Raw genomic sequence first — 56,330 nt, forward strand, 5'->3', positions numbered from 1 at the left:
CTTCAAGATCGCAATGATCTGACTGTCCGTAAATCGGGATTTCTTCAAGGGAATCTCCTCGGTCAAGGTTACGAGAAAATTCCACTTCTGGCCTCACCTAATTTTCGGGAGGATTACCATTGAATCTCATCTTTGTGATCGACCCTGCCGCTATCAAAATCAAGTGGTGGCAATCTGGACCTTGGCGGCGGCAACATGACCCGGACTGGCAGCCGGATGGAACCATCACTGTCTACGATAACAGGATGGACCAGGTGTACAGCCGTATCGTTCGCGTTAACCCGTCTACTCGCGAGACACAGGTACTCTTTGACGGACAATCGCACGACTTCTACTCGCGAATTCGCGGGAAGCACCAGGTCACGGGCAGCGGCAACGTTCTAATGGCCATTCCACAGCAAGGCCGAGCCCTCGAGATCGATGCGCGAGGACGAGTCGTGTTCGAGATGATGAATATCAGTACCGATGGTCGACGGAAGAACTATCCGATTTCGGAGGTAATGTGGTTCTCTCAAGATCCGTTTCGCATGGCAAGCGCCCACTGTCAGAGTTAACGGGGTGCCTTTTACTCCTGCTACTGTTACCGATGAACGCCGCCCATGCCTACATTGGACCTGGATTGGGCGTTGGGGTTATAGCTGTAGTGTTAGGCATCGTCGCCTCGGTCTTCTTCTCGGTAGTGGGGATTCTCTGGTACCCCATAAAGAATTTCATGAGACGACGACGATCTGGTCGCCGGAGTTGACAGCCAGGTATGTCTCCCGTGGCTGTGTCTCCGTCAAGGCCCAACACCCGCGATTACGGCCTCCTGGACCGTCTGCTACACCGTCTGGCACTAGGATCATCGATCGTTGCAGAGGCGAGCTTCGACGCTGATCAAGCAGTCGCATGGCGGGGCCGACAGGCAGTCGATCTGAACAGGCACGTCTTTATCGCCGGACTGGCACGCGCCGGCACCACCTTCCTCATGAGAAGATTTCACTCAACCGACCAGTTTCGCTCTCTGACTTACCGTGATATGCCCTTCGTTCTTGCCCCCAACATATGGGGCCGAATATCCTCGATCTCTCGTCGAACAATCCAAAGCGTCCAGAGAGCACACAACGACGCCATAGCAGTTGACGCCGACAGTCCTGAGAGTCTTGACGAAGTATTCTGGCGAGTCTTTGCGGATCATGAGTACGTTTCTCCGCAAGAGTTGCGCCCCCATTTTCCCAGTGAAGAACTGGTCAAAAAGTATGTTCAGTACGTGAGCGCCATACTCGCTTCGCAGGCATTCCGCCCGAATCGATATCTTTCAAAGAACAATAACAACATCCTGCGGCTGCAGGCATTGCGAAGCGCATTCCCCAATGCGTTGATCCTGATTCCCGTCAGAGAGCCGTTGCAGCATGCGTACTCTTTACTGAAACAGCATCGCCATTTTTCCTCTATTCAGACAACGAATCCGTTCGTCCTCGACTATATGAACTGGCTCGCTCATCACGAATTTGGTCTTGGCCATCGTCCATTTGCTTTTCCACAGACTCAGCGATCAACGAACTATCCGCCGAACTGCCTCAATTACTGGCTAGAACGGTGGTGCGATACCTATACTTGGCTAGCTCAATCTAAGCCACACACTTCTCTCTTTGTGTTCTACGAACACCTTTGTGGGCAATCGCACTGGTGGATCAGACTCGCAAAACTTGCTGATATACCGGTGGCCGATTCATTCATAACTCCACCAACCTTAGTTCAGCACGTAATCTCCGATCTGTTTGATCCGGAACTGGCGCATTTTGCCTCGACGATATATGCACGCCTCATCAGATCTTCCCATATCGACTTCTGAGTGGCTCGCCCATTCTTATGTACTGAAAGTACCATCACGCACTCTGCCGTCCGTAGACACTTGCGCATCCTTTCGCGAGCGCCTCAGCTCGATTCCATGACTCTGGTGAGCCCGCCGATACAGGAACACGGACCGCCGAGCCAGGTTTGCCAGGTGCCAACAGCAGCTTACTGCGAACGTGGGTGAGCCAGCACCCGAAGCGGTCATCGAGGTTTTCCAGTAAATCGGCGCCGTCCGCGCAGTATCCCCAGTCGTTAATCACGATTAGTGAGGCTTTCGAAAGCGTCTTGAGAAACGTAACATCGCCGTGGGCCATAAGCAGCTCTCCATGAGCGCCGCACACGCCAGCACAACACCGACTTGCCTTGGCAACATGTTTGCTGAGCAAGGGCGCAGGCGATCCAAATCTGGTGCGCCCCTAAGCGACGCTGAGTATGCATACGGTGGCATGATGCACAGAATGCCGCCGACTTTCTCATACTCAGCTTAGCATCGAATCTCGGCGCATTCTTTGTTGCCGTAGAATCAAATAAAAACCGCCTCCGACGGTCGGTGGCAGCCATACAACAGCGTGAATCAAAAAGGCATAGACAGTGGCGTACGATACGTCATTGCCAAGCGCCGTCATTGCTCGTACCGTAAAGTAATCAAATGTTCCGACATAGCCCGGCGTGCTCGGTACTAACGTCGCCAACGCACTGACCGGTAGCGCGAGCCATCCGGCGTTTGGCTTCTCCAGCAACGGCAGCGACAACGCCGTCAACCAGAACGCGCCCCCCTCCGCAAGCCAAGCGGCCGCGGACCAGAGCACCAACACGAGCATGCGGCTACCACCAGCGAGATGCTTCAGTGTCGCCAGACTTCTGTCGACCTCGGCAATAATTTTTTGGCCCAAGCGAGGTGACAAACGAGCCGCGCAATTTCCTAAGCCGAGAACCAGGGGCTGCACGATCCCTGGGAAAATCAATACCGCCAGCACTAAGACGGCCATGGCGATAAGCACGATGCCGCTGACACCGACCAGACCGGTTGCATCGTTACCCAAAATTATCAATGCCGAGCCGAGCATGCCGAGAACAACCAACAAATCCAATAAACGCTCCACGAACACTGTTGCAAACACGACACCGGAAGTGGTGCCCAGTTTCGCATTGAATGCGATCGCGCGAAGAAGATCACCAACTCTGAACGGGAGGATATTATTGGCTGCGAAGCTCGCTAACAGCGGCCCGGCACAATCGCTCCATAGCAAAGTTGGATTGGCTCCAGCCAACATCAGACGCCACCGTTGTATGCGCAACCCGTAACCCAACATGAGCGCCATCAATGCTGCGGCGACATAGCTGAGATCTGCCCCGCCAAGCGCATTCTCGATATCGCTTAGTGCGACCTGCCGCAGCGTCAACCAGAGGAACAGCGCCGCCAGCGAAAGTCCAACGGCCAGCTGCAGTGATTTTCTCTGAGTCATGGATCACAGGCTTCCATTCTCTGCGCACTCCACGCATGCGCACGACGGCAACCGCGTGACCATCCTTAAACGAGGCTGAATAGAGAGCGCCTCAAGTTGCGGTCCTGCGCCTTCTGACGTGCACCATCGCTCGCGACTCAGCAGGTTGTCCAACACAGCCATTCCCCGATTGTTGCGCCTAAGAAGATCCCTTAGTGTCGCCGCGCCTTCTCAACTACATCCCAGCTTGACTGATGAGGCAGTAGCAGATTCACCGCTACGGTATCACGCATGAGCCTCCCAGAACTCTCGAGATCGAAACGCGGTAGCAATTATCTGGGTGCATTTGCCTCGCTTCGTCAACAATCAGAGGACTTTTCGGCACTGGCTTGTGTTTCTCTAACACTCCCCACCCGCATGGATACTCTGCCGCATCCCTGGCCAACTTCATACTCGCCATCGTGCCAGGAGCGGTGTTCGAACGGAGCGCCGCCGCGTTGAAGGCCGTCATGCTTTGCTGGAACTCGATGATTGCACTTCGGCTAAATGACGCGTACTCAAGCACCCCACCGAGCAGGTACGCCGCAAACAACGCGCGCGCCCACTGCAGATTGCCCGCCCGCCAAGACTCACCAATAACTGGCGCCCCAAGGTAGATTAGCGTGAAGATCGGGATTATGGACCCTCGCATACTATAATTTTCACTGTAGAAAACAAAGAATGTCGAAAGCAGATATAGCAACGAACCGACGAAAACCCACCGCATCGTCGAGTTCCGTCGCACTACACTGAACGCCGCAGCGGCGATCAAAGGCCCCAGCTCCAGGCCCAGAATCACCACAAAAGCACCGAACCCCAGCCATTTGTGATTCTGCAACAGAGGCGCGGCTAGAGCTCCGAATGGTTGCACCCCGACCCGTTCATTTCCCAAGAATATCCACCATAAGGGTATCGACAGGACACCGAAGACCAATGCGGCCACAGGTATGGCGGAGAATCTTCTGAACTTGATCAGATACCAGAGAGACAACGGGATCGCACCGAAAACCGAGAATGGCGACGAGAACAGCGCAGATAAGAGCAGCACCCCAACTAAAGCGTAGACTGCCACCCCGTCGGATTGCCGAAGAATGTACAGACAGAAAAGAACGCAGATGGCAGCGAGAAAGTGCTGCGACGTCCACATCGTAAGCGTGACGAAGTTCGAGTACTGCAAAACGAAGCCAAACTCACTCGCCCACCATTCGCTGTGCTCTGGAACGAAATTCAGGTTGGCAATCCAGAACAAAAAGTCAAAACCACCGTACAGGAGACAAACCACAATAAACGCACTGCGTGAGCGCCGATTCTCGAACAGCACCTTACCGGCATAGACCAACGCGTAAGAAATAAAGAAACAGTAGAGCAGCTTGGTGATCGCGAGCGCCTGCTTAACGGTACTTGCCACACCGGCGTGGTAAAGCACCGCACCTGGCATCCAGGGTGCGTAGTAGTAGGCAAGATATTCGCTGTTATCGTAGGTCGACCGTGGCGGAAAGGTTTCTGTGTGAATGATCGATGCCAGATTCGCGACGTGATATATGTCGTCCCCTAACGGTATTAATGAATAACCTATTGATCCTTCAAACAAGTAAGCCATGCGAGGCAAGAAGAAAATCAGAGCCAGAGCACAGCACCCAAAGTGCTCCCGGGAGTTCAGCACCGGGAAACCAATGCGACTAGCAATCATCAGCAGAGCCATCGCCACAATGGCAATTAGATAGATGGTCGGCGCGGCAGCGGTATGCGCCTCCATGAAGTTCATGATGGACATCGTCAGTACATTGGCGCCAAAAACGGACCCGAATAGTAACGGCATGAAGTTGACCGAAGATCTCCATTCGCCCATGACCGCCTTCCTGTAGATCAGACTTAACTTACGGTTCGTCATCACCCTGTCGCCGCCATCAGTGCTAACCATAGAAACATTCAAGAGGCGGTCAGTCCAAACAGGGTCCACGCGAATGCACCGCTACGGGCTACTGACCCAAGTCAGTCAAGAACGCTGTGACTGACCATTTTTGACGCGAGGCACCCTTCATGAGCCCGGCTCGCAGGCATCAAGGGTTCACCGCAAGATCATTCGCCATCCTGCCAATTTTTGCTGGTCGCAATGCGCCTGTTCGCTAGACTCAACCACATGAACGCGCAGACCTCAACACCTCTGTCGACGTGCCTCAAGCCTTCTGTAGCTGTGATCATTCCGTGTCACAACGAAGCCAATGCCATTGCTCGCGTGGTTCGAGATTTTCGATCAGCTCTTCCCGACGCGTCCATATTTGTCTATGACAATGTCTCTTCCGATGCGACATATGAGGTGGCGAAGTCTGCCGGCGCAATCGTTCACCGTGAATTTCGTCGAGGCAAAGGAAACGTTGTTCGCCGAATGTTCGCGGATATAGATGCAGATGTTCTGGTCATGGTCGACGGCGACGACACCTATGATGCATCGGCCGCTCCTACGCTGATCGAGCACCTGCTGAACAACTCACTCGACATGGTGAATGCAGCACGCGTTCCGTCGTCGACGGACGCCTATCGAAAGGGGCACCGGCTTGGAAACATCATTCTTACCGGAATCGTCTCGATGGTTTTCGGCAATCAGATCACTGACATGCTGTCCGGTTACCGAATATTCTCCCGACGGTTCGTGAAGTCATTCCCAGCCATTTCCAACGGCTTCGAGATCGAGACGGAGCTGACGGTCCATGCACTGGATCTTCATCTGCCGGTGGGCGAGATTCCGGTGCGCTACAAGGAACGCTGCGAAGGAACGAGCAGCAAATTGCACACTTACCGAGACGGCATTCTGATCTTGAGATTCATAGTTCATTTGATCAAACAAGAGAAGCCGCTTGAGTTCTTCGGTTGCGTCTTCCTCTTGCTCTCATTGATCTCTTTGGCCGTGGAGATTCCTGTGATCGTCACATTCATCGAAACGGGACTGGTCCCGCAAATCCCGTCCGCGGTTCTCGGCGTCGGCATTGGCCTGCTCGCGTCCCTGAGCCTGGTATGCGGACTCATCCTGGAGACCGTCACTCAGGGGCGGAACGAGGCAAAAAGAATGCACTACTTATCTCTTCCACCAGTAACACCTGCCCACAATGAAGGCACTGGCCATCGGGGCGCCGCGAACGCGACGACCGGGCGCATGCTGAACCTCCGAAGCTGAAGCACCAAGATATGGACACCGCAGCCAGGGATCCGCGCGAGTGGCGAGCCCCGAATCTCCGCGTTACGCAACGAGCGCTGCCTCAACACCAGCCCTCGATCGTTCCCTAGACCAGGGACGGTGTCACCACATGTATTACGTCATTGGCTCAGGCCCTGCAGGCATTGCCGCGGCAGCCGCATTGATTTCGGCAGGCAGCGAAGTGACGCTGCTGGACGTCGGTATTGAACTGGACGAGGAACGCGAGGTCCGCCGTCAGCGTATGGCAACGCGTGACGCGAGTGAGTGGACCGAGGAGGAGATCAGCTCGTCCCGGGCACACTTAGAGATCAATGGGGAACTCGAAGCCAAGCTGTGTCACGGCTCGGATCATGCATATAAGCCTGCGCCGTCGGCCACTCGCATCGATTATGGATCTCTTGCAGTTCGAAGCTCGGCGGCAAAAGGCGGGCTCAGCAACGTTTGGGGTGCGGCATTGCTTCCGTTTCACCAAAATGACACGCTCGACTGGCCAATAACAATGTCCGACCTGAGCGACTCCTACCGCGCTGTTCTCCAACTCATTCCAGTAGCAGGCATGCAGGATGATCTTCGTCGCCTGTTTCCACTTTATACAGAACGACTGCATCGTCCGAGAATCAGCGCACAGGCAGAGAGCCTGTTAGCAGATCTTACGCGTAACCGCGCTGAGCTATCTCGCTGTGGCGTCACCTTTGGGTCGGCTCGTTTGGCCGTTCGCTTTTCCGGCGCATCTCCATCGGATTCCTGCAACTTCTGCGGACACTGCATGCACGGCTGTCCAAGAGATCTCATATATTCGAGCCGACATACTCTTTCTGAGCTTCTTGCATCCGGCAAGCTAAAGTATGTTCCCAAGGTGGTGGCGCAAATGATATCCGAGCAGGGCTCACGCGTTACCGTTATGGCATCGGTGAATGGTTGTCCAGTCCAGTTCTCCGGGGAGCGGGTTTTTATCGGGGCAGGCGTCTTCAACTCGACAGCAATTCTCTTGCGCTCACTGGGATGGCACGACCGACCAGTTCAGATCTCAGACTCACAGTACTTTGTCTTCCCGTTATTGCGGGTCCGGGCCAGCTCGCATGTGGACAAAGAGCGCCTGCATACTCTCGCGCAGGTGTTTCTGGAGATCTTGGCTCCCGCGATCAGCCCCTACCTGGTTCACTTGCAGATCTACGGATTCAACGATCTGCTCGCCGACTTAGTCAAGCTCCGTCTGAAGGCGCTATGGAAATTCTTCCCTCGGGACGCTCTACTCGGTCGCTTGCTGGTCGTACAAGGATTCCTTCACTCTGGCCACTCAGGACACATCACGGCCACACTTAGACGCTCAGCCGAAGGAAGCGTTCTGCGCCTGGAGCCAGTTGAAAGTTCTGACGCGCGCGACCGCGTAGGGCGAGTCATCCAACACATGCGCCGGCTGTCTAAGTCCACGCGCGCGGTACCCCTTGCTTCCGCACTACGGATCATGCAGCCCGGGCGCAGTTTTCATTGTGGCGGTAGTTTTCCCATGTCCCGCAGCCCGCACGACGGTCAGACCGACATACTGGGCCGCCCATTCGGCTTGAACCGTACGCATGTAATCGACGCGACCGTCTTCCCCAGCATTCCCGCTACCACCATCACACAAACAGTTATGGCGAACGCTTATCGGATCGCCTCACAATCCGTTGGACTCGATCAATTTCATCAAGTGTGATGTCTGACACTCCCGTAGTTGCCGTTACTGGTGCGAATGGCTACGTCGGCTCGATTATCTGTCGGGCGTTAACCTCGCACGCACATATCATCCCGTTGGTGCGTGTCCCAAGACGTCCGGGCGAAGAAGCCTGGTCATTTGGCGCCAGTGAGGACATGGTTGCAGGGCTTCTGAGTAGAAATGGTGTAACACACATCGTCCATGCAGCGTGGGATATGAAGCGCAGCGATCTGACTCATCTAAAGCAGACGTGCGTTGCGGGTACGGAACGCCTCGTTGTAGCGGCCAGAATGCTTGGCATCTCGAATTTCATACTTATCTCCTCGATGAGCGCATTCTCCGGCACGAGATCCGCGTACGGCCAATCAAAGCTCCTCGCCGAGCAAGGAGTCTTTGACGGTGGCGGTACCGTGCTGCGGCTGGGCCTGGTGTGGGGCGATAGCCCCGGTGGCGTGTTCGGCAGCCTGTCCACGTTTGCCAGCCGTCTGCCAATAGTCCCAATCATTGTAGGTGGCGCAGGTATGCAGTTTCTGCTGCATGAACGCTCGCTTACCACTGCGATCATTCGCGCGGTTCAGGGCGACTTCGCAGGTGAGCAGCGAGCGATAACGTTGGCCCACCCGATGCCGATCGCTCTTTCCAAACTGTTGCGGGCGCTAGTAGCTGCCAAGGGTCGTAGGGCGATATTTGTACCAGTTCCATGGCATGCACCCTACCTCGTTCTGCGCTGTGCTGAGCGGCTGCATGTTCCCCTCAAGCTGCGCAGCGACAATCTACTGGGCTTTATTTATCAGGATACTCAGCCTGACTTCACACCACTCGCCAAATACAGGATTGATATGGAGCCATTTCCCCCCGGTGCCGATCTGGGTTGATCGACGATCCTGGAGCATCACCGGAATGGCGCGACCCAACTAGAGCTTCGCTGAAGTGCATGAGCGGTCCATCTTCTAGCTGGAAACCCGGCGGCTATGCCTGACGATGGTTCGCTACGATGTCCGGCGACGACAAGACAGGCTAGCTCATTCAGCGGCCTCGCAGTCCACCGCGGAGGAGCAGGACCGGGAGTGGAGCGCCGCTGCTGCCAGCCGCAAACCCAGCTTTCTGCCCTCGCGAATCGCGTAGTTCGTGCCTCGGTCCTCCGGATAGATCTGCGCCATGGAGCAAATGTGAAGTCCAGGAAACGGCGTGTCCACAGACGGTACAACCTTGCTGTAGTTCCGGCCGACAACCGGTTGCGACCACCGCGCACGCCATAGATGGTGGGCTTGAATCCATTCGCGTCTCAGCTCAGGAAACATTGCTTGCATGAACGGCAGGGCATAGGCAAGCACTTCCTCCGCGGTCATCGAAAATAGACGATCCGTGTGCGGCAAGTACTTGGACAGGTACACGATATGCCTGCCGCCGTACGTCTCGGGCCGTTGAAAGTTCGTGTGTTCGATTATTCCGACAAAGGGGAAGCTCGGGTCGTTCACGTTCAGCCAATAGGTGCTCGATAATGGCCGGTCCAGTTCCAGAACCAGACACACGTTTCCGATGTACTGAATAACCTCGAGGCTACGTACATACTGATCATCCGCCCAACCTCGAATCATGTCCGCTATCAGCGGCAACGCCGTCGTCACCACGACACAATCAGAACGCACTTCGCCGCCTGACGCCGTGACTCTCCAGCCGCTGCCAACTGGCTCGATGCTCGAGACACGCGAGCCGAGGACAATCTTGCCGCCCTGCCGCCTGATATGCGTCGCGAGCGCTTCGGCCAGACAGACGAACCCTCCCCTAAAATACGCCAGCCGCTCCCCGCCGCCCTTGCCCCGACTGCCGCCCCGCAGCTTGAGCTTGTTCCAGAACCACACTGCCGAGATCTGCCCCGCATACGGACCAAACTTTCCTTTCAGCAGCGGCTGCCATACGACACGAAATACATTCTCACCGCCGAGCTCGCGCAGCCAGTCCTCCGCCACCTTGCTTTCGATCGCCATCCAGTCCTTGATACGTCGCGCTCGTAACGCGAGAAGTCCCAGACGAATTCGATCGGTGAACGATAGCGGCGAGAACCTCAGCAAGTCCAACGGACTGGAAAGCTTAAAGAACTTATTCGCATAGTAAACCCCGGTATTGGTCGGATTGATCTCGACATGATCACTCATGCCCAGTTCATCGATCAGACGCATCACATGAACGTCGTTGGTGAACCAGTGGTGATAGAAGCGATCCAGTTTTTCCCCACCCACCTCGAACGCTGCCGCCAGTCCACCCACTTCCCGTTCGGCTTCCACTACTACGACGTCTACTCCGCTTCTGGCCAGCTCGTAAGCCACCGAGAGACCTGAGAAGCCACCGCCCACGACAGTTACCTGTGTCATGCCGACATCGTCCTCCGTCTCGACTCTGCACCGCCGCGTACGAGAATCGGCCCGACCAGCAGATGCACACCACCGGCTACAGTCAGTCCAGCCAGGCCCGGCTCATCCAGGCTGAAGAGCGCTGCGCGAGCCCAGTATTCGAGGGATGACTAGCAGATCCAGCAGTCGCTCCGCACGTACCGTTGCTACCACAATACCCTTAGGTGCGCCGAGCCTGTCGCTAACTGCAAAAGAGCGCATCGCATCGAGGGGCGTGAACGGCCAACATTGTTCGCTGCCATCACGTGCATCTCCTCCGCCATCCGTGAAATCATCGCAAATCCGGCCACTCGAATTGAGTTCGGTTGCTCCGAATTATTGTCTGTCATTTAGTAGGGCATTGAAGATCCTGTCGTTGTAACAAAGGCCTCGAAGCAACAGTCTTCGCGTCCGACGCTGGATTGTTGGCATCGGCCTCAGCCGGGGATCCGGTTACGCACCTGACTGCGTGGATCAGCTCCGACTAGAGCGGATCTTGTTCCCGCCCCGCTTCTTCCTGTTTTGGGCTGATTCGTGCTGGCACGGCTCGATGCAACGGGTGCAAGTAAGTACTGAGGGTATGCCCGCCATCGACCAGTAGATCGAGCCCGGTCACCAAGTCCGACGCCGCCGAGGCCAGGAAAAGAACCGCTCCATACATAGCACTATATGGAATGAGGCTCCCCATAGGAGTGACCTCGCGCATGCGCGCGCGCCATTCCGGATCAACGGGATTGCCATGGGTGAGCATCCAACCCGGGCTAATACAATTGACATTTATATTGTAGGAACCCCATTCGACAGCAAGTGTCCTCGTGAGATGAATTACCGCCGCTTTCGACGCGTTGTAGGCGCAGTTACCAGCGGCGATGCGGCCGTACATCGATGCGATGTTAATGATCTTACCGCCGCAGGGTTCCTGGCCCATCATCTGTTTGGCTTGGGCTTGAGCGCACCAGAACACTCCCGCCAGGTTGATGTCGATCATCTGATCCCAGTGTACTGAATCCATTTCCAGCGCGCTCTGCGCGATACCTCCTCCGGCGTTGTTCACTGCGATGTCCAGGCGCCCAAAGCGGCGAGCGACTTCGGCCTGCATCTCGTGTATCTGGCGAGGGTCCGCAACGTCGCATTTGATGAAGAAAGAATCCACGCCCATTTGCCTCAGAGATTCGCAGGTGCGCTCCCCTCGCTCGGCATTTCGGCCGGCCAGCGCGACGTCGACACCTGAGCTGGCTAACGCGACGGCGCAAGCACGACCGACCCCGATCGCACCACCTGTGACCAAGGCCTTCCTCCCGCTAACATCAAAAAGGTCTCGATACATAGATTGCCTCGAGTTGATCTGCCCCAGTTGCCGACGCGTGGACGATGCTGAGTCGTGTGGAACGGTAGAGCTGGTGATGGCCACTACATACTGTAGCAGGCGCTTCTCATCAATCGGCGGTTGAACGAGACGTCCTGATGGGGACATACAGCGCGTTGCGAGCCGCAGCAGGCCAAGCGACCGAGGCGGCACCACGCCGCAACGTGCGGTAGGTGACAGTCACCGGAAGGTTTTATTCCGAGCGATGCGAGTGACGCGATTACTGCTCCCACGACTTGAACCCGCAGATACGTAAGCAGCGCCGTCGTGGCTCCGGCGCAATCACGCCCGACGCAAGACTGCTCAGATTCATTTGCTTCAACGAAGCGCGGCGGGAAGGGGGGCTGGGGCGCACGCAGCCGTGGGGTTTCGACGTGAGTAGTTGCAAGTCGCTCGCACGGCTGCAGCAATACCCTCCGCAGTGGGATACATAACTCCTTCGAGTTGCGGACTAAAGGGCACTGGCACATCCGGCGCCGTCAGTCGTTGTACGGGCGCTCTCAGGTATGCGAACGCCTCCTCTGAGACCAGAGCGGCGATCTCCGATGCCACGCTGCACATCCCAGGAGCGGGATCGACCACCACCAGACGACCGGTCTTCCGGACGGACTGGACAATGGCGCCCCGGTCCAGTGGCACAAGCGTGCGTGGATCGATGACCTCGACGGAGATACTTTCATGCTCAAGCACCCTGGCCGCTTGCAGGCTGCGATCAACGCAGCCCGCGATCGCAACGACAGTAACATCCGATCCTACGCGCTTAGTATCGGCCGCACCGAACGGAACCTGGTACTCGTGGTCCGGCACTTCGCCGCTCACCTCTCCCAGCGCTGCATCTTCGAAACAGAGCACTGGGTTGTTGTCGTCGATGGCGGTTTTGAGTAAACCCTTGATGTCATACGGCGTCGTGGGCACAATTATCTTCAACCCCGGAATCTGCGCAAATATCCCCCAAGGCCGGTCCGAGTGATGTGCGGCGAGTCCCGCACCATAGGCCACGGACGATCGCACAACGATCGGCACGCTCGCCTGCCCGCCGAACATGTAACGGCTCTTCGCCGCCTGGTTCACGATCTGATCCATCGCTGAGTAGAGAAATGTGGAGAAAGCGGCCTCTATGACGGGACGCATGCCGGTCAGGGCGGCGCCGATGCCGGCACCGATGAAACCGGCTTCGCTGATGGGCGTGTCCCGGATTCTCTCCGGACCGAACTCCTGCAGCACATCGGAATAGTAGAACCCCTGCACATCCTCGCCCATCACGAAAACGTGAGGATCTCTGCGCATGGCAGCGACGATCGCGCTCTTCGCCGCTTCCAGGTAAGTTATCTGAGGCATTCTCGAAGTCACTCCTTTGCGCTGCTAGCAATACAAATATTCCATGAGCGCATCCGGCTCCGGCACCGCACTGCTGTCGGCGAAGACTACGGCGCCCTCAACCTCCGCCTCAACGGCCGCCCTCATTTGTTCGACTTCCGCTCGCGATAACAGCGCCCGGCCTATCAAATCATTCACAAACAGCTCGATGGGGTCCCGCTTTCGCCATGCTGCGACTTCAGCTTCGCTCCGATAGCGTGGCGCCTGAAATTCCTCGCCGAACTCCTGGTGTTCGCAGTATCGATAAGTCTTGGCCTCTATCAACGTGGGCCCCTCACCGCTACGTGCGCGAGCGACGGCTGCGGCGACACAGTCATACACGGCGAGTACATCTTGCCCATCGGCAACGACCCCTGGAATATTGTATGCACAAGCTCGCTTTGCGATGTCGATGACAGAGGTGGTCCTGGTTTGCGGCGTGAACAGCGCGTATCCGTTGTTCTCACAGAGAAAGATTACCGGCAATCCCCAGATGGCGGCGAGGTTCAACGATTCATGGAATGGTCCGCAGTTCGCTGCCCCGTCGCCGAAGAAACAAAGGCAGACCTGATCCGTGCCTCGCAGCCGCGAGCTCAATCCGGCACCCACGGCAACCGGCATCAGCGAGCCCACGATGCCTGACTCCCCGAGACTTCCTGCGGAGAACGCGGCCAAATGCATCGATCCGCCTCGTCCGTGACATAGGCCGGTTTGTTTACCAAAGAGCTCGGCCATCAGCGGCGCCAGCGCCACACCCTTTCCTATAGGGTGGCCGTGCGAGCGATGATTCCCGGTCATGTAGTCGTCATCGCGCACTGCCATGCAGGCACCAACAATCTCAGCTTCCTGACCCACAGAATTGTGCATGGCCCCGACCAGCCGCGATCGCAGCGAAGCAGCACGCTCCTCGAACAGGCGGATACGCAGCATCCGCCGCAGCATCTCTCGATGCTGATCCACGTTGAGATCTCGCGACGCCCGCTTTGAATCTGTGATCCTTGTCATCGCGCAATTCTCACCGGCTTGTTGGTGGCCTGTTGAAAATCCGTATCCCTGCGCCTCATGCTGTCGATGCAGGCGGCGATCATTTGACCATCCAGTACCGGCGCAACGATGCCAGCGGGCTCCAGCAAACGATAGGTCTCATCGCAGTCGAAAACGATCTTCTCGTCTCGCGTGTCGTACTGATGACGATCGAAAGCTTCCCGGCTCATGGAAAACGCAAACTCGATCAGCGGTACCGCAGGAAGGGACCAGCCGCTCTGGTGCAGCTTCTTCATTTCTCCGATCCACTCGAAGTAAGGCTTCAGCTCCAACGAAGTGCCGAGCTGCGAATTGCAGCGCTCGAAGAGACCTTCGTAATGTCCGTGAGGAGAGGAGACGTGGAAGATACCGCCACCGTTCCGGTACTTGTTCGCCAGGTACACGATGGCACTTGCCACATAGTCGACCGGCGTCGGCGCAGCGCCGCTCAGGTAGCCTTGGATGCCGTATCCCGAAAGTAGACTGCTCTTGATGACACGATAGACGTTCTGTAGTTCATCGTAGCGCCCGCCCTGCGCATCTGCCCAGACCAACCCGATCCGGAAAACGTTGCACGGAATACCGCGGTCCTGCGCTTTCAAGAGGATTTTTTCTCCCACCCACTTGCTGGCGGCATAGCCACAAGACACGGGATGGCGTTCCCCATCGATGGAGCTGCGCTCGTTGATCACCCGAGCGGCTTCGCTCGTCAGCGGACTGAAGACGCTAAAGGTCGACACATAGTTGACGAGCTTGGTTCTTTCCGTCACTGCCAGCTTTAGCAACTCACTGACTCCGCCGACGTTCGCCGCCTTTGCCATCGCATAGGACTCCAGATGGTTCATGCTGGTGGCGCAGTGATAGATGCTGTCGATCGAACGCGCGAGCCGCGAGTACCACTCATCGTCCAGTCCCAGCCTCGGCAGTCGCAGATCTCCGAGAACGGCGGTGATGCGCTGTTCATATTCGTCGCGCCACAGGTCCCATATCTGGAGCGTCTTCTTGATTCGAGCCATACCCAGATACTCGGACGTTGCCCGCACCAGGCAGTAGACGCCGGCTCGCTCCTCTTGCAGCAGCCGCGCGAGCAGGAATCGCCCAACGAATCCCGTGGCGCCTGTCAGCAGGACTTTTTGCCTCCGCCCACCCCCCTCGACCGCTCCCGCGCCCCGCACGCTCCGCACGAGTATCGCCTCACTTTCCAGATCTACCAACTCTTCGTCTGGAACCGAGCCGCCACGGATCCGTGCTGCGAGCTCTCGGATGGTCGGATACATGTAGATGTCGACAACACGTAGCGCGCAGCCGAGCATCTCGTTCGTTCGGGACAGCGCCTTGATCGCGAGCATCGAATGACCGCCCGTTTCGAAAAAGTTGTCCTGGCGTCCGACTTGCTGCAGTCCCAGTAGCTCCTGCCAGATCTGCGCTAACCGCTGTTCGATCTCGCCCTGCGGCGGCTCGTATGGGCGAGCGCCCTCGCCCGCAAAATCCGGAGCAGGCAAGGCCCGCGTGTCGAGCTTGCCATTCAAGGTCATCGGCAATCGTTCCAAGCAGACGAATGCACCGGGGAGCATGTAGTCGGGCAGTCCGGCGCGCAAATGAGTTCGCAACTCATCACTGCGCAACTGCATATTGCTTTCCGGCACAACGTAGGCGATCAGTCGCTTCTCACCGCGCGAATCTTCTTGAGCTATCACGACGGCTTCCTTCACCTGAGGATGGCGAGCGATCTGAGCTTCGATCTCCCCAAGCTCGATCCGAAACCCACGAATCTTCACCTGATGGTCGTTCCGGCCCAGATACTCAATCTGTCCATCCTCGCGCCATCGAGCCAAGTCCCCGGTCTTGTATAGTCTCGCTATGTTCCCCGGGTAAACGGCGTGAGTCACGAATCGCTCCTGCGTCAGCTCTGGCCGATTGAGGTATCCGCGCGCCACGCCTGCGCCTCCGACGTATATCTCGCCGGTGACACCCAGAGGCGTCGGATTTCTGCAACGATCGAGCAGGTACAGCTGAAGATCCGGGATCTGCCGGCCAATGATGCTGCTCCTCTCCGAAAAGATTTGCCCCTCGGTCAGCGGCTGATAGGTCACGTGCACCGTTGTCTCTGTAATGCCATACATATTGACCAGCTTTGGCCGATCGGCGCCGTTGCGCTCAACCCAGCGTCGCAACGTTCGTAGCTCGAGGGCCTCGCCGCCAAAGACGACCACCCGCAGCGAGTGCTTCATCTCAACGTTCGACTCCTGCGCATCAATTAGCTGCGTGAAGGCACTCGGTGTTTGATTGAGTACCGTGACACCTTCCCTGCACAGCAGGGAATAGAATTCATGCGGCGATCGCGCGATCAGGTACGGAACGACAACCACCCGACCACCATACAACAAGGCACCCCACAGCTCCCACACCGAGAAATCGAAAGCAAATGAGTGAAAGAGTGTCCACACATCACGATCGTTGAACGAGAACCATTGTTCGGTCGATGTGAAAAGCCGCGCCACATTGCCGTGCTCCACCATCACACCCTTGGGCCTCCCGGTGGATCCGGATGTATAGATCACGTAAGCGAGCGCATGAGAGTCCGCTTCGCTAGTGGCCAGCGGTACGTTTTCCACCGGCCAACCGTCGAGTTGCTCGTATCCCTCGCTCATGATCAGCGTTTGGATCCCTGAAGGGCTCATCCGGTCCTGCAGGTGCTCTTCGACAAGGAGCACCGTCGGAGCCGCATCGCTGAGCACGAAGTCCAAGCGCTCCCGCGGATAATGTGGATCGAGGGGTACATAGCCACCCCCCGCTTTCAGGATCCCGAGAATGCCGACGATCATCATCAGATGACGATCCACGCAAATTGCCACTCGATGGTCACGGCCGACGCCCTTGCTTCTCAGCAGCCAAGCGAGCTGGTTGGCCTTCTCGTTGAGCTCCGCGTAGCTTAGCGATCTGTTCTCGCAAGTCGCAGCTATGGCAGTGGGCGACCGGAAAACCTGGGCTTCGAACCTCTCATGGATCGGTCGGGGCTGCTCGCACGCGATCGCACTTCCGTTGAACGATTCGATGAGCCGACGTTGGTCGTCGGTGAGCAGCGTCAGCTCGCCGATCTTCGCGTGCACGTCGCCAGTCACTGCCGGCAGTACCCAGCGCAGTGACTGCAGCCAGCGGTCAGCACAGCCGCTGGAGAACAGGTCTGTGGCGTAGTTGAGCGTCAGGACGATGTCCTCGCTGCTGTCGTCGACGGACAGCAGGAGATCGAACATCGCTCCCTGTTCCATACCCAGCTCGAGGGATACCGCCACTCCAGGCAAGGTCGGATGGCGCCGTAGTTCGGACTGTATGGTCAGCATGACCTGGAACACCGGGTTTTTACCCTTGAGCCGCTGCGGATGCAGCGCCTCGACCAACTTCTCGAAGGGCACATCCTGGTTGTCGAACGCGCCAAGCGTCGTCTCCCGCGCTTGCGCCAGCAGCTGATCAATAGTCATCTCGTCGTCGAGCTGCATGCGGAGCACGATCGTATTAGCGAAGAATCCGATCAGCCCCTCCAGCTCCGGGCGCTGGCGATTCGCCACTGGCGTTCCTACCAGGACGTCCTGCTGATCGGTCAACCTGTAAAGCAGCGCCGACCATGCCGCGTGGAATACCATGAACGGGGTCAAGCCGCGGCACCTTGCGAACTCCCGCAGGTGCGCGCTCAGCTCCAGGCCCAGGGAGGTCTCGACGTTGTCGCCTCGATAGCTTTGTGACACCGCCCGCTGCCGATCGGCAGGCAAGTCCAGGTGCAAACAAGCCCCGCGTAACCTCTCTAGCCAATAATCCAGTTGTCCCTGAAGAGCACCGCTCTGCAGCCATCGCCTGTGCCACTGGGCATAGTCTGCATATTGGATGTGCAGCGGTGACAGTGCCGGCTGTTGCCGCTGCCGATATGCGCGATACATCTCCTGCAATTCTTCGAAGAACACATTCATTGACCAACCGTCGAACACGATGTGATGCACGGTGATCAGCAGCAGGAACTCATCGGCATGGATGCGCAGCAGCCGGCCCCGGATGAGGGGGCCAGTGTCCAGATCGAACACCGCTTTCGATTCCAGCTGTTTATGCAGCTCGACCTGCTCCAGGCGACGCGACGCTTCCAGCGTCGTAAGATCGATGCTCTTAAAGGAGAAAGTCCCGTGCGTGGCGATGCGCTGTTTCAAGTCGCCATCGACGACGGCATACGTAGTGCGCAGCACTTCGTGGCGGCCCACTAGTCCGTCGAGCGCTTGTTGCAAAGCCTGCTCATCGAGGCTCCCTCGCAGTCTCATCGCAATGGGAATATGGTAGGCGGCGCCGCCGCCCTCCATCTGATCCACCAGCCACACACGCTGTTGCGCGTCCGAAGCGGGAAGTTGAACGAATGGACCGTCCGCGACACGAGCGACCTTTAGGATCTCCTGGCTCGCGCTCTCCTCGCCGCGACGACTCCTGTCTCGCAACAGAAGCTGCAGCAGCCTTACCTTGTCGTTGGACAATCCTTCGATACGGTCGTTGTTTCGCATTTCCCTTGGCTTCCATCGTCAAGTAAAAACAGGTCCCCAGGGGTCCTTCGATAGCACCATTAAAGCCGGGAGACTGTAACGGAAACTCCGCCCCCCGGGGCTTTGACGTCGCTGCCACCTGCTACACAGCTGACCCGGAGCTGCGCAGTCAGCCCGAAGCTGCGCGGGGCTAGATCTCCGTGTTTCGGATGATCCCATTCCACGAACGGATCGCAAGGGAGATGCAAGATTGAAATGTGCTCGCCGCGAGAGAAGCTTCCGTATGCACGCCACGACGGCTTGGCGCCCCCCCCACCCGATTTCGGTCAGTCACGCAAAACGTGAAATCTGGTTGATCAGCAACCCCTGATCCCCCGACACACCTCAGACTGAACATTACCGACTGCGCGAAACCGGCGCGTCCGCTCCAATACTCCAATTTTCCACCACGAGCTGAAGCTCACGTTATCGCTAAACTCTTTTTCTTCACAATGACTTAACGAGACGACACGACAGGCAACACCAAGGTGGCAAACGCGTCGACGTAAATGCCAGTTCGGTTTGCTCACAACGTAGGGAAAGTGCATGAAAGATCTCGCGTCATCCCAGTTGCTTCTGTCGCCCGGCCTGCTCCAGAAATTGCAGGACTTCGCGCACCAGCAGGACGCCAGTGTTGTCGAGGCTCTGATTACCGGTTGGGCGCTACTGCTGCGTCTCTGGCTGGAAAAGGATGAGGTGTCACTCGATATTGCGATTCATTCATCGGCAGATGTCCGCGAAGCTGGCGCATTCCTGCCTGACACGACACCTATGCATGTAGTCATACCTCGGGACACATCTGTGCGAAACGCTCTGAGCGCGGTACATGCCGTGATCGAGCAGTTGCGTGCGATGGGATCGGACGATCTGCCAGCGCAAATCGTTCTGTCTTCGATGATTCCTCAAGCGCTGTTCTGGCACGAGCCTGCGCAGGCGAGCAATCACGCCTCGACGGACGCAATTCCCGTGCGGATGATGACCGTTCGCGTCGCTTGCGATCAGCAGGCATCGACGACACTGGAATATTCCAGGGCTGCTCTCAGCAAAGCAGCAGTCGAACGCCTCACAACCAGTGCGGCGGCGCTGCTGCAGCAAATGGCTGACGGCCATGATCTGACCCACCCGGACATCAGCGGGCACACGACCGCTGTACGTGAGCTCATCTCTCATCGATACGTCGACAACCCGGCTCCTTACCGCCACGACCACCTGATCCATCGATTGTTCGAAGAGCAGGCACGAAGGACGCCTGACGCTGTTGCAGTCGTACTCGATGAGCAATCGCTGACGTACGCAGAGATCGATGCCCGCGCGGACTCGCTCGCGGGACATCTCGTGCATGCCGGCGTTCGTGTCGATCAGCCTGTCGCGGTTTTCATGGGACGTAGCCCGGAGATGATCGTCGCGCTGCTTGGTATCCTCAAGGCCGGTGGCGCCTATCTGCCTCTGGATCCCGGTTACCCGGCCGAGCGCCTGAAATACATGCTGGAGGACGCCGCTCCAACGCTCGTGCTAACCCAGCACACGCTGCGAGCACTCTTGCCGCAGGTTGACATCCCGGTGCTGGCTCTAGATGACTACCTCGATGGCGACCGCTTCGATACATCACTTCCGGACCGGCCCCAGAGTAGCGACAGTCTTGTGTATGTGATCTACACATCGGGTTCGACCGGTCGTCCGAAAGGAACCGCAATGCCCCACCGTGCCATGATCAATTTGATTGAATGGCACCAGCGAGTCTTCGAAACTCTCCCGGGCAGTCGCGTTGCTCAATTTGCCGCGTTGAGCTTCGACGTGGCCTTTCAGGAGATCTTCTCGACCTTGTGCGCCGGCGGTTGCCTGGTCCTGATGAACGAGTGGATCCGGCGGGACGCGCGCGCTCTGATGCGCTACCTCGATAGCCAGTCGATCCAGAGGCTGTTCCTTCCTCCTCTCGTCCTACATGGCTTGGCGCAATATCACACCGCTACCGGCGAGATCGCGACATCGCTTCGGGACATCATCACAGCCGGCGAGCAATTGCGGATCACTCCGGATATCCGCCGCCTGTTCGAGCATCTGCCAGATTGCCGCCTCCACAATCACTATGGCCCCACCGAATCGCACGTCGTGACCGCGTGGACTGCGAACGGTGATCCGCAGAGCTGGCCAACGCTTCCCCCCATCGGCCAGCCGATCTCGAACACAAGAATCTATGTGCTCGATGACCATCGACAGCGTGTCCCCACGGGATCGACCGGGGAGATCTACATCGGCGGGACGACCGTAGCGCGTGGCTACCTTGGCAAACCCGAGCTCACGCAACAACGCTTCGTTCCCGATCCCTTCTCATCGAATCCTGCGGACCGCCTCTACAAGACTGGCGATCTCGCCCGCTGGCGAGATGGAGTGCTGGAGTATCTGGGCCGCAACGATGACCAGGTGAAGATCCGCGGTTTTCGCATCGAGCTAGGTGAGATAGAGACCCACCTCTGTACACACGAACTGGTAGGTGAGGCAGCGGTAGTTGCGCGCACCGAAGATCGTGGAGAAAAGCGGCTGGTTGCATACGTAACTCCTCGCAATCGCACACTCGTGAGCATCGAATCGCTTCGGTCACATCTGCAGACGCGATTGCCGGATCACATGATGCCGCACGTCTTTGTCGTCCTTGATCGCATGCCAGTGACCCCGAGCGGTAAGCTCGATCGACGATCGTTGCCGGCACCGACCTCGGAGGCAGTGGTAACACGACCCTATGATCCGCCGGCTTCCGACGCCGAGATCGCTCTAGCCGCCGTTTGGAGCGAAGTGCTTCGCGTCGAACACATCGGCAGGCAAGATCATTTCTTCGAACTCGGCGGAGATTCGCTACTGATGGTGCAGATGCTGGAAAGATTGCGATCGCGTGCTCTCTCGATCGATGCGCAATGCGTCTATGAACGTCCGACGCTCGCGACCATGGCTGAGGTCATGCACCAGGATACGGCCGCCAATCAGCCGCCCTCCAAAGTAATTCCCGCCGAGTGCACTGAGATTACGCCACAGATGCTCACCTCGATTGAGATCGACCCGGAGCAGATTGCGCGGATCGTCAGCTCGGTGCCAGGAGGTACCAGCAACATTCAGGATCTCTATCCACTTGCGCCGCTGCAAGAAGGTATTCTCTTTCATCATCTGTTCGGCGGGAACGCTGCCGACACCTATGTAGTCAGCGTGCTCTTGTCACTGGAATCGTCGGAGCGAGCCAGCGCGTTCACGATCGCCCTGCAGCGGGTTGTCGATCGACACAGCGCCCTGCGCACCGCCATTCTCTGGAACGATCTGCCGCAGCCAGTGCAGGTCGTCTATCGACGAGCGATAGTGCCGGTCTCGACGATCGCGCTGTCTTCCGATCGCGACGGACTCGAGCAACTCGTCGAGATGATGAGATCGGACCGACAGCCGAAGCTAAATGTGTCGCGCGCACCACTCTTGACCCTGGAGCTGGCGGATGACACGCGCAGCAGCCGATGCTATGCCATATTGCGCATTCATCATCTTGCCTGCGATCACGAATCGCTGGACACGATGTTCGATGAGATCTCTACCTTCATGGCCGGCCTCGAACACGAACTAGAGATACCCGCCGAGTACAAAACCCACATCGCGCACTCGTTGAGCGCCAACAAAGACGGCGCCGCGGAAGAGTTCTTCCGTGACAAACTCTCTGGGATCGAGGAACCCACGACTCCATTCGGTCTCACCGATGTTCACGCTGACGCTCTGCGTATTGCCGAAGCTAGCAGCGACCTGGACGCATCTCTCGCGGGACGCATAAGAATGGAGGCACGAAAGCTGGGCGTTACCGCAGCGACTCTTTTTCACGCTGCATGGTCGATCGTCGTCTCACGCACGAGCGGTCGCGAGGATGTGGTTTTCGGCACTCTGTTGCTCGGGCGTATGTACGGACCGGCCGGATCACGGCATACGCTCGGTATGTTCATGAATACATTGCCGATAAGGCTGCGCTTACGAGGACTGACTGCCGAAACCCTGATCAAAGAAACGCATGCCGAACTTGCGCAGTTGCTGAGCCATGAGCAAACGTCACTAGCGCTGGCGCAACGTTGTAGCAACGTCGACGCCTCCTGCCCCCTTTTTGGCGCCTTGCTCAACTATCGACACACTGCCAAACCCAAAAATGCGTTAAGTGCAGGCTTTCGAATAGTTAGCCTCCAGGAATGGACAAACTATCCGGTCACGCTCTCCGTCGACGATGACGGCACAGGCTTTTCTCTCGTGGCACAGATTGACAGATCGATCGATCCGCAGCAGATCATTCGGTACACGGTTACGGCAATGCAGTCATTACTGGATGCACTGCAGGAGTCACCGCTCATACCTGCGTTAAGTCTGCCGATAATACCTGACTCGGAACGTCGGCAAGTGGTCGAGACATTCAATGCAACGATGGCAGCGTATCCAGACCGAAAGCCGATTCATGAGCTGTTCGAGGAGCAGGTGGAGCGCACCCCGGACGCGGTGGCAGTAGTTTGCGAAAAGCAATCGTTGACGTACGCAGAGCTCAACAGGCAAGCAAATGGGCTGGCCCATCTCCTCAGAAAGATTACACAGGTCGGTGACCACATTGTGGTGCTGATGCACCGTTCATTGGAAATGCTTATCGCTCAGTTGGCGGTTCTCAAGTGTGGCGGCGTGTACGTTCCTATGGATCCGGATCTGGCCCCGCAGCGGCAGAAGTTCATGCTGACCGATTGCAATCCGCAGCTCGTGTTGACGGATCGACGGAAGGCCGCAGAGATGCGCATCGAGCCGTATCAATGGCTGGATTGGAACGCAATCCATGCAGAAGTGGAAAAACAGCCGACTGACAACCTGTCGCTGCCCTTGAACCCGACTCCAGCGGCATATGTGATGTATACCTCCGGGTCGACGGGCGTACCGAAGGGCGTAGTCGTTCCGCATCATGCAGTGAGTCGACTTGCCATCAATAACGGTTATGCGCAGGTCGAAGCTGGCGACTGCATACCTCATTACAGCAACCCGACATTCGATGCATCCACATTCGAGATCTGGTGTGCCCTGTTGAACGGCGCGCGGGTATTGATTGTGCCGCAGGCGGTCGTGTTGGAACCAGCGAAGTTCGGCCGCCTGTTGCGACAACAGCAGGCGACGCTGCTGTGGATGTCCGTCGGGCTGTTCAATCAATGCGAACGGATGCTGGTGGATGTATTCACGCAACTGAGGTACCTGATCGTAGGCGGTGACCGACTGGATCCGACCGTGATCAGGCGTGTACTGATGCGTTCCCCCCCGCAGCACTTCCTGAACGCATACGGCCCGACCGAATGCACGACGTTCTCGACTACTTACCTAATCGATGCGGTCGAAGAAGATGCCAAGAGCATTCCGATTGGCCGTCCGATATCGAACACGCAGATCTACATCCTGGACAATCAGCGTCAGCCGGTCCCCCTTGGAACAGTCGGCGAGATCTATATCGGCGGAGCAGGCGTCGCTCAGGGGTATTTGAACCAGGCGGAGCTCACGACGGAGCGCTTCGTGAGAGATCCATTCAGTACCGATACGAATGCCCGAATGTACAAGAGCGGCGACCTGGGACGCTGGCGGGGGGATGGGAATATCGATTTCATCGGTCGCAACGATCAACAGATAAAGATTCGCGGCTTCCGGATTGAACCCGCCGAGATCGAGCTCCAACTATTGAAACATGCGCAAGTTAGGGAGGCCGTGGTTATTGCCCGGGAGCATGTGCCTGGAGAGAAGCGCCTTTTCGCGTATTTCATTGCTGAGAATTGCAAGGCAGCGCCGAGTGCCGCAGCCCTGCGCACACACTTGAAGGCAGCACTACCGGAGTACATGATTCCCGGCGCCTTCGTCGCTCTCGAGCAGTGGCCTCTGACGCCGAATGGCAAGCTGGATCGTCGAAAGCTGCCGGAGCCGCCTGCCTCGGCTCATGCACTTACAGAGTACCAGCCTCCCAACGGCGAAATGGAAATACTCCTGGCAGGACTGTGGCAGGAGATATTCAAGAGCGAACGCGTGGGGAGGATGGACAACTTCTTCGACCTCGGCGGTAACTCCCTTTTGGCTATGAAGTTGATGGTACGTTTGCGTTCGCTGTTGATGATGGATGTGCCGGTAAGGACTCTGTTTCAGTTTGCCAACGTCGCTGAGTTGTCAGCAGAACTGGAACGCATGCGTCGCGCGTCAGTGACCACAGCCCTTGCGCACGCAGGCAGCGCAGCGGACGCGTTACTGCACGACGTTTCCACGATGTCGGAGAGCGATGTGCGGCGGCGCCTCGACGAGCTGCAGGCGATGGAGCTGCAAGGCGATCAGCTGTCGCTTCAGTAGCGGCTACTCATCGAATCAGCGGAGAATCGGCATGCTAGCTCAAGACATTGAACGCGTTGCTGTTGTCGATTCCACTCGAACGCGTCATCTGTGGACGTTGCTGCTGATTTGCGTGGCCGCCGGGCTGTCGCTCGGGCCTTTGCAGTTCCAGACGATCAGTCCACAGGACGAAGGGATACTGTTGCTCTATCCCGACCTGATCCTGCAGGGGTATGTTCCGTATCGCGACTTCTCTGCGATCTATCCACCCGGAACGTTCCTCCTGTTGGCGGGAGCATTCCAACTGCTCGGTGAGAGCATCGTGATAGAGAGGTTGGTTGGAGTTGCGTACCAAGTCATGATGGCAGCGGCCGTCTATCTGCTCGGGGCACGTCTGACGTGGACAACTGGGCTCGTGGCGTCCAGCGTCATGCTGCTCGTACTACACTTTTTTCCAGCCGCTGGCGCTTACTCGATGTTCGCCGCGCTGGCATCAATATTATTCGGAATGCTGTACGCACATTCAGCCGCAGCAATGCACGATGATGGCCGCGCAGGGACCTGGAGGATTGCTGCTGGAGTACTTGCATCCCTCGCGTTTTGGTTTCGCCAGGAGATCGGTGTCGTCGGTACGGTTGCGATCTTGGTTGCGCTGCATCCACAAACTAGACGCCAGTTCCGTGATTTCTGTTTCGGATTCGCACTGCCTGCCGGCGTATTGGCTGTCCTACTAGTTCTGATCGGCCTTGAACCAAGCTTCGATAGCCTGGTTCTCGATGTTCTGCATATGTTACCCGGGAGAAAGTTTCCCGTCGAATGGAGTCCGGCGCTGTTCGCTGTTTTACTCTGCGTAGTCATTAGCGTGACGATCGCCTTCGTGGGGCAGCGCTGGAGAAGAAAAGACCACCTCCAACTAGCGCGCGCCGTGGCAGTGCTTTCCGCGGGACTGTTGCCATCTGTACTGCAACAAGTTGGCGCGTGGCATCTCTCCTACGTGGGCTGCGTGATCGGCGCCTTGACGGTTGTTTCGCTGCGACTCGCCACGACCCATCGCCTTTCTCGTGCGACCGGCCAAGCAGGTACAGCAATGCTACTGGCGTCGATCGCTGGCGCTTTCATCGTCGCATTCATGCACGGCGCTTATCGATATAGTGTAAACACACCCCGACTGGCAGTCGAAGACAGGTGGGTATTCATAGAAGACAATCTTTATCCCGGGGATCCAGGCCGTCATTCGGACGCCGCGGCTCTGCTCAATGAAACAATCAAAGTCGCCAAGCCGGGCGAGCGCCTGTTCGTCGGGCCCGAAGACCTGCGGTACGCTGTCTATAGCGACACGTTCTTCTACTATCTCCTGCAGCAGTTGCAACCCGCCTCTCGCTATCTCGAAATGAATCCCGGCGATGCCAATGGCGAGGATTCAGGCCTGGCGGCCGATGTAGCCTCTGCGGATTGGCTGATCCTGACATCCCGATATGACAATCTCTATACACCAGCCGCCGCACGCATTCCGGGGTCACAGGCGCCTAACGATGTGGTCCGCCGCTTGTTCTGTGAGCACTCGAAGCATGGTGTATGGCGGTTGATGCGCCGCTGCACATAGCCGGCGCCTTATATGTCGAGCTTGCTATGTTCTAGCACACGCTCCACTTCGGGATTCGCGAAGGAATTTCGGCTAAGGCCGAAGACGATCGCACCAAGCACGCCGGTGATGCCGCACACTAGCGCCAGCGCCTCTCCAATCGCCGTCGCCCCCCCAAGCTCGCCGGAAAGGCTGCTGACCACCAGCGGAGCCACACCATCGCTGAACAACGTTGCCGCTGTGAGGCTCACAGCGACGAACAAACCACGCAGCTCTCCCGGCATGACAACAGTGCCCAGCGCCATCGCCGCAGTAAGTACGGTGAAATCCAAGGTGAGCAGCGAACCAAGCAGAATGCAGGCCAGAAGAACATTCGGCGCGACGGCGAAGAACGACATGAACACGCTGAGAAATGTCAGACCTGTCAGGGCGATCATTGTCTGACGTGGCCCACCCTTGCGCTGACAGATATCGGCGAGCAAACCGCCAAGGATGGGCCCCAGAAGGCTGCTGACTAGCAGCACGGCTGCCATGATCGCTCCAATGCGATCGGGCGACAGGTGGAGACGGCGCGCAAAGCTGGGAGCGGTCCAGACCAGGACCGCGCCGACGGCCACCCATACCATAATTCGCGCCAGAAGCAATGGAAGCACCACCCTTCTATATCGCCACAGATCCGACCAGATTTCGGCCCAAGCCAATCTCCTTTCGATAACGCCGATCCTGCGCGGCTCGCGCAGGAGCAGCAACAGGAAGACTGCGGGCAGCAATGGCACACACATTCCACCTAACGCAGATCGCCAACTTCCGACATCCGGCCCGGCCGCTACCAGTAGAAGTCCACCCAGCGCGAAGACAGCGGGAGGGCTCGTGACCTCCCCCATTCCGACCACGCTCGTGGCACGGCCGCGCTGAGCCGGAGCGTACAGATCGCCGACCATGGAGTAAGAGGCGACCAGAACCGCGGCCATGGATAGGCCGGACAGACAGCGGGCGGCAAAAAGTTCGATAAGGTTGTCTGCGGATGCGGTCCACACCGCCGAGACCAGATTAACGACCGTAAATATATACAGCAGTCGAGTGCGCGAGTAGCGATCAACAAGAATCCCTATGGGAATGGCTGCGATCGCCATCGGCACCGCAACCGCCGGCCCCTGTAGCCACGCAATTTGATTGTCGCTGAGCCCCAGATCGACGCGGACAGCTTCCTGTAACGGCCCAAGAATAAATCGAGCGTAGGTCACCGACCAAGTTGCGAGCCCCAGCAGAAACAAATACCACAGGCGCGATAAGCGAGTCGTTTCACTCATAAACTCCGTTCTTTGCTCTGTAACCGTTGAACACAGCCCCACTGCGCACAACAGTCGATCTACCGTCCCATCATAGACATGTGATAGGTATCACAATGCACCGTTCCCCCGTCAACAACAAGCTTTGCACCAGTTATGTGGCGCGAGTCCTGCTCGCAGGCGAGGAACGACACTGCTGCGGCGATGTCTTCGGGGCGGGTGAAATCTCCCATCGGAACGACGGCTTGGTCTTCTTTCAAGATCACATCGATCGACACCCCCCGAGAATGTGCGCATTCGATGGCCCGCCGCTCCCACATTTGGGTCCGAACGTTGTTTGGATGAACAGAGTTGCAGCGAATTCTCAACCGCTTCTCGACACAGTGTTGTGCAACCGACTTCGTGAGCTGCCGGACCGCCGCCTTGCTCGCTCCGTACGCGGTTGCAAACGGCGTGGCCAGGAGCCCCGCGATTGACGATATGTTGACTATGGAGCCTCCGCCCGAACCGGCAATCACCGGGATGGCAGCGCGGCAACCGAGGAACACGCCCTCGACATTAACAGCGAATATGCGTCGCCAGTCCTCGAGGCTGGTGCTCTCCGGGCTGACTCTGTCACCCGGTCCTAGGATGCCCGCGTTGTTGACTAAAATGTGCAAGCCCTGGTGTCGTTTCTGCAGGAACTGCATCGCGTCTCTCCAGCTTCCTTCGTCGGTGACATCTTGAAGGATGAAGTCGCACTTCAATTCCGTGGCTGTGGCCTCCCCCACCGAAGCCTGCACGTCAGTGATCACAACGCGCGCACCGTCAGCGATGAGGCGCGCCGCGATCGCCCTGCCAAGTCCGGACGCGCCGCCGGTGACCAGTGCGACCTTAGTGCTCAGTCTGCTCATGCTTGCTCCAACACTAGTAGGAAAGACCTTCGACAATCAGACTCTGCGTATCTATGGAAGCTGACGGATTGCAGATCCGTCGGCACTCATCCTTCGTTTGCTTCGCGTCGGCCGCCGGATACAACGCTTTCACTTCAGCGGCGACGGCACGACCCGTCTTGCCATCAGCGGTCGGACACAAAGTGCGGAACAGCTCGCTTTGCTGTGTCATGGCCGTGGCAACGGTAGTGAGCAGATAAGAGAGCGGAACAACAGTCTACGAATCAACCATCGTGTTGCTCGATCGTGCCGAGATCAGTGTTTACCAACGCAGTCTCACCTTCAGCCACAAGAATCTTGGTCAGACGGCCGCTGACCGGAGCGTCGACCGATTGACTCGCCTTGGCTGTTTCGATTTCCACAATGGGCTCTCCCGCAGCAACCGAATCACCTTCGGCTTTCAGCCACCGAATTACGGTTCCTTCATCGATGCCCATTCCCCACTTGGGAAGCACTATCGGCGTAGTCATGATTCCTTCCCTTCGCGCTAGATAAGTTTTTTGATTGCTGCAACGATCGTCGCCTTCCGCGGAAACATTTGCCCTTCGAGCGCGGGGCTGAAAGGGACATGCACGTCGCTCGCGGTCAGGCGCTGAATCGGCCTCTTCAAGTACTCGAAGCCTTCTTCTGCCACGATGGCGGCAATCTCGCCCGTAACGCTACACATGCGGTGCGCGTTCTCCACCAGCACCAGACGACCCGTCTTGGCCACTGATTCGATGATGGTTGCAGTATCCAGCGGTTTAAGCGTGCGCGGATCGATGACCTCAACGGAGATCCCTTCTTTGGACAATGCCTGCGCTGCATCGAGCGCCGGGCGCATCGCCCCTGCGATTGCCACCAGCGTCACATCCGTACCCTGACGCTTGACGAGCGCCGAGCCGAGCGGGATGAGGAAGTCCGGATCCGTGGGAATATCGGCCTTCAACGGCCAAAGTTTGGTGTCTTCGAACACCAGCACGGGATCGTCATCGCGAATGGCGGCCTTCATCAGCCCTTTGATGTCTGTCGGACTCGCGGGGCACACTATCTTCAGCCCCGGAATGTTCATGAACATCGGATACGGACGGTCAGAATGCTGCGCAGCCAGGGAGGCCCCATAGTACATGCAACATCGGAACACGATGGGCACGCTGATCTGCCCGCCCGTCATGTAACGCAGCTTGCTCGCTTGGTTGATTATCTGATCTGCTGCCAGGTACATGAAGCTTGCGATGTTGAGGTCCACGATCGGACGCAGGCCATTGATGGCCGCACCGATGCCGACACCCGTAAAGCTGCTTTCGGAGATCGGCATGCTCCAGATCCTGTCCGGACCAAAGCGTTCGACGAGCTTGCCACCGCCATAGATCGCTATATCCTCACCCATCATGATGACGCGCTCATCCCGCTCCATCTCTTCGACCTGAGCTTCAACCAGCGCGTCGAGATAATTCATTCGAATGTGGTCGCCGGCGCCGAGACCGCTCTTTTCCACTGCGGTGGACATGTTCCAGGACTCCCGAGGTTCGTTATGAAGGGGTGAGGGGCGTGCTATACATGAAGTCCGCCAGTGTATCCGGCGTGGGAAACGCGCTCTCTTCGCCGAAGCGAATCGCCGCCGCCAACTCCGCCCGCACCTCCGACTCAAGCTCGGTCAAAGCCGCTTCGCCAACGCCGCCACTCGACAGTGCCTCACGATACAGTCGGATCGGATCGCGTCTGAGCTTGTACTCCTCGACCTCATCAGGACTGCGATACGGCTCGCCAGGAACGATCAGGCCGACTTGATGCTCGTCGAAACGATAGGTCTTCGCTTCTATCAGAGTAGGACCCTCCCCGCGACGCGCACGCGCGACAGCTTCGCTGGTCACTCTGTACACCTCTCGCACGTCCTGGCCGCATACTTCGACGCCCGGGATGCCATATGCGTCGGCTCTTCTGGATATGCTCGTCTGGCCATGACTAAGTGCAATGGATGTCGTGATGGCGTATCCGTTGTTTTCGCAGAGATATACAACGGGCAATCTCCACAGTGACGCCATGTTGAGCGATTCGTGAAACGTACCCTGATTGACTGCACCATCGCCGAAGAAGCATAGGCTGATCTGGTCAATCTTGCGGATCTTGGCGCTGAGCGCACAGCCGGTCGCGAGCGGGATGCCGCCGCCGACAATGGCCGACTCGCCCATGATCCCAACGCTGCTGTCAGCCAGATGCATCGAGCCGCCGCGCCCCCTGCAGACACCAGTCTGCTTGCCCATCAGCTCGGCCATCAGCGCTTTCAGATCAGCGCCTTTTCCGATCGGATGCCCGTGCGAGCGATGCGTGCCCGTCATGACATCGTCGTCTCTCAAGGCCATGCACGAGCCGACGATAGCCGCTTCCTGCCCAATGCTCGCGTGGAAGGCACCGGGGATCTTCCCCGCGATGTACAGTCGCGTTCCCTCCTCCTCGAACATCCGTATGCGCAACATTCGGCGATACGTTTCCCGCTGGTGGCTGTCAAACATCAATGCTCCTGCATGACCTGAATGCCGCTCAAGCACCGATGAAGCTGATCGACTTGAGCGTCGAATATGATTCCAACCCTTTCAATCCGATCTCCACTCCGAAGCCCGAGGCCTTCTGTGGTTCCTGGCTCAATACGAAAACCTCACCGTCCTGCTTTCCGGACGTTCGTATCGAGACGCCACCCGCTTTGATGGCATGAGCGAGGCGCTTGCTGCGCCCCATGTCTCGCGTCCACACGGTCGCCTCCAGCCCGTAGTCAGTACCGTTCGCAAGCGCGACAGCTTCTTCTTCCGTGCTGAATCTCTGCACACAGAGGACCGGCCCGAAGATCTCCTCCCGAACGATGCGCATGTGAGGCTGGACGCGGTCGAACACCGTAGGGGATACATAGCATCCGCCACGTTCCTGGATCATTCCCCTGAGCACCGCACGCGCACCGCTCTTCGTTCCCTCCTCAACGTATGCCTTGACTCGTGCACGCTGAGCCGGACTGGCGAGCGGCCCGTCAATGGTTGCCTCCTTGAGCGGGTCGTCTGGTTGCCGCTGACTCGCTCTACGCACGATACTTTCCACCAGGGAATCGGCGATCTCTTCCTCTACGAGCCAGCGCGTATGAGCACTGCAAACCTGGCCTTGATTCCACAGCGCTCCTTCTACCGTTGCCGCCGCAACTCCCTCGATATCTCCGATGTCGGCGAATACGACGTGAGGAGACTTGCCACCGCACTCGAGCAACACCGGCTTGCCGTTGGACCGGCCCGACAACTCCATGATTTTTCGTCCCGTGCCGGTGGATCCGGTGAACGAGACCATATCGACGCCAGGATGCAGCGCCAGCGCTTGACCAACGGTCGATCCGAGGCCCGGCACGACGTTCAACACGCCTTCGGGGAGACCGGCTTCGAGTGCCAGCTCAGCCAGCTTCAACGCCGAGCTGGGAGCCAGCTCCGAGGGCTTGAGCACCACCGCGTTCCCCGCCGCCAGAGCCGGAGCAAGCTTCACGACCGCATTCACGACCGGAAAATTCCATGCGGTGATCGCGCCGATGACTCCTCTTGGCTGGTACGTGTTGAGCACGACGGTGCTCGAATTGATTGGAGCGGCCAGGCCCATCAACTTATCGGCGTACCCTGCCCAAGAGCGTATCAAACCGGGCGCGAACGTCTCCGCATCGAACAACGATGCGGTAATGGGCTTGCCCATCTCCAGAGTATCCAGTAGCGCCAACTGAATCTTGTTCTTCGTAATCAGCTCCGCGAGCTTGAGCAGAACCTCCATGCGACGAAACGGCGACACGTTGGACCAGCAGCCATCATCGAATCGCTGCCGTGCCACGCGCACGGCCTGATCGATATCCTGTGCGCATCCATTCGGGATATCGCACAGAGACAGCTCGGTCGCGGGATTCACGTTCTGGAAGACTTCCGTCGAGTCAGAGGGCCGATAGCGTCCACCTATGAACGGCTGAATGTTCCACTTGACGGTAGCCGACAGCTCGCTCCAGTCCATGTTTATTGACCACCAAAGCGATACTCAACCTGCAACCCGATTCGACGCGGCGGCAGGCGACGCAGATCATCGGGGTCACCACTGCTGCCATACTCGATCGTGCTGCGGCGATCGGTAATGTTTTCGCTGAACAGGGAAAGCTCCCAGTCGCTCGGCGAGCTGAGCACAATGCTGGCTCGAGCCAGAAGAATCTCGTCGCCCTCGGGTGGTTGGGCTTCGGTGCCCAGCAGAACGTTGCTACCGTTCGCAGACGTGTAATTGGCGGAAGTGGAGAACGCCCCGGTGTACCCGGACCTGCCAAGTGAAAACTTGTATGCAGCAGATAGGCTGGCCGTATATTCAGGGGAATGCCTCAGACGACTTCCCTTGGCGAATAGAACCGAGCCACCGGAGTAAATATCTCGATCGAATGTCAGGTCGTTCATGCTGAAGCCCGCAGCGACTTCCAGGCTGTCGGTGAGATGAGCATTGATCGCCGCATCGAAGCCGAAGCCACTTGCGGATCCGGCATTGGTGATAGCAAGGGCGTATGTGTCTTCGGCGAACGGCACCTGAACTCCCTGCTGAACGTCATTCCAATCCAGGTAGTAGACCGCGAGGTCGTAACCGAGTAAGTTGCCCCACGCACTACCCTTGGCGCCGATCTCGTAGTTGGTCAACTTGTCCGGGTTCGCCGGAGGCAAGCCGGGACGGGATGCTTGCACGATGACGTCCTGCTCGAATCCGCTGCGAAATCCGCGGCTGTAAGAGGCGTACAGCGACAGGTCGTCAGACGGGCGCCAGCTGACCGCAAAGCGTGGCGTAGTTGCATCGAATTTTTTGCTCGTGGCATCCACGGGCAGCGTTGGGTCGGGAAAGTGGATGTATTCTTGTTGCTCGACGCGGTCTCTGAAGTATCGAAGGCCTGCGGTAACCTCGATCTTCTTGTCGAACAGCCTTCGGGTTACCTGACCGAAAGTAGCGAATGACCTAGAACTGTCGAACCAGACGAGCGCCGGTACCAAACCCTCCGGCACGAAATCCTGATCCTGGGGATCCTTCGCGTCTCGATAGAACCCACCAAGCGACCACAACCACGCACCGCCTTCGTCGTAGCTCGCCAGCAGTTCCTCCGCGAAGACATGAGACTTGAACGTGCTGATGAGCCCGATGGGCTCACCCAGGCCGAATGCATCTCCCAGATCAGAGCTGTCCCTTCGCCTGTAATCAATGTAGCTGGTCCTGCTAGACAGCGTAACGATTGGGAAGGCGTAATCTAGCTGGAGACCATAGGCATCGAAGTCTTCCATGGACGACTCGTCGAGCGTGCGAAGGCGGCGGTCGAAGCGATCACTGGTTGGGGGCGCATTGTTGTCTCTGCGAGAGCTCCATACCGACGCCAACACCGAGAAATCGTCAGTAGGTTTTGCGGCCACTTTCATACGAAAGTTGCCGACGTCTGAATCGTTCAGATCCTTCCCCGCAGGTCCGTCGATCCAGCCACCTATGTGGTTGTAGCCTGCGACTGCACGCACCGCCAACTTGCCAGTGACAATAGGAACATTCACCGCCATATCGCCGCGGTAGCCGTCACCGCCGCCCTTGGTGCTCGAGAGGGAGGCCATACCCTTGGCTTCCAGCTCGTCCATATTGGGGTCGTTGGTCAGGATGCGCACCACGCCACTGATTGAGTTGGCTCCGTACAGGGTTCCCTGAGGCCCCTTCAGTACCTCGACACGGTCGAGATCGAACACCGTCGCATCCGGCACCATAGCGCTCTTGACGAAGCCGAATGGAGTGGAATCCAGATAGTAGCCAGTGGGTGAGGAGCCACTGAATGAGGAACCCGCCGCTGAAACGCCGCGCACTGTAATTGTCGTGCGGCCACCATCAAACATCGTCACGCCAGGTACACGATTCAGCGAATCAGTCAGGCCTTGAACCGTACTCTGGTCGAGCAGCTCACTATCGAGCACAGCGATAGTCATCGGTACATCCTGAAGGCGCTCCTGGCGCCTCTGAGCGGTCACGACGATCTCCTCGAGCGCTCTGTTCGGACGAGTCGGTTCGGGCGACGCCGCCGTCGCAAGCTCACTGACAACACATACGCACACAACGAAAGCAGCCGAGTTGGCCACCTGCATATGTAACTTGGTGTTTCTATTAGTGTGTGTAGCCATTGAAGCTTCCCCTTCCGAGCTGACGTGTGCGACGCAACTAACGAGTTGCGATCATTATTGTGTTGCAATCATCATTGTTATTGACTGGGCGAGACCAGCTCTTGTCCCGTCTATCTAGCGGTGGTCTGTGAATCATCTGCACAATAGCAATGGCCTCACCCGCAGATCTGTCAACCAAATTGGGTCGTTCCTCTCTATGTCGGCATGTCGGCGTCGCGCAAAAATGGGGCGTTGTTATGGAGGACCGTTATCGCGCCACACCGCCGTGGCTCTTTGTTTGTTCGGGCAGAAGGGAACGAGCCTCATACGAGCGATGAGCGCATTCGTCGCGCTTTTGTGCGTTTTGCAAATCAGCGTAGGGGCGAATATAAGAGCACAGCATTGCGTCGGCGTCGGGCATGATATGCACGCGCGACCGAACACGGACGAAATCATCCTCAGTCATCATGACCATGAGCCGGTGTCGACAGCCCCGATCATCTCCCGCTCGATTAGTAGTGCTACGCCCGTGCTGCTCGGCGAGCGGATTCAGCCCGGTACCTTCGTTGCCGCTTCGAACCCGGTTCAATCGATCGTGAGCAGATCGTGGACGAACGCGCTTGTTTGGTTTGCCGGACGGCTCGGCAATGAGCCACGCTCTTCAAATCGGTCGGAACTGCTGGAAGACCTTACTCCAGGCCAACTGATCCTCTCAAATGTCCTGCCGCTGTTCTGTTTATTCCAATCATCCAATGCAAACAGATATTCGTGACACAGATAACTATCGAGCGGCACAAGAGCTTTATGAGAGGTTGCGCAAACCCGGCACGCAAAGCATTACCGATGCCGTCGATATCAATGTCGACTCTGACGGCAGCAACGCCGTTTTCTCAGGCTTTCTCGCCGACACGCTGCACGGCTCGATACCCACCCGCATCTGCCAGATCAACCTCGCCTCGGGCGAGCAGCGAGTCCTGACGTTCGGCCCGAACTCAGATCGTCTTGCGAAATACGCCCCAAACGGCAGGCTGATCGGCTTTCTTTCGGACCGACTCGACCCCGGCAATTTTCAGCTCTATCTATTGGATCGAAGCACCGGGGTAGCACGCGCGACTCCGCAAGTTCCCGGCTGGGTAGAGTACTTTCACTGGTCACCCGACGGCACGCAGATTCTGCTCGGAGTAGCCGGCCATGGTGCGGATCTGTCCAGCGGACAAGGCGCTATAGCAAGCAAAAAGAGGGGAACAGACGCCCCGCCCTGGACGCCAATGGTTTTCACCGGCAATGAGAACTTTCGCTGGCGCAGAGCTTGGATCTACGACCTCGCGAGCGATAGTAATCGCGCAGTCGGCGCATCAGGTCTCAACATGTGGGAAGCGAACTGGTGTGGATCCGATCAGATTGCAGCTGTCGCGTCCACAGGTCCGGAGGAAGGCGAGTGGTACGGAGCAAGCCTGCACATCGTCAATACGCTCACTGCGAGGCACCGCTGTATCTATACACCCCAGTATCAGCTGGGCTGGCCTGCCGCGTCCGCGTCCGGAAGGCATCTGGCGATCGTCGAAGCTGTCAGCAGCGATCGCGGCCTCGTTGCCGGCAGCCTGCATATCGTTGAGATTGGAACCAACCGCATCTACAAGGTAGACACCAAGGGCGTTGACATTACTCACACTGAGTGGCGCTCTGATCGACATCTGCTTCTCAGCGGCCACCGCGGATTCGAAACGGTTGTGTGCATGTACGATCTGGAGGCAAGCGAGTGCGTCGAGATCTGGGCCAGCGCGGTTCTGTCGACCTCCGGCAACTTTGCCACGGTGTCTGGCATTGGTAGGACCGGCGACTGTGTGATCATCGGCGAGAGTTTCGGTTCCGCTCCGGAGATCGCTGTCATTCGGAGCGGCGAGTATCGGTCCATCAACTCGTTCGAGACTGCCCGTGCGGATACAGCTGACAGCATCGCCGGGGTTGATCGGTTGCAATGGCGTGCACCCGACGGCCTGGAGATACAAGGGTGGCTGCTGACCCCACATGCCAAGGGTCCCCATCCCGTGATCATGAACATCCACGGCGGTCCGGTGTTTCATTGGCGTCCTTCCTGGTTCGGACGCCGTACAGCACATCTATGGATGCTGTTGCAGAGAGGTTACGCGCTCTTCCTTCCCAATCCGAGAGGCTCATCGGGCCGTGGACAGACTTTCGCAAGCAGCGTGGTGGGAGAGATGGGCGGGGCGGACACCAGCGACCTTCTGTCTGGGCTGGACGCTCTCGTCGAGCAGGGGTTCGCGGATCCTCGTCGGCTCGGGGTGACTGGCGGCAGCTACGGCGGCTACATGACTTCTTGGCTCATCACACAAGACTCGCGCTTCGCTGCTGCTGTGACACTGGCACCGATCACCAATCATGTCAGCCAGCATCTCACTTCGACAGTGCCGCAGTTCGTAAAGCTCTTTCTCGCTGATAGCTATACCAATCCGGCCGGCAAATACTTCGAGCGCAGTCCCATCATGCATGCTCGCAAAGCCAGAACGCCGACGCTGAATATCTGCGGCGCGCTCGACCGCTGTACACCGCCGGAAGAGGCAGTGCAGTTTCACAATGCACTGCTGGAAAACAATGTTCAAAGCGAGCTCGTTATCTACCCGCAGGAAGGTCACGGTATTCGCACGTTTCCAGCGATCCTAGACTACGCCGCACGTCTCACGTCGTGGTTCGAAGAGCACATGCCGGCAACGCCTCCTCGTTGAGTCCCTTCGCTCGGAGCGAAACCCTGCCGAAAATTCTCGCGGCCTGAATGAGCCTGGCATCGTGAGGATCCACTCTCAAGCGCATAGAACCCGAGACACAGCAGAACGCGAATATTGAGCGATACAGGCGTGCAGGGACGATTGGCTTGGCCCCACGTCTCTGCTCGACCACGGAAGCCCAGGCTGGTGTGATTGGGGGGCAATCGACTCGGCCAAGGACATCTACTATGGCCCTCGAACAATTCTCAGCGATCCAGCAGTTATCCGTGGCTACATTCCACTGCATCACTTGAGAACCGAAGATTATCTACCGACTTTTCCGAACCAGAGGCGACTAAGCCTCATGGTACCGAGTACTTTGTGTTGGACAGTTCATGAGCTACACGTACGACACCAGATGCTTCACCCGACGTCAGTTCATGCGGATTTGCGGCGTCACAGCCGCAATCGCGCCACAAGGCATCCCGTTCGCCCTGTCTGCTGACTCTACGCCATATAACTCGGGACACGGCGCGCCGTTGCGAGAGTTCACTTACGCAGACGTGCAACTCGCACCTGGACCACATGAGACTCAGCTCGAACAGGCGCACGGGGTTCTCATGGGCCTGAGCGAAGACAGCCTCTTGCGCCCGTTTCGCTTGGCGGCCCAGATGCACGCGCCGGGAAACGATCTCGGGGGTTGGTATAGCAACCGGCGCTACCTGGGGGAAACCTTTGGTCAGTGGATCTCCGCACTCAGTCGCTACTATGGGGCCAAGGCCGACCAGTCCACCCTGGAACGCGTCGACAGCCTGATCAGCGAGTTTGCCAAGACCGTTGAACCCACCGGAAATATCTTTCTAATCAACGGAAACCCGGCCTATCTGCACGAGAAGCTCGTGATTGGCCTGAACGACGCGGCGCTCTATTGCCGGAACCGCGAAGCCAGGAACCTCTTGTCGAAACTAATGGACGCTTCACGTCCCGTTCTTGTGCTGAAGTCCTCGCCACATTTTTACGAAAGGACGCATCAAGCCGGCGAGAACTATAACTTTGCTGACACCTATTTCAAGGCGGGTCGCACTGCGTCAGATTCCCGCTATCTTGAAATGGCGAAACGAGATCTTGACGACGGATTCATCGAACCATTATCCCGAGGCGATAACGTTCTTGAGAATCGGCACGCTTACAGCCATACGAATGCGCTCTGCGGAGCGGCCGAAGCCTATCTGTCGCTCGGCGACCAAAAGTTCCTCAGGGCAGCGATCAATGGACTCCGATTCGCTGAGCAGCAAAGCTTTGCTACTGGAGCATTTGGTCCAGGGGAGTCGTTCCTGCCGAAGGTGGCATACGATTCTACTTCGCCAGTGACCGGCGAGGTTCGCCACTACGTTGCGATAGATACTCTAGGCGCCAGCCTCCTGCGTGAGCACGATCACTTCGAAACCGGATGCGGCTCCTACGCGCACATGAAGCTCACTCGATATCTCATTCGCATCACGAAGGATGCGCGCTACGGAGACAGCATGGAGCGCGTCATGTACAACTGCGCCCTGGGAGCTCTACCCATCCACAAACTCGGCAAGGCCTTCTATCAGTCAAACTATCAGAACGCAGCGACGAAGGCGTACTTCGATGGTTACGAAAACTTCGTGGAGGACGAGTGGCCTTGTTGTTCGGGTACTCTGCCCCAGCTCGCCGCGGATTACCGCATCAGCTCCTACTTCTTCGATGACGAAGGGATATTCGTAAACCTCTATATTCCGTCGACAGTTCGCTGGTCCAAGTCAGGGCGCCAGATTTGCCTCACGCAAACGGGAAGCTATCCGCTTTCGGACAAGATCACGCTAGTTGTCGACTTGGCCAATACAGAGACATTCACACTGCGGCTACGCATTCCGGAGTGGACGAGCTCGCCGTCACTCGTTGTGAACGGCACACGCGCGCGTGTTGAGCTGAAGTCGGGCACGTTCGCGGAGCTCCGCCGTCGCTGGCGCTCGGGCGATCGGATTGAGCTGACCCTGCCGAAGCATCTGCACCTGAAGGTTGTCGATGCGCAGCACCCGAATTTGGTGGCTCTTTGCTGCGGCCCACTTGTGTTGTTTGCGGTCGGAGCAGAGATTCCGAAGGTCGATCGACAACTACTGTTGTCTGCGAAACAAGTCGCCCCCGACGCACCAGAATGGCGTGCCGGAAACGTAAGACTCACTCCGTGGTGGCACATCGGCCATGAGACCTATACGACGTATCATGACGTAAGCGCGAAGCTGCCGGTTCCACCAATGTCGGCCAGTGATTCCGGCCCCGCGCCCTCCATCGATTCCGGCACATGCCGGCCGCAGTCCTAAGGGCGGTACATCACCTCGCGGCTGCGATCATGCGCATCCAGCCGCCTTCAGCACGACACAATGGCTGCTGGAGACGCTCTCGAAGATTGCCTCCGCCGGCATCAGCTCGTTAACTTTGGCGTGCCACGGATATGGAAGCTGACTGTTGGTGAACTTGGGAAGTTCTTGTTGGCAACGAAGCGAAGTTCGTGCCAGGGGCGCCGGCCGAATCGAATGACCAAGGCTCTTTAACCAGCGCTCACTTTCGACTTTGGATTCGTTGTACGGAAGCGGAGATCGGGCTTCGTGGATCCAATAACGTGCGGCGGTATAAGTCTCCGCGCTTGCCGCATCCCAGCCGCTTGGGTTCGCCGCCGGCAGAGTGCTGCCTGGTACCAACCCGAGCCATGCGGCAAGTTGTCTGCCAGTGCTGAACTGCTTAACGCCTTGGACTGAAGCAACGAGCGCGTTGGCGGTCAGCGGCGCGACACCTGCGAGATCTTAAGTCTTCGGCTAAACGCATTAAGATGCCAACGTCGACTCCGGCGCTGCAACGATTTCCTCGATGATCTAGCGATCTGAGCTAATCGAGCAGCCTCAAAGGTCAGTGCGCGAAAGGAACCAAGCAGCCATCCGTCGGCCGCATCCAGCAGCTTCGGCACGCTAGTTGTCAACGCGGATTGAATTGCCAGAAAAAAAAGCCAAAGAAGACTTGCCCCAACCGGATAGCTTTCCTTGGCCGATAGCAAATCGGGCGCCGCTTTAATTGGCTTGTAGCCCCTGGTAGCACTCGGCGCTGCGAGGAAGCAACCAGCCTGGATCGTTTGACGATCGGTGAGAACAATTCGCTGCACACTCGTCATCCATCAATGTGCTGAACCTTCTCACCAACCAGCCTAAACCTAAGCAGACTGTCACTGCAGCACTTCGAACGGCGGACCGCTTCGTCCGCTCAATGATTGATGTGATCCGATTCTTAATATCGCAATTCAGTGCGGTCCGCCCGGGCGCGCCATTCGATCTTATCTGTACGAGCATCAGAGGCAGCGTTACTTCGTATGGCCGAGACGCAGCCCACCGCGATACCTGCCGCCGCAGAGCCCCAGGATTGGGGGCGCACATTGATAATTGAGCGAATCTGCTTTCGGTATCAGTAATGAGTCCAGCCGGCAAGGACGCCACTTGCGTAACTCGATATCGGTCCAACAGGTTGGCTATTCACCATACGATCGAGCGAACATGAAGATAATCATTGGTGCATGTGCATCATCACTTCTTTTCATGTCCGCTGGCGCGCAAACCAGTGTGGATGGCCGCGCAATTGCTGACGAACAACGAGGCAACAACTGGCTCTCCTACGGGAGAACTTATGCAGAGCATTTCTTCAGCCCGCTGATGGGTATCAACGACCGTAATGTAAACCGTTTGGGCCTTTCGTGGTTCTTGGATCTACCAGGTCAGCGGACATTAGAGGCGACCCCGCTTGCCGTCGATGGAGTGCTGTACTTCTCTGGCACGTACGGTAAGGTCTTCGCCGTGGACGCAAAGAGTGGTCAGAAACTATGGGAGTTCGACGCCGCATCTGGTATCTATCGTCCTGAAATCTTCCGATTTAGCGGCAGCTTAGGGGGGCACCGCGGTGTGGCCTTTTGGCGCGGCAAGGTCTATGTCGGTGTTATCGACGGGCGTCTATTTGCTATTGATGCTAAAACCGGAAAGCCGGTGTGGAACGTGCAGACGTTCGATGAACCGAAAGGACGCAAGGCAATTTCCGGCGCTCCGCGCGTATTCAATGGCAACGTCATCATTGGCCACAATGGCGACCCGGGCGCACGGGGCTACGTGACTGCTTATGACGCAGAGTCCGGCCAGCTGCGGTGGCGTTTCTATACCGTCCCGGGTGATCCCGACAGGGGATTTGAGAATGAAGCGCTGGCTATGGCTGCGAAGACATGGGAGGGGCAATGGTGGAAGTCGGGTGGAAACGGGTCCGTATGGGACAGCATCGTCTATGATTCCGAGTTCAATCGAGTTTATTTCGGCACGGCAAACTCCATCTCAGAACGCTCGTCAGTCAGTACGCCCCCGAAGGGTGATAATCTATTTGTTTCATCGATCGTCGCAGTAGATGCAGATTCGGGGAAGTATGCTTGGCACTACCAGGAGAATCCGCGCGGTCACTGGGATTATGATTCAAACATGCCGATAGTGCTCGCCGATCTTCACATCGGCGGCAAACCCCGCAAGGCGCTACTACACGCGCCAAAGAACGGATTCTTCTACGTAATAGATCGAACTACCGGCAAAGTGATCTCTGCCGAAAAGTTCGCAAGAGTTACTTGGGCGGAGCGGATTGATCTCAAGAGCGGCCGTCCAATCGAAATGCCTGATCCTCCTGAAACGTGGCCTAGCATCCTTGGCGCCCATAGCTGGCAGCCCATGTCTTTCAATCCTGCTACACGACTTGTGTATATCCCGACCATGAACATTGGGTCGACATTCACTCGTGTAAAGTCCGAGGGCATCGCGACGATATTAGCATGGGATCCTGTAGCTCAGACTAAGAGGTGGGAGGTACGCCACGAGGACAGCTTATGGAATGGTGGCACAATGACCACTGCCGGGAACTTGGTATTTCAAGGAACGGGGCGAGGCCAATTTGTTGCCTACAGCGCCACAACGGGAGACAGGCTTTGGAGCTTTGATGCCGGGCTTGGTATTATCGGTACACCAGTCTCGTATGAGATCGACGGCGTGCAGCACATTTCTGTCTTGGTCGGATACGGCGGCGCAGTTGGTGTGCTCGGCAAGCGGTTCGACTACGGTTGGCGATATAACGAGCAGCCGCGACGTCTACTAACCTTCGCTCTGGACAAACAACTAGCTTTGCCAGTTCACAGAGCCCCCCGTTATGTGGTTCGAGCCGCAGATGACCCTACCTTCGTGATTGACAAGGAGAAGGCTGCGAAAGGTTCCGAGCTGTACGAGTCGGCGTGGTGCAGCCTCTGCCATGGCCCGAAGTTGGAGAACAACGGTTCGTTTGCACCAGACTTGCGTGAATCGTTTCTTGCGATGAACTGGGAAGCTTTCAGATCGGTGTTGCGAGACGGCTCACTTTCACGGGCTGGCATGCCGAAATATGACGATCTCAGCGAGCATCAACACTACGCGATTTTCATGTATGTTCGTCAGCGTGCACGCGAAGCAGCTCAAACACCCCCTTAGTTGTACCCATTATGATTTCATCTAGCAGTTGCCTCTGTGATGACGGCCCTCCGGGTCAGGTAAGTCATCAACTTCCGATAGGTTAGTCTGCCGTCTTCTGACGCCGCTATCGGCATCCGTCTACAAGCAGAAGGTCAACGCGCCGAACGACCGCAAAACCTCAAGTCCTCCATCGTCTTCGCGTGCTGTGGGCGTCGAACAAGAACGACAGACGCCCGTGCAACTTAACGCTCTTTGCTTTCGAGCCCTGGCCGATGCCATACAGATTGCGGCGGCCACGGCGCACATGACGGTGCCCCTAAATCATCTTCCCTGCCCACCGATAACGAACGGCCGATTGGCGCGGTCTCACATCGGTTGTTGTCCAACGGCGACCTCGCCGTGAGCTTCGATACAACGTGTAGAGCGGCTTTGCCGAGCAGGCCCTGACGCTCTGCAGGAGCACCTGTCATGCCTGCGCCATCAGCGAATCGCGCGCCGATCGGTTCGGGCAACTCGGCACTCACACGCAGCCATTCGATCAGCCGATCTTTGTCCCACAGTGCATGCTCGAGGGGATAGAACTCGCAAATGAAGCTCCGGCGATCATCGCCTGACTGTCGCTCGAACAGACGATCGAGGGTCGATCGCTACTCAGGCATTCTGCTTATGCACTCCTATGCGAATTTCACTCATGACGGTCATCGCTTACTACGGTGGACGGCGCCCGGCGCCCGAGCCACACGGAACTTATCCAATCGATTGGTGACGGACTACCACTGGACGGGCAGGAGAATTCGAATCAATACAACCAGCTCCCCGTCAACACCGCAAACTGTTGCAACTACATCAGCACGGCCATAGTACACATGCTCGGAAGCTCTTAACTGACGGCCGACCTTCCGCCAAAAGAATTGACTTACGGAGATTCAACACTGATGGCTGCAGCAATCGAGTGCTGACATTGCGCACGCACATTGATCTGTGAGCCACGTTAGTAAGAGGGACATGAGGGCGAACTTATGCCGGACTCTGAGGACGGGAATGAGATGGCGCTGGCTTCACCTACGCGTCGACGCTTTCTGAAGCAGACCGCGCTCGCGACCGCAGGCGTATCCGCAGCAAGCTTGCTACCTGCCACGGCACAGGCTGCGACACTGGAAGCTGAGAATGTAAGGCCAAGCAAGTGTAGCTCCGAGAAGATTCCCATGAGGAAAGTGGAAGACAAGGTGGCCTTTATCACGGGAGGCTCTAGCGGAATCGGTCTCGGTATCGCAAGAGCGTTTGTAGACAAGAAAATGAAGGTCGTAATTGGCTATCGGACGAAAGCACATCTTGAGGAGGCAATGAGATTCTTCGAAAAGACTCGCGACCGCGTTCATGCGCTCAGCGTGGATGTCACCGATCGCCAAAGCATGGAAAAGGCGGCAGCGGAGACGGTTCAGGTATTCGGTAAGGTTCACGTTCTGGTCAATAACGCAGGCGTGGTCGGTTTTGCCCCCCTGAGCGGAACAAGCTATGACGACTGGCTATGGATGATGAATGTGAACGTCCATGGTGTGTTCAATGGCGTGCATTCCTTTCTGCCGCGCATACAGGCACACGGAGATGGCGGGCACATCATTACAACGTCATCTATAGCGGGACTGTTCGCCGGCAGTGGCGCGGCGAGCTACATAACGTCTAAGTTTGCCGTGATAGGAATGATGGAAGCATTGCGGTGGGAGTTAGATGACTCGAACATCGGCGTATCGGTGTACTGCCCTGGCATGGTCCGATCCAACATCATCCACTCGAACCGAAATCGTCCGGGCAATCTTGGGAATACAAGCTTTGACCAACGTCCAGAGACGATAGCAGCCGTGGAGAAACACATGAAGAACCCAGAAATCGCCATGGACCCGCTGAAAGCGGGTCAGCTCGTGCTGCGTGGAATGCGCAATAATGATCTATATATTCTCACACATCCTGAATACCGTCAGATCATGAAAGATCGCCTCGAGGCCATCATCACCTCGAACCCAACCAATCTTCACCCAAACAACATGCAGAAGGAGGTGATGCGCTCAATGCGTCAATCTATTTATCGTAGTGAGCTTGACCGCAAAACTTGCACCGAAGAGCGCGGCGAAACAGCCAAGTGAGCCAATGAATCGCAGGAACAGCGCGCCAGCTGTAGCCGATCACGGAAATGCGATTATTCTTTCGCTGGTACAAGCCTTGCATTTCCGCGACAGTCTGGATCTCCGGGCTAGGGTTTAAACAGCCGTTTGCAGCGGCTCGTTGGCCTCCTCTGTCGGGATGATGTCGGGGATCTCGGCGGATGCCTAGCGCGTCCATCAATGCCTATGCAGGCGTGCGGCCCTTTAAGCGGTAACCCTGATGACTGCGCTCGAGGTTGTAGTATCGTATCGCATCGAATCGATCCTGATCACGCCGGATCTCATCAACGCCGATGTACCACGTTTGACGGCCTTATACGCGGACACCAGCGTGTGAGAGCAAGCTCAAGCGACCCGACTATCTCATTGTCGAGGAGGCCATGACAGCGAAGGAATCAAAGTTCACTGCCCACCGATCAGATGGAACGAAGATCAAGATCAGCAATGCCACACTCGGGGACTATTTAAGATCGAACTCTCGCTCGGTGTGACCGTCGTCGGTGACGGCAATCCCGCGATCGAGCACCATGTGCGTTCGACTCGGACACTTCTCGATCACTATGACGGCTCGACTGCGAGTACCAAGTAGCAGAAGCGCGCGGTCGTACGAGCCCGGTGACCCTCCGGCCACCAGCGAGGACAGGGCACGTTTGGCGGCCGATGCGGAGTACCTCAAACCCGAGACTACAGTCGCGCGAGCAGGCGTGCATCGACGGCATCTGACCTGAACACTGACGCGCACATCGGCCCGTAACGGTAAATGTTCGGTGAGAGGCCCGTGGCACCCATGTGGTTGGGGAAGATAAGTCTGATTCTGCGCACCGGCGTTGGTCCATGACGCCCGAGCGTTGCAGGAGGCGCAGCTGGCCGAGCCGTTGTTCGCTGACCCGATCCGTCGGTCCACCTTCACATCGTTCCATCAAGAACGGACGGACCCAACTTTCTGTGGCCAATAAACTAATCACACTCACCGGCTCCGATGAGAATGACTTCCAGATCGAGAGCATCGGGTAAGGTCGGCTGTGACGCTTCCGGTGTTTTGCTACAACGCAATCCTTAGCGAGGAACAGCATCGACAAGAATGAGCGGTACACGAGAACTCTCCATCACCTCGATCACATGTTTCGGTTTGCGCGGTTCATTGCGCAGCCAGCACTCTCACAGACGCGGCACCGCCTTCTTCGCAAGCTCCAACGCCTGCTCGGAGAACCAGGCGCCTGCCTCCGGATCTTTGCGCCCCCACAGGGGATCGAATGTTTGCTGCTCGAGGAATATCGTCGGCCAGCCAGGCTCGCTGTATGAGCTGTAATCCCAGGCGCGAACTCCGCCAGCTGCCGCGCAGGAGCCATCTGACTCGCCGACGATCTTGATCCAAAGATAGGCGTCGACGAGAGCATTGCCGGTTGCCGCCGTCGGGCGAGCGCCGGCTCCTGCACCGGGCAAATTGCACCAGCTGCCGGCCGCCAGGGTGGAGATGACGTTCGAAGGCTGATTGTAGGGTGATTGTGCGTACAGCGTCATGCGCCCGGGTGGCTCGGTCGCGTACGTCGGATCATTTGGCGAATTGGAAGCGTGTACCTGGCCGTTGCGACTGGTGTCGATGATGAAGTGCGTCGGATTCTGCGGCGGCCCGGATAGATTGTTCGCGTACCATTCGTCGGTGAGCGCCCAGGTGCTGTAATCGTCGGCGTTGGCTGGATAGTACTGGCTGGCGCAATAATCATAGTGTCCCAGTCTCCAGCCGCCGTCCGACGGATCGCTCGCGAATGCGATGCAGTTGCTGATCCACGTGCCGTATTGAACCTGCGCAGGTGTAGGTTGGTAGTTGGAAGCGTTCAGGAAAAAGCCCGAAGTGCTGGCGACACCCGCTTGCGCAAGACGACTTGCTATCGTGCCCACCGCATGCCAGCGACTGTGACCTGCATCGACATACACACGGGTTCCAGGCAATGCACCGAGAGTATCGATTGCATGGCGCAGCTGTGTGTAGCGATCCACGGTGAGCTCGCCCGTCGGATCGTAACCACAATCCACCGGCAGATTGGCCAGAGCGTCCGGCTCGAGAATTACAATAGCCTCGCGGTCACGGAGCGCGCCGCCAATCGCGTCGATCCAAGCCACATACGCGGCCGTCGTCTGCGCACCACCGCCGGAGTAGCTGCCGCAATCACGACCCGGTATGTTGTAGAGAACGAAGACCGGCGTCGCCTGCTGAAGCTTGGCCTCGAGCAATGTACGTCGGGCGACCTGCGCAACCTCCTGCGGCGAACCACCGACCAACCACGTTGCCTGCGGCACGAGCACCAGTTTGAGCAGGAGCTCGGCGTTTTTATACTGCCGCTGCCGAATTAGTTCATAGATCTGTTGGAGCGCCGCCGGGTTCGGACTTCGCACATGGAATCGGACGTGAGACTGCCCGCCCCTATCGTTGTCCTTGGCAATGGCCGGCGCAGCCACGCCAGCGAGAATTATGACAGCGCCGCTCAAGAACGCGATTGTCACGGAGCGGAGCGCGCGGGCGAGCTGAAACATAGCACCTTCCCTCGGTTACGCGTCACCATACAGATGTCCGTTCACAGCCCCACCTTGGGCTGTTCTGGCAAGCGCTGTCATTGTCCGCCGATCCGCGGCGATGTCAAACGTCTTGCCCCAAGTCCGCACGACGGATGAGGACTCGAGCGATGTCTTCTATAGTATGGCTATCACGGAGAGACGCTGGGAATCGTCGACGACCTCGGGCCAACTCGACCAGGAGCGAACATGATGTTGAACAAGGTCCCATTTGCTGCGCTGATTGCCGCCATGTGCATACCAGCGCTGGCCTCCGCAGAGGACCCCGGCCACAGCGTTAGCATTGCCTTGCCGGGGATCACCTTTACTCGTTCGCTCAACGGAGCCGGCGAGAACACCAAGATCAGCGGCAGTAAACTAACGCTCACCAGCGCGGCGAAACGTGACAACTTCCGGGATCCCAACGGAAAGCTGTCGAACAATACGGCGCCCGTTCTGTTGGCCGCCGTCGACAACAAGAAGCCATTCACGCTGACGGCGCGAATAACACCGACATTTGTCGAAACCTACGACGCCGGTGCGCTCTATATCTGGGTCAAGGACGATCTATGGTTGAAGATGGCCATGGAGATGGACGAGCGCCGCCGCACTCGGATGGTCACGGTCCGCACCACCGGTACATCGGATGACAACAATCACGAGGTGATCTCCGAACGCGGCGTGCATATGAAGATATCCTCGGATACCCAGACTGTCGGCTTCTACTACTCTACGGACAACCAAAGCTGGCAGCTCCTCCGACTCTTCAGGAATGAGTATCCCGAAAAAATATGGGTGGGCGTCAGCGCTCAATCGCCGCTCGGCAATGGCACATCCGCGACGTTCGAAGACGTGTCTCTTACTCCGACCAGCGTAGCCGACTTCCGCTTGGGAAAGTGAGCCGAAGCAGCAACCTTTCGCTACTGGCAGGCTAGGCCTCAGCGATGGCTGCAACGGAAACCTTCAGGCCGGGGATGCGCACAGGTAGCTTCGCGCCCTGACGGGCCGGCGGATCGGACGGGAACCACTTGATCCACTCCTCGTTCATGCCGGCGAAATCCTCTTCATCTGCGAGCACGACAGTGACGCTAACGAGCTTGTCCAGGGAACTACCTGCTTCCTCGAGGATGGCTCTTATGTTGGCCAGACACTGAGCAGTCTGCTCTTGAATGGTCGTTCCTTTGATCGCGCCACTCAAGGGATCGACCGGTGCAGTGCCTGAAACGAACACCAGACCGGCTGCTTTGACAGCTTGACTGTATGTCGCCGGCGGCTTGGCCGCCTTTGGCGTGAATATGATTTGACGGGTCACTTTGTCTCCTTCGACGGCGTCGGTGGGAAGTGGCGTCTTCTAGTGCTCGGCTAACAGTGACAGCGAACGAGGCGATAATGCCTGCCAGCTACGCAGCTTGCCACAGCGTGCGAAGCGGTGACATAGATCTGGTCGAATGGCAGTTACCACACGACCAGGCTGCGGATCTTCAAGACCCGCGTCCGGTCTTCAGCGTTTGAGCCCACCATCCCAGTTCGTCGAGCATCGTGGCAGCCGCGCGATTCAATGAAGGAAAGTCGGATAGGCTACGACCCTGATCTCGCACGGCCGCGTACGGCTCCACTCCGATGTGCACGGCATTTCGAGTACACGCCATCTGCAGTTCGATACAAATGAGCCGCAGGTGCTCGATGGCGCGAACGCCGCCGTTGCCTCCATAGCTGACAAAGGCCGCCGGTTTGCGATTGAACTCGTAATAGGCATGATCGAGCGCGTTCTTCAGGACGGCCGGGATGCTCCGGTTGTATTCCCCTGTGACGAAGATGTACGCGTCGAGCTCGGCAACTCTGGTCCGCCAACGCGTTGCGACTTCGTCAGCTGGAGCTCGCGCTGCAGGCGCCTGGGGCTCGGAGAACAGTGGCATCGGATAGACGCGGAGGTCGATGGTCTCTGCGGCGAACGAGGCGCGCTCAGAGATCAGCTCTCGAATCCATTGCGCTGGATGATCCGCGAAACGTGCTTCGCGCGTTGTGCCAATGATGATTCCAACGTTACTTGTCACGGCTGAACCTTTCGTCGCGTGCTGCGAGTATCTTGGTGTTGTGTGACGCACGGATCGCCCACCTGCCATCGCGGCGGACCAAGACCATCGTGATGATGCCTCCAGCATCCGCAGCTGGTCCGCCCGTGGGCGGCATGAACCCGGGCCAGTACCAGTGGGCGTGCACCAAGGCAATGCCATCGGCGAGCAGACGAATCGAGGAGACCTGCAGCTCGTAGCTCACCTTTTGTTCGATCACCGAAGCCGGCACTGATTCGTGCCCTGCTACGTTCTCCGCGTTGGACCTCCACCAAAGCCCCGCGTGCGTGACAAAATCCGCATCGTCGGTAAACAATGCGCCCCAGGCCTGCATGTCGTGGCGCCGCCACGCCGCCAGGTACGTCTCGAGTAGTTTGCGAATCGCTTCCAACTCTGCTGCTGCTTCCATCTTTCGCTCCAGGATGGTGAGTGGCGCATCATAGAAACGGACGCGTGGCTCAGACAGAGGTAGAGCGGAAACAGTATGTCCACAGGCGTGGACGCTGGAACAGGAATGCTGAATCTCAATGATGTTTATTACTTCGCGCAGGTGGTAGAACGCAAAGGGTTTGCGGCCGCAAGCCGCGCGCTGCACGTACCGAAATCCACGCTGAGCAAGCGCGTGGCCGCGTTGGAAAAAGCACTGGGCGCGCGCCTGATCCTCCGCACGGCGCGTAGCTTCGCGGTCTCGAAAGTTGGCATGGAGTTCTATAAACATGCCGCTGCAATGCTGTCAGAAGCCGAGGCGGCCGAGCACCTGGTCAGAAAGCGGGTGGCCGAGCCGAGTGGCGCCGTTCGAATGACGATGTCCATGACGACCGCGCAGCTCGCCATGCCCAGCCTGCTCTCGAAACTCGCAGCAAGCCACCCGAAAATCCAAGTCGAATTGCACGCGACCAATCGGTTCGTCAATCTGGTCGATGAGGGCTTCGACATCGCTGTACGCGCACACTACAACGAGTTGCCGGACTCCGGACTAGTGCAGCGGCGACTCGGTCATTCACCCATGTACCTGGTCGCATCGCCGCGCTACTTGAATGCGCGTGGCGCTCCCAGGCAGCCTGAAGATCTCGACCAGCACGAAGCACTGCTCACGCAGCCATCCTCCGCGCCCGTCGTTTGGAAATTGTGGAGCTCAGCCGGTGGGACGCACGAGGTGCTTGCGAGCGCCCGCTACTATCTCGACGAACCGCTCACCTTGCTCAACGCGGCTGTCGCAGGACTTGGGATCGCATGTTTGCCGAAGGCGCTCTGTGCGACCTCGATCGAGACGGGCGCGCTCGCGCGCGTGCTGCCGGAGTGGAATGCAAGGGGTGCAACCATCACGGTGCTCACTGCGCACCGAAGATTGCAGTTGCCTGCGGTCGCCGCCACTCTGGAACTTCTGACGACGCAGTTGCGTGTCGTCATGCGATTGGAATGAATGAGTGAACGCGTAGCTGGCGGCTGCAGTGCGCGCTGGAGAGCTCAGCGCGCGTTGTCCGGTATGTATTCCACCAACACCCCGTTGGTGCCCGCAATGAGCAGCGTCCAACCTTCCGCCGTGATCGTCATGACGACACGCCGTAGCGGATCGCCGGCGCTGGCGCTGGGTGACCACGATCGTATCGGCGTGACGGTCGTGCCGGTGAGGTCGTAGCTCGACAACTGTCCGGTAGAGTCGTAAGCATAGATGCGAGGCAGATTCGGCGAGAACACCGCAGCGATCGTGTCCGCAGACAGCTGGCCCAGCAGCTGGAAATCGCGGTCGTACACGTCGGTATTGTTCAGGAGAATACGGCTGCCCGTTCGATCGAGCTGGATGGCGTCAGCACGCATGACCTGGTCAATCCTGCGCAACGTGCTCGTCGCCGAATCGTATTCATACATCTCTGCAGCCGCCGCCGAGCTGGCGATGAGCACACGCGAGCCGTCGCCAGCCGCGCCGGCCACGCCGTTGTCGAACCAACCGTCTTCCGATCCCGTCCCGAGAACGACCTGTTCGAGTGAAGGCGAGTCCCATCTCCCAGCCGCGTCCATGACCGGTGCGACACTCGAGTACAAGTAGAGCGGACGCCGCCCGCCGCTGATCGCGGCGGACACCATCACTGCGCGGCCGTCGTTGGCCGCGGCGATGGAATTGATGAAGTTGTCGGTCCAGCCTCTGTGCAGCGTCGCGTAGCGGCCCCCGCCCAGCTTCAAATTCGACAACGCCATCCCCGATTCGCTGCCATTGCCGCCTAGCCAAGTGGCGTCGGCTTCACTGAGCAGCAGGGATTCGCCGTCAAGGGAGAACGTCATCGCCTTGAGCTTGTTGTAACTCGTATAGGCATTCGCGCGTACCCACGAGCCGGCGCCAATCGGCTGATACGTGTAACGGGCCACGAAATCCGGCGTGCCCTCTGGCTGATCCACGGCGACGAAAATGCGCTGACCGACCGCGTCGTAAGCAATTGCGCTAGGTTCTGCATTCGCAGCTGCACCCGATGGCAACGGCAGGTGAGTCGAGACATAGGGCGCGGGAGCAACCACTTCGAAATTCGCATCGGAAAGGGCCGACGCTGCGTTGTCCGTCAGCGTGATCGCGTGACTGCCCGTGCCGAGCGAGCCTGGCGTAGTGGCCCGGATCTCGCTGGCACTGACAATGTTGAAGGAGGTCGCATCGACACCGCCAAACTGGACGCCGGTGACGTCGGCCGCATTGAAGTTGACGCCGCGGACGATGACCTCGCGCTCACCGAACAGCACCCCGAGATACGGCGCCACTGTGTAGACCTGGGTTCGATCGATGTTGACGTTGACCGTGACGTACTTGGTCTGGGTCGGACCGACCACCCTGAGCGTTGGGTGGTAAACCCCATTTCTCAGCAAACCTCCTGACTCATCGACCACCACGTCGACCGGCGTGGGATCCGCCGTGCTGCCGCTGGCACGGGACAGCGTCAACCAGGACTCAGCGGTATCGAGGAACCAAGCCTGCTCCGGATAACCGATCACGGTGAACGAGCGCGTGCGCTCGGTCGTGGAGGCGCCATTACGCAGTGTGAATTCCAGCGGCGACGCCGAGACTTTCAAGCCACGCCGCTCGTACGTGACGCTGACGGTCTTCGGGCTGCCATCGAGCTGCTGAGTACAGGCGACTTGCGCGCATGCCCTGATCGTGACGGTCGCCGAGTGCAGGCCGGGATCCAGCAGGTATGGGTCAATCGGCCTCACCTGAACCGATCCATCCACGGTCAGATAGGCCTCGATGGCGCTACCGTCGACGACTGTCTGATAGTAAACATCGTTGCGCTCCCTGCCGGTCACGTTCATCGTAATCGTTTGAGTGGGCGGCGCCGACCATTCGTCGTCCGCCATGAACACGAAGTTCAGCGACTCGCTCGAGACGCTGAATGAACCTGCTGATTCCGCCGGAGGGTTCGGATCGCTCGAAGGCGGCGGCGTGTTCGGATTGCCCGAAGGCGGTGGTGTGTTGGGGTTGCCTGACGACGGTGGCGGCGCGACTCCTGCGCCACCTCCCCCGCCGCCTCCGCCACAAGCGCTCAACAGAGAAACGCAAAGAATGCCGACAGCCAGAGACAACCTGCGCGCACGACACCGCATTTTTCAAGGCTCCCGCTGAGCAATTCCGTTATGCCTTCGCCGCGCACCCACCGCCACGGGCGAGCCTACTTATATGTCATTCGGGCGAGAGCGACCTTATAGCACGCTGTGCGCGGGGACGAGGATGGCCAGTAAAATGGGTTATGTCATCTGTGATCATGGCTGAATCTCGCTGCCATGACGGTTGATCAGTTGGAGATCAAGCGCCGCCCCAAAGCGGTCTATCCACGGGACCACCGTGCACGAGGGCTTGGCCGTGCCCAAACATTCGATACTCGCAGTGATCACAGTGGCGGCTTGCTGGCTCGCGTCGCATGCAAGCGCCGACGAGTGTCGCACCACCCTGCCACGCTACAGTAAATTCCTGTTCCCGCAGTTGTTGTCGGCGCTGGACAAATCCTGCCTGACGACGCTCGACAGAAAAGAACAACTGTTCGTCGCGGGCATGGCGGAGTACTTTCTGTCGAACTGTGACGTTCCCACGCTGCACCGACTCGAGCTGCAGAAGTTCCTCACCTCCTCCGCCTTGGTCGGCGCCATGGGCAGCGAGTACAAGACGTCGAGTTTGGGCGATGGCCTCGCCGACCAGCAGCTCAGCGGCACGGCCTATGCAACCGGTGGCAGCGTCGCCCGCGACATCGGCTGCCAGGGCTCGGCCCCGCTCACCAAAGGCCTGCTCGCGTACCTCCATCGGACCGGCTCCGCCGATGGTGAAGGCGCCAGGTACGTTCGAGGCTGCGCCGAATACTACCGAGGCAGGTACACCGAACAGAACTGCCAGTGTCTGGCGGATCTCGGCCGATCCGTCCATCCCAAGATTCACTCCGCCGAGTTCTCTCCCGAGAGCATCAAGAACATCATCGAGAGCAATCCGCTCGTGGGGCTGACCATCGCGTTTCAGTGCGGCATTGGCGACTACTGACAATGGCGGGACGGGATACCCGGATCCTCAAGCGCATTTCCGGCATTCTGGCCGTCGGCGCCATGCCAGGCGCGCTGCTCGGATTCATCGGCGACTTTTTCGTCGCCCAAGGCGGCTGGGCGATCGTGCTCAGCATCGGATTGCTGTCGCTGATTGCTGCTGTCTACCTGCTGGTGATGCTCGCGCTGTTTCCGAGCAAAGCCAGGCGCAGCTGGTGGTATCGCGTTACAACCTCCGATGGCGACATGGAATGGTTCTGGGAAGGCTCGCCCTGGCTCGCTCACGGCCTGCACGTGGTCGTCATGTTCTCGATCGCCAGCATGGTCATGGCCTCGCAGTCCTACCACAACCGGCAGGACGGCGGCCTGATGGCCCAACTATTCGACGTTGTCGACGGGCTGCAAAAAATCCGCAGCGAAAACGAAAGAATCGCTCGTGACGTCCGGGAAACGAAGCAGCTGATCCAGGACAACCGCCTCGATGAGATCGTGCGGCTCGGATTCAATCCACCTGACCGCGACAATTTCATCAAGGCCTTACAGGCACGCCACTATCGGGCAGTCGAGCTGTTCCTGCAGACCAATGTCGGGCTGGATGACGGCCAGGTCGTCACCGCCTACGTCGTGAACGATGCACGCATCTTCGAGCTGCTGGCACAACATCCGGAGCACTCGACCGGCCGCGACTGCGTGCGGCTCTTCGGCATACTCACGCCCAAGGACGTCGAATCCATGCCGGATGCGGCGATTCCGATGTTCAAGAGTCTCTGCAACCGGAAGGTGATGCATGTTTTCGCACGCGAAAAGCTGACACAGGCGGGCACTACGTTCGCCGAGAACGAGCATAGGTATCAACGTCAGCTCGCCGCTCGCCGTGACATCAAAACGTGCATGACGGAAGAGTTACGTAGTGGCGGCCAGCCGCTACTCGATGAAGCTGCCCGGTTCAAGTTCTGGGAACATCAGGAAACGCCGCGCGAGACCATGCTCGCACAACTCGCTTCTGTCGTAGCGTTGGGGTTCGGAGATATTCAAGGACCCGTGCGCGAGTACTGCACCCTGCAAGCTTCGCCACAACGCCACTTCGACGATCGCGAGGTCAGGATGTGGCGGACCATCCTGACCTGGACCAGCGCCACCTGATTTAGGGTGTCTGCGACTCTCTTTGGAAGACTGGAAGCTCACGGAGGCGAACCCCACAGCGCCTCACCGGATGGCTTGGCGCTGTGGGTACTGCTCACTTATTCATAGTCACACCAGGCGTTGCACCCCCGTGTGTAGCGAGCTCGTCGGCTGCAGCGTCTGTGGAGCGATACCGAACTGCGCATCGCTCATCGTTGTCGTTGCGGGCACGACGCCGATGTTGGTGAGGTTGCGATTCAGGCCGTACTGATATGCCAGATCGCCACCGATCGCTGCAGTGTCGCTGCCTCCGGTGTGGAAGTCGAGCAACGCCGTTGTCAGCGCCCAGCTCGTCAGCGAGGGATGTGCGGCCCGCGCCAGGTCGAACTGATTCACCAGGCCCAGGAAGTCGAATTGCTCGACCTTCTGATCCTTCAGCGGATCGGCGCCGCCGGCGGCGAAGTCCGCCATCGCTTCGGCGATCA

Annotated in this window: 37 protein-coding genes and 1 pseudogene; 16 read left to right on the forward strand and 22 right to left on the reverse strand. The window is 58.0% G+C overall.

Going from position 1 to position 56,330, the window contains the following annotated elements:
- The first annotated feature begins 119 nt into the window (after positions 1 to 119).
- Positions 120 to 554, forward strand: coding sequence for an arylsulfotransferase family protein (locus EK373_RS32645; RefSeq protein ID WP_232831454.1), 435 nt, complete (start codon positions 120 to 122; stop codon positions 552 to 554).
- Between the two features lie 209 nt (positions 555 to 763).
- Positions 764 to 1,834, forward strand: coding sequence for a sulfotransferase (locus EK373_RS32655; RefSeq protein WP_157994646.1), 1,071 nt, complete (start codon positions 764 to 766; stop codon positions 1,832 to 1,834).
- A gap of 481 nt (positions 1,835 to 2,315) precedes the next feature.
- Here EK373_RS32655 and EK373_RS32660 read toward each other — a convergent pair whose 3' ends face one another.
- Positions 2,316 to 3,302, reverse strand: a complete 987-nt coding sequence (locus tag EK373_RS32660) for a lysylphosphatidylglycerol synthase transmembrane domain-containing protein (RefSeq protein ID WP_129649566.1) — start codon at positions 3,300 to 3,302, stop codon at positions 2,316 to 2,318.
- Between the two features lie 256 nt (positions 3,303 to 3,558).
- Complete coding sequence (locus EK373_RS32665) at positions 3,559 to 5,241, reverse strand: hypothetical protein (protein WP_129649567.1); 1,683 nt, start codon at positions 5,239 to 5,241, stop codon at positions 3,559 to 3,561.
- 219 nt (positions 5,242 to 5,460) lie between these two features.
- On the opposite strand from EK373_RS32665, the gene EK373_RS32670 reads away from it, so the two are divergent.
- The 3 genes from EK373_RS32670 to EK373_RS32680 all read left to right on the forward strand — a co-directional run bounded on the left by EK373_RS32670 (position 5,461) and on the right by EK373_RS32680 (position 9,084).
- Positions 5,461 to 6,492, forward strand: a complete 1,032-nt coding sequence (locus EK373_RS32670) for a glycosyltransferase family 2 protein (RefSeq protein WP_129649568.1) — start codon at positions 5,461 to 5,463, stop codon at positions 6,490 to 6,492.
- Between the two features lie 130 nt (positions 6,493 to 6,622).
- A complete protein-coding gene (locus EK373_RS32675; RefSeq protein ID WP_129649569.1) occupies positions 6,623 to 8,209 on the forward strand; it encodes a GMC oxidoreductase in 1,587 nt (528 codons plus the stop codon).
- Positions 8,209 to 9,084 (forward strand): NAD-dependent epimerase/dehydratase family protein, encoded by an 876-nt coding sequence (locus EK373_RS32680; RefSeq protein WP_129649570.1) that lies wholly within the window; start codon positions 8,209 to 8,211, stop codon positions 9,082 to 9,084. The genes EK373_RS32675 and EK373_RS32680 overlap by 1 nt, the downstream gene beginning before the upstream one ends.
- A 147-nt stretch (positions 9,085 to 9,231) precedes the next feature.
- On the opposite strand, the gene EK373_RS32685 is transcribed toward EK373_RS32680, so the two are convergent.
- The 5 genes from EK373_RS32685 to EK373_RS32705 all read right to left on the reverse strand — a co-directional run bounded on the left by EK373_RS32685 (position 9,232) and on the right by EK373_RS32705 (position 18,879).
- Positions 9,232 to 10,581: an NAD(P)/FAD-dependent oxidoreductase gene (locus EK373_RS32685; RefSeq protein ID WP_129649571.1), complete on the reverse strand. Its 1,350-nt coding sequence runs from the start codon at positions 10,579 to 10,581 to the stop codon at positions 9,232 to 9,234.
- Positions 10,582 to 11,083: 502 nt separating this feature from the next.
- Entirely contained in the window at positions 11,084 to 11,926 is an 843-nt protein-coding gene (locus EK373_RS32690; RefSeq protein WP_157994647.1) for an SDR family NAD(P)-dependent oxidoreductase, read from the reverse strand.
- A gap of 357 nt (positions 11,927 to 12,283) precedes the next feature.
- The gene (locus EK373_RS32695) at positions 12,284 to 13,303 is read right to left on the reverse strand and encodes an alpha-ketoacid dehydrogenase subunit beta (protein WP_129649573.1); all 1,020 of its coding nucleotides are present in this window, start codon (positions 13,301 to 13,303) and stop codon (positions 12,284 to 12,286) included.
- A 24-nt stretch (positions 13,304 to 13,327) separates the two neighbouring features.
- On the reverse strand, positions 13,328 to 14,326 hold the full coding sequence (locus EK373_RS32700; RefSeq protein ID WP_198683845.1) for a thiamine pyrophosphate-dependent dehydrogenase E1 component subunit alpha: 999 nt from the start codon (positions 14,324 to 14,326) through the stop codon (positions 13,328 to 13,330).
- Positions 14,323 to 18,879, reverse strand: coding sequence for a non-ribosomal peptide synthetase family protein (locus EK373_RS32705; RefSeq protein ID WP_129649574.1), 4,557 nt, complete (start codon positions 18,877 to 18,879; stop codon positions 14,323 to 14,325). The genes EK373_RS32700 and EK373_RS32705 overlap by 4 nt, the downstream gene beginning before the upstream one ends.
- 564 nt (positions 18,880 to 19,443) lie before the next feature.
- Here EK373_RS32705 and EK373_RS32710 point away from each other — a divergent pair.
- Together EK373_RS32710 and EK373_RS32715 are read left to right on the forward strand one after the other, a co-directional pair.
- Positions 19,444 to 25,257: a non-ribosomal peptide synthetase gene (locus EK373_RS32710; protein WP_129649575.1), complete on the forward strand. Its 5,814-nt coding sequence runs from the start codon at positions 19,444 to 19,446 to the stop codon at positions 25,255 to 25,257.
- A 31-nt stretch (positions 25,258 to 25,288) separates the two neighbouring features.
- Complete coding sequence (locus EK373_RS32715; protein WP_157994648.1) at positions 25,289 to 26,839, forward strand: ArnT family glycosyltransferase; 1,551 nt, start codon at positions 25,289 to 25,291, stop codon at positions 26,837 to 26,839.
- An 8-nt stretch (positions 26,840 to 26,847) separates the two neighbouring features.
- On the opposite strand, the gene EK373_RS32720 is transcribed toward EK373_RS32715, so the two are convergent.
- The 8 genes from EK373_RS32720 to EK373_RS32755 are packed head-to-tail and all read right to left on the reverse strand — an operon-like array spanning position 26,848 to position 35,200.
- Positions 26,848 to 28,128: an MFS transporter gene (locus EK373_RS32720; RefSeq protein ID WP_129649577.1), complete on the reverse strand. Its 1,281-nt coding sequence runs from the start codon at positions 28,126 to 28,128 to the stop codon at positions 26,848 to 26,850.
- A 59-nt stretch (positions 28,129 to 28,187) separates the two neighbouring features.
- The gene (locus EK373_RS32725) at positions 28,188 to 29,000 is read right to left on the reverse strand and encodes an SDR family oxidoreductase (RefSeq protein WP_129649578.1); all 813 of its coding nucleotides are present in this window, start codon (positions 28,998 to 29,000) and stop codon (positions 28,188 to 28,190) included.
- Positions 29,001 to 29,013: 13 nt separating this feature from the next.
- On the reverse strand, positions 29,014 to 29,211 hold the full coding sequence (locus EK373_RS32730; RefSeq protein WP_129649579.1) for a hypothetical protein: 198 nt from the start codon (positions 29,209 to 29,211) through the stop codon (positions 29,014 to 29,016).
- Between the two features lie 52 nt (positions 29,212 to 29,263).
- On the reverse strand, positions 29,264 to 29,509 hold the full coding sequence (locus EK373_RS32735) for a lipoyl domain-containing protein (RefSeq protein ID WP_129649580.1): 246 nt from the start codon (positions 29,507 to 29,509) through the stop codon (positions 29,264 to 29,266).
- A gap of 17 nt (positions 29,510 to 29,526) precedes the next feature.
- On the reverse strand, positions 29,527 to 30,528 hold the full coding sequence (locus tag EK373_RS32740; RefSeq protein WP_129649581.1) for an alpha-ketoacid dehydrogenase subunit beta: 1,002 nt from the start codon (positions 30,526 to 30,528) through the stop codon (positions 29,527 to 29,529).
- A gap of 22 nt (positions 30,529 to 30,550) precedes the next feature.
- Complete coding sequence (locus tag EK373_RS32745; RefSeq protein ID WP_129649582.1) at positions 30,551 to 31,531, reverse strand: thiamine pyrophosphate-dependent dehydrogenase E1 component subunit alpha; 981 nt, start codon at positions 31,529 to 31,531, stop codon at positions 30,551 to 30,553.
- Positions 31,532 to 31,559: 28 nt separating this feature from the next.
- Positions 31,560 to 33,041 (reverse strand): aldehyde dehydrogenase family protein, encoded by a 1,482-nt coding sequence (locus EK373_RS32750; protein ID WP_129649583.1) that lies wholly within the window; start codon positions 33,039 to 33,041, stop codon positions 31,560 to 31,562.
- Positions 33,042 to 33,043: 2 nt separating this feature from the next.
- Entirely contained in the window at positions 33,044 to 35,200 is a 2,157-nt protein-coding gene (locus EK373_RS32755; protein WP_129649584.1) for a TonB-dependent receptor, read from the reverse strand.
- Between the two features lie 313 nt (positions 35,201 to 35,513).
- Between EK373_RS32755 and EK373_RS32760 the strand changes: the two genes are divergently transcribed.
- The 3 genes from EK373_RS32760 to EK373_RS32770 all read left to right on the forward strand — a co-directional run bounded on the left by EK373_RS32760 (position 35,514) and on the right by EK373_RS32770 (position 40,250).
- Entirely contained in the window at positions 35,514 to 35,951 is a 438-nt protein-coding gene (locus EK373_RS32760) for a hypothetical protein (protein WP_129649585.1), read from the forward strand.
- Positions 35,932 to 37,923, forward strand: a complete 1,992-nt coding sequence (locus tag EK373_RS32765) for a S9 family peptidase (protein ID WP_157994649.1) — start codon at positions 35,932 to 35,934, stop codon at positions 37,921 to 37,923. Before EK373_RS32760 ends, EK373_RS32765 begins: the two co-directional genes overlap by 20 nt.
- 374 nt (positions 37,924 to 38,297) lie before the next feature.
- Positions 38,298 to 40,250, forward strand: a complete 1,953-nt coding sequence (locus EK373_RS32770; RefSeq protein ID WP_129649587.1) for a beta-L-arabinofuranosidase domain-containing protein — start codon at positions 38,298 to 38,300, stop codon at positions 40,248 to 40,250.
- 27 nt (positions 40,251 to 40,277) lie between these two features.
- Here EK373_RS32770 and EK373_RS34515 read toward each other — a convergent pair.
- Positions 40,278 to 40,712 (reverse strand): annotated as a pseudogene (locus EK373_RS34515) (transposase); the annotation flags it as partial.
- A gap of 756 nt (positions 40,713 to 41,468) precedes the next feature.
- On the opposite strand from EK373_RS34515, the gene EK373_RS32780 reads away from it, so the two are divergent.
- Both EK373_RS32780 and EK373_RS32785 read left to right on the forward strand, forming a co-directional pair.
- Complete coding sequence (locus tag EK373_RS32780; protein ID WP_129649588.1) at positions 41,469 to 43,454, forward strand: outer membrane protein assembly factor BamB family protein; 1,986 nt, start codon at positions 41,469 to 41,471, stop codon at positions 43,452 to 43,454.
- A gap of 1,187 nt (positions 43,455 to 44,641) precedes the next feature.
- Positions 44,642 to 45,577: an SDR family oxidoreductase gene (locus EK373_RS32785; RefSeq protein WP_157994650.1), complete on the forward strand. Its 936-nt coding sequence runs from the start codon at positions 44,642 to 44,644 to the stop codon at positions 45,575 to 45,577.
- 1,176 nt (positions 45,578 to 46,753) lie between these two features.
- On the opposite strand, the gene EK373_RS32790 is transcribed toward EK373_RS32785, so the two are convergent.
- On the reverse strand, positions 46,754 to 48,127 hold the full coding sequence (locus tag EK373_RS32790; RefSeq protein WP_129649590.1) for a glycoside hydrolase family 6 protein: 1,374 nt from the start codon (positions 48,125 to 48,127) through the stop codon (positions 46,754 to 46,756).
- A 228-nt stretch (positions 48,128 to 48,355) separates the two neighbouring features.
- Between EK373_RS32790 and EK373_RS32795 the strand changes: the two genes are divergently transcribed.
- Positions 48,356 to 49,045 (forward strand): DUF1349 domain-containing protein, encoded by a 690-nt coding sequence (locus tag EK373_RS32795; RefSeq protein ID WP_198683847.1) that lies wholly within the window; start codon positions 48,356 to 48,358, stop codon positions 49,043 to 49,045.
- Between the two features lie 31 nt (positions 49,046 to 49,076).
- Here the strand turns inward: EK373_RS32795 and EK373_RS32800 are convergent, their stop codons facing one another.
- The 3 genes from EK373_RS32800 to EK373_RS32810 form a co-directional block, all read right to left on the reverse strand.
- Positions 49,077 to 49,457 carry a RidA family protein gene (locus EK373_RS32800; RefSeq protein ID WP_129649591.1) on the reverse strand — a complete coding sequence of 127 codons (381 nt, stop codon included), beginning with the start codon at positions 49,455 to 49,457 and terminating at the stop codon, positions 49,077 to 49,079.
- Positions 49,458 to 49,626: 169 nt separating this feature from the next.
- Complete coding sequence (locus tag EK373_RS32805; RefSeq protein ID WP_198683848.1) at positions 49,627 to 50,199, reverse strand: NADPH-dependent FMN reductase; 573 nt, start codon at positions 50,197 to 50,199, stop codon at positions 49,627 to 49,629.
- On the reverse strand, positions 50,189 to 50,626 hold the full coding sequence (locus EK373_RS32810) for an SgcJ/EcaC family oxidoreductase (RefSeq protein ID WP_129649593.1): 438 nt from the start codon (positions 50,624 to 50,626) through the stop codon (positions 50,189 to 50,191). The genes EK373_RS32805 and EK373_RS32810 overlap by 11 nt, the downstream gene beginning before the upstream one ends.
- A gap of 105 nt (positions 50,627 to 50,731) precedes the next feature.
- On the opposite strand from EK373_RS32810, the gene EK373_RS32815 reads away from it, so the two are divergent.
- Entirely contained in the window at positions 50,732 to 51,640 is a 909-nt protein-coding gene (locus tag EK373_RS32815) for a LysR substrate-binding domain-containing protein (RefSeq protein ID WP_129649594.1), read from the forward strand.
- Between the two features lie 44 nt (positions 51,641 to 51,684).
- Here EK373_RS32815 and EK373_RS32820 read toward each other — a convergent pair whose 3' ends face one another.
- Entirely contained in the window at positions 51,685 to 53,556 is a 1,872-nt protein-coding gene (locus EK373_RS32820) for an IPT/TIG domain-containing protein (RefSeq protein WP_157994651.1), read from the reverse strand.
- A gap of 484 nt (positions 53,557 to 54,040) precedes the next feature.
- Here EK373_RS32820 and EK373_RS32825 point away from each other — a divergent pair, with 484 nt between their 5' ends.
- Together EK373_RS32825 and EK373_RS32830 are read left to right on the forward strand one after the other, a co-directional pair.
- Positions 54,041 to 54,724, forward strand: coding sequence for a hypothetical protein (locus tag EK373_RS32825; RefSeq protein WP_129649596.1), 684 nt, complete (start codon positions 54,041 to 54,043; stop codon positions 54,722 to 54,724).
- A 2-nt stretch (positions 54,725 to 54,726) separates the two neighbouring features.
- The gene (locus EK373_RS32830; protein WP_129649597.1) at positions 54,727 to 55,866 is read left to right on the forward strand and encodes a hypothetical protein; all 1,140 of its coding nucleotides are present in this window, start codon (positions 54,727 to 54,729) and stop codon (positions 55,864 to 55,866) included.
- Positions 55,867 to 55,974: 108 nt separating this feature from the next.
- Here the strand turns inward: EK373_RS32830 and EK373_RS33300 are convergent.
- A partial coding sequence (locus tag EK373_RS33300) for a hypothetical protein (protein WP_157994652.1) occupies positions 55,975 to 56,330 on the reverse strand: 356 nt, incomplete at its 5' end.

Origin of the sequence: Peristeroidobacter agariperforans (assembly GCF_004138335.1) — a bacterium.
Taxonomy (GTDB): Bacteria; Pseudomonadota; Gammaproteobacteria; order Steroidobacterales; family Steroidobacteraceae; genus Steroidobacter; species Steroidobacter agariperforans.

Coding starts and splice junctions, on each gene's coding strand:
- EK373_RS32660 (WP_129649566.1), bottom strand. CDS start 3,302: ATGACTCAGAGAAAATCACTGCAGCTGGCCGTTGGACTTTCGCTGGCG.
- EK373_RS32665 (WP_129649567.1), bottom strand. CDS start 5,241: ATGGTTAGCACTGATGGCGGCGACAGGGTGATGACGAACCGTAAGTTA.
- EK373_RS32670 (WP_129649568.1), top strand. CDS start 5,461: ATGAACGCGCAGACCTCAACACCTCTGTCGACGTGCCTCAAGCCTTCT.
- EK373_RS32675 (WP_129649569.1), top strand. CDS start 6,623: ATGTATTACGTCATTGGCTCAGGCCCTGCAGGCATTGCCGCGGCAGCC.
- EK373_RS32680 (WP_129649570.1), top strand. CDS start 8,209: ATGTCTGACACTCCCGTAGTTGCCGTTACTGGTGCGAATGGCTACGTC.
- EK373_RS32685 (WP_129649571.1), bottom strand. CDS start 10,581: ATGACACAGGTAACTGTCGTGGGCGGTGGCTTCTCAGGTCTCTCGGTG.
- EK373_RS32690 (WP_157994647.1), bottom strand. CDS start 11,926: ATGTATCGAGACCTTTTTGATGTTAGCGGGAGGAAGGCCTTGGTCACA.
- EK373_RS32695 (WP_129649573.1), bottom strand. CDS start 13,303: ATGCCTCAGATAACTTACCTGGAAGCGGCGAAGAGCGCGATCGTCGCT.
- EK373_RS32700 (WP_198683845.1), bottom strand. CDS start 14,326: ATGACAAGGATCACAGATTCAAAGCGGGCGTCGCGAGATCTCAACGTG.
- EK373_RS32705 (WP_129649574.1), bottom strand. CDS start 18,879: ATGCGAAACAACGACCGTATCGAAGGATTGTCCAACGACAAGGTAAGG.
- EK373_RS32710 (WP_129649575.1), top strand. CDS start 19,444: ATGAAAGATCTCGCGTCATCCCAGTTGCTTCTGTCGCCCGGCCTGCTC.
- EK373_RS32715 (WP_157994648.1), top strand. CDS start 25,289: ATGCTAGCTCAAGACATTGAACGCGTTGCTGTTGTCGATTCCACTCGA.
- EK373_RS32720 (WP_129649577.1), bottom strand. CDS start 28,128: ATGAGTGAAACGACTCGCTTATCGCGCCTGTGGTATTTGTTTCTGCTG.
- EK373_RS32725 (WP_129649578.1), bottom strand. CDS start 29,000: ATGAGCAGACTGAGCACTAAGGTCGCACTGGTCACCGGCGGCGCGTCC.
- EK373_RS32730 (WP_129649579.1), bottom strand. CDS start 29,211: ATGACACAGCAAAGCGAGCTGTTCCGCACTTTGTGTCCGACCGCTGAT.
- EK373_RS32735 (WP_129649580.1), bottom strand. CDS start 29,509: ATGACTACGCCGATAGTGCTTCCCAAGTGGGGAATGGGCATCGATGAA.
- EK373_RS32740 (WP_129649581.1), bottom strand. CDS start 30,528: ATGTCCACCGCAGTGGAAAAGAGCGGTCTCGGCGCCGGCGACCACATT.
- EK373_RS32745 (WP_129649582.1), bottom strand. CDS start 31,531: ATGTTTGACAGCCACCAGCGGGAAACGTATCGCCGAATGTTGCGCATA.
- EK373_RS32750 (WP_129649583.1), bottom strand. CDS start 33,041: ATGGACTGGAGCGAGCTGTCGGCTACCGTCAAGTGGAACATTCAGCCG.
- EK373_RS32755 (WP_129649584.1), bottom strand. CDS start 35,200: ATGGCTACACACACTAATAGAAACACCAAGTTACATATGCAGGTGGCC.
- EK373_RS32760 (WP_129649585.1), top strand. CDS start 35,514: ATGAGCGCATTCGTCGCGCTTTTGTGCGTTTTGCAAATCAGCGTAGGG.
- EK373_RS32765 (WP_157994649.1), top strand. CDS start 35,932: ATGCAAACAGATATTCGTGACACAGATAACTATCGAGCGGCACAAGAG.
- EK373_RS32770 (WP_129649587.1), top strand. CDS start 38,298: ATGAGCTACACGTACGACACCAGATGCTTCACCCGACGTCAGTTCATG.
- EK373_RS32780 (WP_129649588.1), top strand. CDS start 41,469: ATGAAGATAATCATTGGTGCATGTGCATCATCACTTCTTTTCATGTCC.
- EK373_RS32785 (WP_157994650.1), top strand. CDS start 44,642: ATGAGGAAAGTGGAAGACAAGGTGGCCTTTATCACGGGAGGCTCTAGC.
- EK373_RS32790 (WP_129649590.1), bottom strand. CDS start 48,127: ATGTTTCAGCTCGCCCGCGCGCTCCGCTCCGTGACAATCGCGTTCTTG.
- EK373_RS32795 (WP_198683847.1), top strand. CDS start 48,356: ATGATGTTGAACAAGGTCCCATTTGCTGCGCTGATTGCCGCCATGTGC.
- EK373_RS32810 (WP_129649593.1), bottom strand. CDS start 50,626: ATGGAAGCAGCAGCAGAGTTGGAAGCGATTCGCAAACTACTCGAGACG.
- EK373_RS32815 (WP_129649594.1), top strand. CDS start 50,732: ATGCTGAATCTCAATGATGTTTATTACTTCGCGCAGGTGGTAGAACGC.
- EK373_RS32820 (WP_157994651.1), bottom strand. CDS start 53,556: ATGGCGGACGACGAATGGTCGGCGCCGCCCACTCAAACGATTACGATG.
- EK373_RS32830 (WP_129649597.1), top strand. CDS start 54,727: ATGGCGGGACGGGATACCCGGATCCTCAAGCGCATTTCCGGCATTCTG.